We start from the raw sequence: 57671 nt of genomic DNA, 5'->3' as shown, positions 1-57671 counted from the left end.
TACCAGCGTTCTCGACCATTTCATTGTACACTGGTAGCTAAAACACAAGAAGGTTTGAAGAATCTATACAAGCTAGTCTCATATGCTCATATTGATTATTTCTACCGTGTTCCACGAATTCCTAGATCATTATTGCAAAAGCTACGAAACGGAATTTTAGTTGGGTCTGCATGTGATAAAGGTGAAGTATTTGAAACGATGATGCAAAAATCAGCGGATGAAGCAGAAAAAGCAGCAGAATTTTATGATTATATCGAGGTACAGCCGCCAGCCAACTATGCACATCTGATTGAAAAGGATCTTGTTCAGAATGAGGCTCAAATCCTGGATATCATTAGTAAATTAGTAGACTTAGGTAATCGTGTGAATAAAAATGTAGTAGCAACGGGAAATACACATTATATTGACGAACACGATAAACTTTATCGTCAAATATTAATTGCTTCTCAAGCTGGTAATCCATTAAACAGACAAACGTTACCAGATACACCTTTTCGTACAACAAATGAGATGATAGATAGTTTTAACTTTTTAGGGGAAGAAAAGGCACACGAAATTGTTGTAACAAATACCAATAATTTGGCAGACGAAATAGAAGAACTTTCTCCTGTTAAGGATGGACTTTATACACCAACAATTGAAGGTGCAGACCAAGAGATGCGTGACCTTTGCTATAATCGCGCAAAACATATTTATGGTGACCCTGTACCACAAATTGTTGTCGAACGACTGGAAAAAGAGCTATCAAGTATTATTGGACATGGATTTGCAGTAATTTACCTAATATCACACAAGCTAGTGAAAAAATCATTGGACGATGGATATCTTGTAGGTTCTCGAGGGTCTGTTGGTTCTTCTTTAGTAGCAACCATGACTGAAATAACCGAAGTAAACCCTTTACCACCTCATTATGTCTGTATGGAATGTCATCATCATGAATTCATAACTGATGGATCTGTAGGAAGCGGGTTTGATTTAGCTGATAAAAACTGTCCAAATTGCGCCAATCCTCTTACAAAAGATGGACAAGATATTCCCTTTGAAACATTTCTTGGGTTTAAAGGCGATAAAGTTCCCGATATAGATCTTAACTTTTCAGGCACATACCAGCCAAGAGCGCATAATTACACCAAAGAATTATTTGGAGAAGATAATGTCTATCGTGCTGGAACAATTGGAACTATTGCTGATAAAACAGCGTATGGCTATGTGAAAGGCTATGCTTCAGATAAACAGTTAGTTTACAAGAATGCTGAGGTTGATCGACTTGTTCAAGGCTGTACCGGGGTTAAACGAACAACTGGTCAGCATCCAGGTGGAATTATAGTTGTACCTGATGATAAAGAAATATATGATTTTACACCGATTCAATTTCCGGCTGATGACCGAAAAAGTGAATGGAAAACAACACACTTTGATTTTCATTCCATTCATGATAACTTGCTTAAACTTGATATACTAGGGCACGATGATCCTACAGTAATTCGAATGCTGCAGGATTTAAGTGGAATTGATCCAAAAACAATTCCAACTGATGATGCTGAAGTGATGAAAATATTTTCCGGACCGGAATCACTAGGAGTAAAACCGGAGCAAATTAATTGTAAAACGGGTACATTAGGCGTACCTGAGTTTGGTACAAAATTTGTTCGTCAGATGCTGGAGGATACTAAACCAAGTACATTTGCTGAACTAGTAATGATATCTGGTCTTTCACACGGTACAGATGTGTGGCTAGGCAATGCTCAGGAGTTAATTAATGATGGAATATGTGAATTGGCTGATGTCATAGGGTGTCGTGATGATATTATGGTATATCTAATGCACAAGGGTCTAGAAGCATCACTTGCCTTTAAAATTATGGAGTTTGTCCGAAAAGGCAAAGGGTTACAGGATGATTGGATCCAAGAAATGAAAAAAAACGGGGTTCCTGATTGGTATATAGAATCATGTAAAAAGATTAAATATATGTTTCCAAAAGCACACGCTGCAGCATATGTTCTAATGGCAGTTCGAATTGCTTATTTTAAAGTACATTATCCAATATACTTTTATGCTGCTTATTTCTCTGTCAGAGCAGGTGATTTTGAATTAGATACAATGGTTAAAGGGAGTGACGCGGTAAGACAGCGTATTGAAGGTATCGTGGCTAAAGGTAATGATGCGACACCGAAAGAAAAGAACCTGTCTACTGTTTTAGAAGTGGTACTTGAGATGATTGAGCGTGGTTTTTCTTTCCAAAAAGTAGATTTATATAAGTCTACTGCTTCTGAGTTTATAGTGGACTGTAACACGTTGGTCCCACCATTTAACGCTGTTGATGGACTGGGTACTAACGCAGCTATTAATATTGTTAAAGTACGAGAAGATGGGGAATTTCTTTCTAAAGAAGATCTTCGACAACGTAGTAAAATTTCTAAAACGGTTCTAGAGTATCTTGATAATCATGGTTGTTTAGAAGGAATGGCAGAAAAGAATCAACTGTCATTATTTTAACATCCACGGCTAATCAAGTTATTATCAGAACACTTAAATGGTACTTTAATATAGATTTTTTGCTATAATAAATGGAAATCAAGTGAAATTAATTAAGTCAACGTTTACGAATAGATTCAGATGTTTCATCTCATCAGTAGGGGAGTAAATTATTTGACATTAGATAAAAGAACTTAAATAGGGGAGTGGATACTATGGAGTTAGCATATGAAGAAGGACAACCAATCCGCCAATTTTTGATTGATAACAGACAGGTTTTTGAAGATCAACTTCTAACAGAAGCAAAAACTGTTCGGGATAAGATTGAAGAAATTCAATTGATTGGAAATATTAATTTATTAGAGAATGCCCATAAGTTAGTTTTATTCGTAGTTGATGAGAAACAAGATGAAGTAGTGAACTTTGCACGGCAAGAAGGTATTGTGTGGGCAAAACATTCCCTGACATTAGCGTTAAAAATTGAATGGATTCAAGCAATTCGCAGAACATTATGGGATTTTCTTTATCAATATGATAAGTTTAACGAAAAAGTCAGTAGCCGTGAAGAATTTTACTATATGGAGAGTAGGATAAACGATTTAATTGATAAGTTTCTCAATGGATTCTTTATTAACTATTCCTCGTTTAAGGATAAGCTAATTGAGGATCAGCGTAAATTAGTAGAGAACTTATCCGCTCCAATTATTCCGATAACTTCAAAGATTAGCATCTTGCCGATTATAGGAACGATGGATAGATATCGCGCAACTATAATTGAAGAAAAAGTATTGCTTGAAATCGGGCAGAGGCATGTACAAAAATTAATAATGGATTTTTCCGGAATAGCTGAGATGGAAACAGAAGTTATGCAATTATTTCTTAAATTACTAGATGGTATTTCCATGATGGGATGTGAAGCAGTGATTACTGGATTACGTCCTGATATAGTTAGAAACATGGTAGACCTTGAAGTAGAATTTGGTCAACATTTTGAAACAAAAGGCTCGTTGCAGCAAGCACTGGATGGTTATCTGCATTCGGACGATAAGATTTTAAATTAGTTGATTTTAAATGATTGTTGTTTTATGGAAGTAATGAATTCATAACGCAGTTGATATAAACTGCGAAGTACTTTTTAAAAAGTTTGAGTGCTATTAAGCCGCTCTGGAAATACACTTCGCGCACCTACGTCGCTGCGTAGTCTCATCTAGGCCTCAGCTCCCACAGGAGACTACGTGTATTTCCTCCGCTGTTGACTGGAGTAGGAATCGCTATAAAATAAATGTGTGACAGCTACACTAGTCCGGGTGCGGAGGGTGGTGACTCCTGCGGGAATAGCACGTGTCTGAAGTCCCCGCAGTGCAACTAAATGAAGGCCGACTAAAACCGTCCTTTGCGGACAACGTCGGCATACCCCCTTGCCGGGGAAAGGGGGCTGAGGCCGTGCCCTAAGGTGCGCATCCGCCCGTAGCGACCCCGGACGGCGGGACAGAGTTTATAGAGATTATTCTAGCAGTTAGTTCGCAGTTTATATCAACTGCGAAGATTAAAATGCAACAAAACTTACGAAGAGAAATTTTGATTATAATTAACAGCCTAACACTGCATATACTAATCATTTAATATAAAATTAGTAAGAATACGGTATATAATAAAGCAATGGTATAAACAATTATTTACTATTCTTGCAACATCAGTCCCAGTATGATATAGTTTATACTGGTAAGAAATGATACGAACGGTAAAAAGAGTGGGCGAACCCCACTCTTTCTTCATACTACTATCTTTTGCACTTTGACTACATCCCTTGCCACATCTTCCGGCAGGGGTTTTGTATTATTATGGATATTGAGCAAATGAAATGACGTATGATGGTTCATAATAAGGAATATACACAACTGAATAAAGGAGGATATATTTTGAGTTCCAATGTAATTAAAACAACTGAAGAATTGATGCAGCCCATATTACAGGAGAAAGAATTGGAATTAGTTGATGTTGAATATGTGAAAGAAGGGCAGAATTGGTTTCTTCGTGTCTATATTGATAGTGAAGATGGGATTGACATAGCAGACTGCGGAGCCGTTTCTGAACAATTAAGTGAAAAGCTGGACGAAGCTGACCCTGTAGAAGAAGCGTATTTTCTGGAAGTTTCCTCACCAGGTGTCGAGCGTCCACTGAAGTCTAAAGGTGACTTTGAAAAAAATGTAAATAATAATGTCTTTGTGAAATTATATGAACCAATTGATGGTCAAAAAGAATACGAAGGTATTTTAACGGAATTCACAGATAATATGGCTACGATTGAATATAAAGTGAAAACCCGTAAAAAGCTAGTTGAAATTCCATTTAATAAAATAGCTAAAGCAAGGTTAGCCGTTACGCTATAAGGGGGAAAATAAAAGTGAGCAGTCAGTTGTTTGAAGCGATTGATTTTCTAGAAAAAGATAAAGGTATTGATAAGGACATTCTAATGGAGGCATTGGAAGCTGCGCTAATATCAGCCTATAAGAAAAACTTTAAATCTGCTACAAATGTGCGGGTAGATATTGATGAACAATCTGGCACAATGCGCGTATTTTCACGCAAAACGGTAGTGGAAGAAATTGAGGATGCACAAGAGGAAATATCATTGGATCAGGCAAACGAAATTGATCCCAATTATGAGCTTGAAGATGTTATTGAGGTTGAGGTAACTCCAAAAGACTTCGGACGTATCGCTGCCCAAGCAGCAAAACAAGTGGTTACACAACGTGTAAGGGAAGCTGAACGCGGTGTAATATTTAGCGAGTACGCTGATCGTGAAGAGGATGTCATGACAGGAATTATTCAGCGTAAAGATCCACGGTTTGTTTATGTAAACCTTGGTAAAATTGAGGCTAAGCTTGCTGAGGCGGAACAAATGCCTACTGAAGAATACTATGTGCATGACCGTTTAAAAGTATTTGTAACAAAAGTCGAGAATACGAGTAAAGGTCCTCAAATTTATATTTCAAGGTCACATCCAGGACTATTAAAGCGTCTGTTTGAAATGGAAGTTCCAGAAATTTATGATGGAATTGTTGATATCAAATCTGTAGCAAGAGAAGCAGGGGATCGTTCTAAAATTTCGGTTCATGCAGATGATCCTGAAATCGATGCTGTTGGTTCATGTGTTGGCCAAAAAGGACAACGTGTACAAGTGATTGTCAATGAACTTAAAGGTGAAAAAATTGATGTTGTAGAATGGTCTGAAGACCCTATTGTCTATGTATCAAACGCTTTAAGTCCTTCGAAGGTAGTTGAAGTATTAGTAAATGAAGAAGATAAGGCAACAACAGTAATTGTACCTGACTATCAACTCTCACTAGCTATTGGTAAACGTGGTCAAAATGCTCGTTTAGCAGCAAAATTAACCGGCTGGAAAATTGATATTAAAAGTGAATCAGAAGCTCGTGAAGAAGGGCTTTTAACAGACGACGAAGATACTGATGCTTATTCTGACAATGATGAAGAAGGTTTGTTCGAATAGGGGGAGGTTCTGTAATGGCGCAAAAACGAAAAGTACCAGAACGAAAATGTATAGTGACAAATGAAATGAAACCAAAGAAAGATCTCATTCGTGTTGTCCGAAACAAAGAAGGAGAAGTCTTTGTTGACCCAACCGGCAAAAAAAATGGCCGTGGAGCATATGTGTCGAATGATATAGCTGTTATAGAAAAGGCTGAGAAGGCTGGGATTTTAAGCCGTCAGTTGAATACAAAAATTGAACCATCAATCTATGAAGACCTTAAACAAATAGTTGAAGGAAAGAATAATGAAAAATAATTACTTAAATTTAATTGGCTTAGCCTATAGGGCTAGAAAGTGTTCTTTAGGGGAAGAAACGATTGTGAAAGACATCAAACAAAACAGAGCAAAACTTGTTCTTTTGGCGAACGACATCGGTCCCCAAACACGAAAAAAATTAACGGACAAATGCAAAACATATGAAGTACCATTTTTAATAGTTGATGATAGAGAAACGTTGTCAAATGCTATTGGAAAATCACAAAGAGTAGCTGTAGCTATTTTAGATGCAGGATTTGCCACTAAAATTAAATCGTTACTCGGGTAATTAAATTCGGGGGTGGACGTATGAGTAAGATGCGTGTATATGAATATGCAAAACAGAATAAAACGACCAGTAAAGATGTAATTAACTATTTAAAAGAGTTAAATGTTGAGGTTTCCAACCACATGTCGACAATTTCGATTGAAACGATATTAAAGTTGGATGAAAAATTCGGATCAAAAGAAACGGAAAAAACGAAGCAAAAGGAAACACCGAAAAAACCAGCAAATAACAACAATGCAGCAAACCAAACAAAAAAAGAAAATAAACAAACCAGTAATGGGAAGTCTAATAACAACCCAAAATCACATCAAGGTCAACAAAAGAAAAACCAGAATAACCATAACAAAAAGCAGCATGGTAAAAACGCAAAAAGGAACAATCAAGCTCCTAAGCAGCAAAAACCTGTTGTAAAGGAAACGCCGAAACATATTACTTACAGCGAAACATTAACAGTAAGTGATTTGGCAGCTAAGCTTAATAAAGATGCATCTGAAATTATTAAGAAGTTAATGTTCCTTGGTGTAATGGCAACGAAAAACCAGGATCTTGATGATGATGCAGTCGAGCTAATTTGTGCAGAGTATGATGTGGAAGTAGAGAAGGAAATAATCCTAGAAGATACCGATTTTGATAAGTATCGGGAAGAAAATAATGAAGCTGACTTAGTTGAAAGACCTGCAGTTGTAACCATTATGGGACACGTTGACCATGGTAAGACAACATTATTGGATGCAATTCGCCACACAAAAGTAACAGAAGGTGAAGCAGGTGGTATTACCCAGCATATTGGGGCGTACCAAGTACGAAGTGAAGGTAAAAAAGTAACATTTCTTGATACACCAGGACATGCTGCTTTTACCAGTATGCGTTCCCGCGGTGCACAAGTAACCGATATAGCTATATTAGTTGTTGCAGCGGATGATGGTGTAATGCCACAAACGATTGAAGCGATTAACCATGCTAAAGCTGCGGAAGTTCCAATTATTGTAGCAGTTAACAAAATGGACAAAGAAGGCGCTAACCCAGATCGTGTTATGCAGGAGTTAACGGAGTATGAACTCATACCTGAAGACTGGGGCGGTAGTACAATATTTGTTAATTTGTCTGCAGTCAAACAGGAAGGAATCGATAGTTTGCTTGAAATGATTCAGCTTGTATCAGAAGTAGAAGAATTAAAAGCAGATCCAAATAACAATGCCTTTGGTACAGTAATAGATGCTCGACTTGACAAAGGAAGAGGATCTGTTGCTACATTGCTAGTGCAAAACGGGACATTACATGTAGGTGATTCTGTTGTTGTCGGAAACACATTTGGACGCGTTCGTGCAATGGTTAGTGACTTGGGGCAACGGATAAATGAAGCTGGTCCATCAACACCAGTTGAAATAACTGGATTAAGCGATGTACCACAAGCCGGCGATCAATTCCTAGTATTTAAGGATGAGAAGAAATCACGTCAAATTGGTGAAGCTCGTCAGCAAAAGCATATTCAGGAAAATCGGACAGAACAAACTAAAGTTAGCATAGATGATTTATTCGATCAGATTAAAGAAGGCGAAATGAAGGATATAAACCTTATAGTCAAGGCAGATGTTCAAGGGTCTGCAGAAGCTATGGCCGCTTCATTGAGAAAGATTGAAGTTGAAGGTGTTAAAATAAAAATCATTCATACTGGTGTAGGTGCTATTACTGAATCAGACATTATTTTAGCATCCGCTTCAAATGCAATTGTAATTGGATTCAATGTACGGCCAGATGCTAACGCGAAAAAGGCTGCAGAATCAGAAAAGGTAGATGTACGTTTACATCGCGTTATTTATAAGGTTATTGAAGAGATAGAATTAGCTATGAAAGGTATGCTTGACCCTGTGTACGAAGAAAAGGTAATAGGTCAAGCAGAAGTTCGTGAAATATTCAAGGTTTCTAAAATTGGAACTATCGCTGGTAGTTATGTAACAGATGGTAAGATTACACGTGACTCGGGAGTACGCATTATTCGTGACGGTGTGGTGCAGTTTGAAGGTGAAATAGATGCCTTAAAACGTTTTAAAGACGATGTCAAAGAAGTTGCGAAAAATTATGAGTGTGGTATTACAATTAAAAAGTTTAATGATATTAAAGAAGGCGACGTAATTGAAGCATTTGTCATGGAGGAGATTGAACGCAAATGATAATTTATGCTGAAGTAGAATGCATTCTCTATGAAGGTCATTCACTTAAGCAAAAACGATCTGTTATCAAAAGTTTAATGGCTAAATTACAAAATGAATTAAATGTAGCAGTAACAGAGTTAGATTATCATGATTTATGGCAACGTACAAAACTTGGAATCGTGACAGTTTCCAATGAAAAAAAACATGCTGAACAGGTTATACAGGAAGGTTTGCGGATTATTGACACATTTAATGAACTGGAACGGACACTTACTGATGTTGAGCATGTATAATCAAATTATCAGGTCGTCAATTTATAGAGGTGATCAAAATGAGTGACATTCGTTCAAATCGTGTCGCAGAGCAAATGAAAAAAGAGTTAGGTGAGCTTTTAAGTAAAAAAATAAAAGATCCACGTGTTGGATTTGTAACAGTCACAGATGTAGATGTAGCTGGTGATTTGCAACAGGCGAAGATTTTTATATCTGTTCTAGGAGATGAACAAAAGAAACATGATACACTTGTTGGCCTAGCCAAAGCTAAAGGGTTTATCCGTTCCGAAATTGGAAATCGCATCCGTTTACGGAAAACACCCGAAATCACATTTGAATTTGATGAAGCTTTCGAATATGGAAATCGTATTGAAACAATTCTACGTGATTTAAACAAAGACAAGTAATATACAGTGAAATTCAATCTGACCCACAAAATAATGAGTGGGTCAGATTTTTCCATGCACGATACATAAGTCTCAGGAGCTGGTTAGATGAATGGTATATTGCCTTTATGGAAACCAAAAGGAATGACGTCACATGATTGTGTAATAGCAATTAGGAAAAAATTCCATTTAAAGAAAGTAGGACATACAGGAACCCTTGACCCTGAGGTTGAAGGTGTTTTACCTATCTGTATTGGACAGGCAACCAAAATCGTCCCCTATTTGACTGATACTAAAAAGACATATATAGCACAAGTGATGTTAGGTGTTGCTACTGAAACTGAAGATAGTCACGGTGCAATTATCGAGAAATACAAAGTGGTAAATCCGCCATCTAAACAGTCAATTGAAAACGTGTTACAATTGTTTAGGGGAGAAATCACACAAATTCCTCCAATGTATTCAGCTGTTAAAGTAAATGGTAAAAAGCTATATGAATATGCAAGGGCAAATGAACAAGTAGAACGACCACAGCGGAAAGTAATAATTTACCAACTTAACCAAGTGGGAGAAACAGAACATCAAGATAGGTTTACGATTAAGGCAACCTGTTCAAAAGGTACATATATCCGAACATTATGTGTAGATATTGGTAAGAAATTAGGTTACCCAGCACATATGGCACACTTGGTTAGAACAGAAACAGGAATTATTAAAAAGGAAGACACTGTTACATTTTCCGCTATTGATGATGCGATAGAGTTGCAGAACCAAGAAAAGTTATTGATGCCAATTTCAAAAGGTTTAAATCATCTGGAACATATTAATGTTAATGAAAATACCAAAAAGCGAGTGCTGTATGGCCAAAAATTGCCAAAGCCTGATAATGTGTCAAAGACAGATCCTTTTGTAATGATGTTTGATAAACAAGTATTGGCAATTTATCAAATACATCCTGAAAAAACGGATTTAATTAAACCAATTAGAGTTTTTAAAGAGTGAAAAAGAGTAGGTGAAGAGCGTTGCGAACGATTGAATTAACATATCCTCACACATTGATATTAGAAGAGCTACCGGAGACAGTTGCTGCTATAGGTTTTTTTGATGGTATCCACAAAGGTCATCAGAAAGTTATACAAACAGCTGTATCTAAGGCGAAGGAACGTAAAATGGAAAGTGCAGTTATTACCTTTCATCCTCATCCATCTGTTGTATTAAAAAAAGATGCACCACATGTAAGATATATTACGCCTTTAAGAGAGAAGCAAGAGATTCTACAGCAACTGGGTGTTAATCGTCTGTATGTTATTACCTTTAATAAAGAATTAGCATCACTTGAACCACAGCAATTTATTGATCATTTTATTATTGGATTAAAAATTAAACATTTGGTGGCAGGATTTGATTTTTCTTATGGACATAAAGGTCAAGGTAATATGGAACGGATTAAAAACCAAACAAAAGGTTTATTTAATTATACAACAATCGGCAAAGTCGAACTGGATAATGAAAAGGTGAGTTCTTCCAGAATAAGAGAACTTCTCCAAAATGGTGAACTTGAAAAAGCCAACTACTTGCTAGGACGACCGCTAACTATTCAAGGAATTGTTGTTAAAGGTGATCAGCGCGGAAGAACAATTGGTTACCCAACCGCAAACTTAAGGGTTACTCCCGATACACTATTGCCTAAAGTCGGTGTATATGCAGTAAAAGTGCTTTATAAAAATGAAGTTTATGAAGGAATGGCGAATCTGGGATATAATCCAACTTTTACAGATGACAGAGTTGAACCATCTGTAGAGGTTAATATATTTGATTATAATAATGATTTATATGGTGAAGAACTGCATGTAGAATGGCATAAATTCATTCGAGAAGAGGAAAAATTTAATAGTGTTGAAGAGTTAGTCAACTATATAGATAACGATGAAAAATGTATTCGCAATTACTTTTGCAGTTAACGTTTCTTTGATTTACCACTTGCATTTTCAGCGAAAAAGATGTACGCTTAGAAACGTAAAACCATCGCTTGGCAGATCGTAACTCCGACGTTTGCTAGGGGACTGGGGATATTAATAATTTAATGGAGGTGAGCCAGATGGCTATCACAAAAGAACGTAAGAATGAAATTATTAGTGAACACAAAGTTCACGATAATGACACTGGTTCTCCAGAAGTACAAATTGCTGTACTTACTGAAGAAATCACAACACTGAATGAACATTTACGTGTTCATAAAAAAGATCATCATTCACGTCGTGGTCTTTTGAAAATGGTTGGTAAACGTCGTAACTTACTTAATTACCTACGTAATAACGATGTTACACGCTACCGTCAACTAATTAAAAAACTTGGCCTACGCCGATAAGTATTTTAAAAAGCAGGAGCAATCCTGCTTTTTTTATCAATTCAGAAAGTATAAATTATTATCTTGCTGAATAAATGCAACTTAGGCTTTCGCCATTAGAGCTTGGCGATAAGCCAAGTTTTCTATACTTAATTAATACATAAAATTTACATTTTAGCTTATTAACTATAAAATGAATGGTAGTATGTTTATATTGAAAGGAGTACTAATACAATGGCAGAAGAAAATCAAGAATTCTCCACTGAAATTGCCGGTAAGAAATTTATCGTTGAAACAGGAGAATTTGCAAAACAAGCGAACGGGGCATGTATGATTCGCTACGGTGATACCTCTGTGTTATCAGTAGCAACAGCATCCAAAGAACCAAAAGACTTACCATTTTTCCCTTTAACTGTTAATTATGAAGAACGTTTATATGCTGTCGGGAAAATACCTGGAGGGTTTATTAAGAGAGAAGGGCGTCCAAGCGATAAAGCTACATTAACTTCACGCTTAATTGACAGACCGATTCGACCACTTTTCCCAGATGGCTATAGAAATGAAGTACAAGTTATCAGTACGGTAATGAGTGTTGATCAGGATTGTTCTTCAGAAATGGCTGCAATGATAGGATCTTCTATCGCATTGGGGATTTCTGATATCCAACTTTCCGAACCAATAGCAGGAGTGAACGTTGGACTGGTTGATAATGAGTTTATTATTAATCCTGACATTGAGCAACAGAAAAATAGTGAAATCGAATTAACTGTAGCTGGGACAAAAGATGCTATTAACATGGTTGAAGCAGGAGCGCAGGAAGTACCAGAAGATGTTATGCTTGAAGCCATCATGTTTGGACATAATGAAATTACTCGCCTTGTTGAATTTCAAGAGAAAATAATTGCTGCTGTCGGTGTTGAGAAAGCTGATATGCCATTACTTGATACTGACGAAGACATTGCTGCAAAAGTGGAGTCTGAAGCTAAAGATAAATTGCAGGAAGCAATTAAGGTAGAAGAAAAACATGCCAGAGAAGAAGCAATCAGTAATGTTAAGAATGAAGTATTAGCCTTATACGAAGAAGCCGATGAAGAAGTTATTGGTGATGTAAAAGCGACCCTTGATAAAATGGTAAAAGAAGAAGTACGTCGTTTAATCACCAAAGAGAAAATACGTCCAGATGGCCGTAAAGTTGATGAAATACGCCCGTTATCATCGAGAATTAACGTGTTACCACGGACACATGGTTCTGGTCTTTTCACACGTGGACAAACTCAGGCGTTGAGCGTATGTACTTTAGGGGCATTAGGTGATGTACAAATTTTGGACGGTCTTGATTTAGAAGAGTCCAAGCGTTTTATGCATCATTATAATTTCCCGAAATACAGTGTTGGCGAAACAGGGCCAATTAGAGGACCTGGTCGTCGTGAGATTGGACATGGTGCTTTAGGGGAGCGTGCACTTGAAAAAGTTATTCCATCAGAAAAAGACTTTCCATATACGATTCGCTTAGTATCTGAAGTTTTAGAGTCGAATGGTTCTACATCTCAAGCAAGTATTTGTGCAAGCACACTAGCTATGATGGATGCTGGTGTACCGATTAAGACACCTGTTGCAGGTATTGCGATGGGACTTGTTAAATCCGGCGAAGACTATACAATTTTGTCAGACATTCAAGGTATGGAAGATGCACTTGGTGATATGGACTTTAAAGTAGCTGGAACTGAAAAAGGTGTTACAGCGCTTCAAATGGATATTAAAATTGACGGACTTTCAAAAGAAATTTTGAAGGAAGCATTAACCCAGGCTAAAAAAGGTCGTATGCATATTCTTGAATCTATGCTTGCGACAATTAAAGAGCCAAAATCTGAGCTGTCACAATATGCACCTAAGATCCTAACGATGAAAATAAATCCAGATAAAATCCGTTCTGTCATTGGACCAAGCGGGAAACAGATTAATCAAATCATTGAAGAAACTGGTGCAAAAATTGACATCGAACAGGATGGAAGTGTATTTATCTCATCAACTGATGCTTCCATGAACGAAAGAACAAAAGAGATTATTGAAGATCTTGTACGAGAAGTTGAAGCAGGACAAATGTATATGGGCACAGTTAAGCGTATTGAGAAATTTGGAGCATTTGTAGAGTTATTCAAAGGAAAAGATGGCTTGGTTCATATTTCTGAACTGGCAGAAGAACGAACTAATAAGGTTGAAGATGTTGTTTCAATCGGTGATCAAATTATGGTTAAAGTTAAAGAAGTCGATAATCAAGGTCGGGTAAACCTTTCAAGAAAAGCTGTATTAAAAGATGAAAAAGAAAAAAGTGAAAAATCGAGTATGTAAGCTGTTTTAAAATCAAGAAGCTGGAAATCCAGTTTCTTTTTTTATGCTCTCATATCCTGTCCTTCTCATTCATATGAATGAATAAGGGGGGATTTGAATGTATCGCTATCGTGCTATTATTCATTTTTGCGTTTTTATTATTGTTGTAGCGTTGGCATTTAATAACAGCTATAATCCATTTATTTTAAATGATGCTGAAACGTTTTCTTATACTGTATCAAAATCGGAGGAATCTCTGCTTCAAAAAATCAGAACAAAAAGTACTAAATATAGAAAACCTCCTGAAAATGCAATAATTGATAAAGTGTGGAAGAAAACACCCGGATTAAATGGTATCCGTGTAGATGTAAATAAATCATATGAACAAATGAAAAAGGGTGGTGTATTTGACGAAACGCTACTGGTTTATGAACAGATTCCACCTAACATTACTTATAAAGAACTTCCAGCTGCCCCTACTTACAGGGGCCACCCTGAAAAAGATATGGTTTCGTTCTTAATAAACGTGTCATGGGGTGATGAGTATATCCCTTCGATACTTAACGTTCTGAAGAAGCATAACGTCAAAGCAACTTTCTTTATTGAAGGTAAATGGGCGCAGGAAAATGCTGATTTCGTTAAAATGATTGATGAACAGGGTCATGTAATAGGTAATCATGCATATAATCACCCGGATATGTCTCGGTTGTCAAAAAAGCAAATAACTGAACAAATTAATCGAACAAATGAAATTCTTAAAGCTATTACTGATAATAAACCAAAATGGTTAGCTCCGCCAAGCGGGAGTTACAATGATCAAGTAGTTAAAATTGCACATGAAATGAACATGGAAACGATTCTGTGGAGTGTAGATACGATTGATTGGAAGAATCCATCTGTATCTGTTATGATGAACCGAGTAAACAACAACATTCATCCTGGTGCTACGGTATTAATGCACCCTACATCCTCAACAGCACAAGGATTAGATTCGTTAATTGTAAATATAAAAGAAAAAGGTTATAAAATAGGAACGATTACTTCATTAATGAATGAAGAAAGATAGCATTTGGATGGATTTTAGGAGGAAATACTTTGGTAGAGAAACATACTAGTAATAATGGACTTCGAATTGTGTTAGAAAATATACCTGCTGTACGCTCTGTAACAATTGGTATTTGGATATTAACTGGATCGAGAAATGAATCAGAGGGAACAAATGGAATTTCCCATTTTCTTGAACATATGTTTTTTAAGGGGACTATAAAAAGATCTCCACAGGATATTGCAGAAGCCTTTGATGCAATAGGTGGACAAGTTAATGCATTTACATCGAAAGAATACACGTGTTTTTATGCTAAAGTTATCGATACACATAAGGAATATGCTCTTGAAATTTTAGCTGATATGTTCTTTAATTCTACCTTTGATGAGGAAGAAATGGAACGTGAGAAAAAAGTTGTTTTGGAGGAAATAAAAATGTATGAAGATACACCAGATGACATCGTTCATGATATTCTGGCTCGTGCTTCATATGGGGATCATCCTTTAGGATATCCAATTTTAGGATCAGAAGAGCAGTTACTTTCCTTTAAACCGAATTCATTGAGGGAATATATAAAAGAGAGCTATACTCCGCAAAATGTAGTAGTTTCTGTTGCAGGTAATGTAGATGAATCATTTATTAAAACAGTCGAAGGTTATTTTGGCAATTATGAATCAGACTCAGAGCGTGTAAAATTAAAGAAACCTGCATTTTTAGCAAATAATATTGAACGAAATAAAGATACTGAACAGGCTCATTTATGTTTAGGATATAATGGTCTGGCTGTCGGAAATGAGGATATGTACAGTTTGATAATTATGAATAACGTACTAGGCGGCAGTATGAGTTCAAGGCTTTTTCAGGAAGTTAGAGAGAAGCAAGGATTAGCTTATGCTGTGTTTTCTTATCATGCGTCATTTCAGGATAGCGGAATGCTAACAATTTATGCTGGAACTGGTAAAGAACAATTACCACAACTGCAAGATACAATTAATCAAACAGTGGAAAAGCTGATAAATAATGGTCTGACGGATAAAGAACTAAAAAATAGTAAAGAACAGTTAAAAGGGAACCTCATGCTAAGCTTAGAGAGCACCAGCAGTCGTATGAGCCGTAATGGAAGAAATGAATTACTTTTAAACAGGCATCGATCATTGGATGAGATGATTCAGGAGATTGATGCAGTTAATCATGAAAAAATACAGAAAGTAATTAAGACGATATTTGAACAATCTCCATCAAGTGCATTAATTGCACCTAAAACAACTTCCTAATCATAGATTAGGTTAAATAGCATATATATACTATTAGCTAGACAATCATGGGGGCGATCATATGCGCTATAAGGATATTAGCGGTAAAGAAATTGTTAATGTCAACCATGGATCACGGTTGGGTATATTAGGTCAGACAGATCTTGAAATCAATGAAAAGACAGGTCAAATTGAATCATTTGTCATTCCGAATTACAAATGGTTTGGTTTAAAAAAAGAAGGCGAAGAAACAAAAATCAGATGGAGCTCAATTAAAAAAATTGGCGAAGATATGATTATGATTGAAATCGATTAGGGTAGTATTCACGTTATGGGCTAGTGTCATTTTTATGATACTAGCCTTTTTTTTGTTTTTGCTAATCACTAACCCATGATACGCACATAAGCTATAAAGAAATGAATTTAGTGAAAGTATGTCTGGAGGGGTTTTTCGACGATGAATCAAGTAATCGCTGTTATAGGTGGAGATGCACGTTACCTGGAATTGATACGACAGTTGCAAACACTGCCTGATACAACCATTTATTTAGTTGGATTCGATAAGTTGGAACAAGGATTCACAGGATTAAAACAAGTTGATTTTGTCGAATTAGAGCAAGCAAAACTAGATGCAGTTATTCTTCCAATAACTGGAACAAATAGTAAAGGGTATGTTGAGACAGTTTTTTCTGATCAGGAAATTAAATTAACAAAACAGTGGTTTGCACAGTTAAAAAAATCAACACTCGTATTTACTGGCATAACAAATGACTTTTTAACTTCTGTTACAGATGAACTTCATGTTTCGCTTATACCATTATTTAATCGGGATGATGTAGCTATATACAACTCAATTCCTACTGCTGAAGGAACAATAATGATGGCAATCGAACATACAGACTATACGATACACTCATCACGAGTAATTGTGGTTGGATTTGGCAGAGTAGGCAACACAGTAGCAAATAAATTCTCTGCCCTTGGGGCGGAAGTTTCTGTCTGTGCTAGAAGTATTATGGATTTAGCAAGAATTACTGAAATGGGACATACAGCTATTCCATTTGAAAAATTACATGAACATACAAATGAGTGCGACTTATTAATCAATACAGTCCCAGCACAAGTTGTAAAAAAAGAATCTATTCAACAGCTTCCGTCACATGCATTTATTATTGATCTTGCTTCAAAGCCTGGAGGTACAGATTTTGCTTATGCAGACCAACGAGGTATTAAGGCAATTTTAGCCAGAAGTCTACCGGGTATAGTAGCGCCGAAGACTGCAGGCAAAATATTGGCCGATGTAATTAAGCAATTTTTAACTAATGAGGAGGAACGTATATAATGTCATTAGAAGGAAAAAGAATCGGATTTGGATTTACTGGATCACATTGTACGTATGACAAAGTATTTCCTCAACTGGAACGTCTAGTTGAGGCTGGGGCAGATGTAATACCGATCGTTACGTATACAGTCAGAACCACAGATACCAAGTTTGGCAAAGCAGAAGATTATGTTGCAAAAATAGAATCCATTACTGGAAAAAGCGTCATTACAACAATGCCCGAAGCGGAACCATTAGGACCAAAATTGCCTTTAGATTGTATGGTGATTGCTCCATTAACTGGAAATTCATTAAGTAAAATGGCAAATGCATTAACAGATTCACCTGTATTAATGGCAGCAAAAGCAACAATGCGAAATCAAAATCCAGTTGTTCTTGGAATAGCCACTAATGATGCACTTGGACTAAATGGCGTGAATTTAATGAGATTAATGGCAAGCAAATTTATTTATTTTATTCCATATGGCCAAGATGATCCTATAAAAAAACCAAATTCGTTAGTCGCAGATATGGACTATTTGCATGATACTGTTGAACATGCAATTCAGCATAAACAACTTCAGCCTGTAATTATACCTCATGAGTATGATAATATGGTAAAATAAATAGAATCTTATTATTAGTGAGGTGTCTTTACAATGACAAAGAAAACAGCATACAATATTGCAGTAGTAGGTGCAACTGGAGCGGTAGGCAAAAAGATCACTCAAATACTTGAGCAAAAGAACTTTCCAATAAATGAGCTGAAGCTTTTATCATCAAAGCGGTCAGCAGGCACAAAGCTATTGTTTAAAAATCAGGAGATAACAGTGGAAGAAGCTACACCAGATAGTTTTGCTGGCGTAGATATTGCTTTATTTTCAGCTGGAGGTTCTGTCTCTAAACAGTTAGCACCTGAGGCAGTAAAACATGGAGCAGTAGTAGTTGATAATACAAGTGCATATAGAATGGACAATGAAGTTCCTTTAGTAGTACCAGAAGTAAACGAAGAAGATATTAAATCACATAAAGGAGTTATTGCAAATCCAAACTGTTCAACTATTCAAATGGTAGCTGCTTTAAAACCAATTCAGGATGCATTCGGAATATCTCGTGTTATTGTCTCGACATATCAGGCAGTTTCAGGGGCAGGTAACGAGGCATGTAATGAGTTGGAAAATCAGACAAAGCAATATTTAAATAATGAGGATATGACAGCTGAGTTATTACCTGTAAAAGGGGATGAAAAGCACTATCCAATTGCATTTAATGCACTCCCACAAATAGATGTATTTCAGGAAAACGGTTATACATTTGAAGAAATGAAAATGATAAATGAAACCAAAAAAATAATGCATGCTCCTAATTTACCTGTAGCAGCTACATGCGTTAGGTTACCTCTTTTCACTTCGCACGCCGAAAGTGTTTATGTTGATGTTGAAAAAGAAGGTTTAGCAGTAGAAGATATATGGAATGTGTTAAGGGATGCAGAAGGGGTAATTCTGGAAGATGACCCAAATACACAAACATATCCAACGCCATTGAGTGCTTCAAACAAAGAAGAAGTATTTGTAGGTCGCGTGCGAAAAGATTTGGATAATAATAAAGGAATTCATTTATGGGTTGTATCGGATAATCTTGTAAAGGGTGCTGCATGGAACACGATTCAAATTGCAGATCGTTTGATCAAAAATAACTGGCTATAATTTTAGAGGTGAAATAATGCAGGTATTAGTACAAAAATTTGGTGGTACTTCGGTACAGACTGAAGAAAATAGAAATCATGTCATTAAACATATTAAAAATGCTCTGATTAAGGATTATAAAATAGTTGTTGTTGTATCTGCATTGGGGCGTAAGCCTGATCCGTACGCTACAGATACATTACTGGATTTAATAGGTTTTCCTTCGAATCATAACTCAGACCGTGAGCTGGATTTGTTAATGTCCTGCGGTGAGACAATTGCTTCGGTTGTCTTGTCAAATGAACTTCAAAAAAGTCATATAAGTGCCTCAGCTTTAACTGGAGCACAGGCTGGATTTATTACAAACGATGATTTTAACCAGGCAAAGATAAAAGAAGTAAGAACGGAGCGTATCCTAAAAGAATTTGAACAGCATGATGTAGTAGTTGTCGCTGGATTTCAAGGACAAACATCTACAGGCGAAATAACAACGATTGGTCGCGGTGGCAGTGATACTACAGCTGCTGCTCTAGGTGCTGCACTGCAAGCGGACAGTATTGATATTTTTACCGATGTAAATGGAGTTATGACTGCAGATCCGCGTGTTGTTTCTACGGCTAGGCCGCTAGATATTGTTACGTACACAGAAATATGCAATTTAGCATATCAGGGAGCAAAAGTTATTCATCCTCGTGCTGTTGAGATTGCGATGCAGGCCAAAATTCCAATGCGTGTGAGGTCAACATACTTACAGGAAGAAGGAACATTGGTTACTGCATCTAGATTACAGGAATTAGCCAGAGATATTCCAGACCGGTTAATAACTGGAATTGCTCATATTTCGTCTATAAGCCAAATTAAAGTACAAACTAAAGAAGAGGCGCATCGGTTACAGTCTGAAGTGTTTAAAGCAATGGCCGAGGCTGGGATTTCAGTTGATTTTATAAATATTTCACCGACAGGAGTAATTTATACAGTTCCAGATGCACATACAAAAAAAGCAGTGCATATATTGGAGACACTGGGTTTTCAGCCAGAAATAATTGAGAATTGTGCAAAGGTATCCGCTGTTGGTGCTGGAATGACAGGAGTTCCGGGCGTTGCTTCAAGAATAGTTCAATCACTGACCAATGCCGGTGTACAGATTTTACAATCAGCAGATAGTCACACAACTATTTGGGTTCTCATTCATGAAAATGATTTAAATGCTGCTGTTAATGCATTACATGATGTTTTTGAATTAAGCGGTGATAATGCGGTATAAGGTATAGAAAGAGGGTAGGTGTACTAACATGAAGTTTGGCAAAGTTTTAACAGCAATGGTGACACCACTTGATAACAGTGGGAGAATTGATTTCGATCAGACCACCAAATTGATCGAATATTTACTGGAAAATGGCAGTGAAGGTTTGGTTATTGCTGGTACCACTGGTGAGTCGCCAACATTAACTGTAGAAGAAAAGGTTGCTCTCTTTAAGTACGTCGTAGAGAAAGTAAAAAAAAGAGTTCCAGTTATTGCTGGTGCAGGAAGCAATAATACAGCTTCAGCTGTCGCGCTAACAAAAGATGCGGAAGCGGTTGGAGTAGATGCTATAATGCTTGTTACGCCGTATTATAATAAACCTAATCAACAAGGGCTTTATGAGCATTTTGCTACAATTGCAAAAGAAACAAATTTACCGGTTATGATGTATAATATACCTGGTAGATCTGTAATAAAAATGAATGCTGATACAATTATCCGCTTGAGTGAAATCGAAAATATTGTTTCAGTAAAGGAAGCCAGCGGCGATCTTAATTTGACATCAAATGTTATTGAAGGGACACCTGATAATTTTAGTGTATATTGTGGAGAAGATGCATTAACATTACCAATGCTCGCAATTGGAGCAGATGGCGTTGTCTCAGTTGCTTCTCATGTCATCGGAAATGAAATGAGAAAAATGGTTAATGCATATCAATCTGGAGATGTAAAGAATGCTGCATCATTACATCGGAAATTATTACCTATTATGAATGGTTTATTTGCTGCGCCATCACCAACACCAGTCAAAGCAGCATTGAAAATGAAAGGTATGGACGTTGGTGGTGTTCGATTACCATTGGTGCCACTTACTGAAAAAGAAGAAAGTACGTTAAAAAAGTTAATTCAATAATAAAAATTATCGGCAGTGTATGCCGATAATTTTTTATTCCTTGTATGGTAAACTTCCACTTCGTTCATACTAACGTTATACGTACTGAACATAGAAAAGGGAGTGTCTATAAATGGATAAGAATCCATCAAAGAAGGATGATCAGAATCAAGAAGATCAATCAAATCCATCTTCACTAGTACAAAAAATTCAACAGTTGGGTCAATCAAATGTCCCGCAAGCGCCAGACTCCAATATTCATGTATTGTCTATCATCGGCCAAGTTGAAGGACATGTCCAATTACCTCCTCAAAATAAAACAACAAAATACGAACACTTGCTGCCACAACTTATTGCAATTGAACAGAACCCTAAAATTGAAGGGCTAATTGTCTTATTAAATACAGTCGGTGGTGATGTGGAAGCAGGTCTTGCACTATCTGAAATGATTGCATCCATTTCCAAGCCGACTGTTTCTATTGTGCTAGGTGGAGGTCATTCAATAGGTGTACCAATTGCGGTAGCTACAGATTATTCATATGTTGTACCCACAGCCACAATGACCATTCATCCAATTCGATTAACAGGACTTGTGATTGGTGTACCTCAAACTTTTGAGTATATGGATAAAATGCAGGATCGAGTAATTAGCTTTGTTACTCAACATTCGAATATAAAAGAAGAAAAATTCAAGGAATTAATGTTTGCCAAAGGGAATCTTACACGGGATATTGGAACAAATGTTATAGGGGATAATGCAGTCGAATATGGTCTGATAGATGCAGTAGGGGGAGTAAATGAAGCGATGAAAAAAGTAAATGAAATGATTAAGAATAATAAACAAACAGAAGATCAGGTGATGCAGTAATGTTATATACACCTTTATCTGAAACAGATATTTTTCCATATTCCGAAAAGGATTTCTCCAATCGTCACTGTGTTTCCTATAAAGGAAAAGATTTATATGTAGAACAGACAGAAGATGGAAGTTATCAATTATTACAATTATTGTCCTCTGACCCTCAGGACTTTATGAATAGTGACTACAACCCTGGAACTATTTTACGGTAATGTATAAGCTATCAGAAAAAATCTGTGCTATAATGTAATTAATTGCATTGTAAAGTCAGCCCTTGCCTATTAAAATGGCAGGGGTTTGCTATTCAATTGTTATTATTGACTGCCCAGAAGTAATAGAGGTGATAATTTTGGCAAAGAAAAAAAGGAGAAAAAAGAAAAGTCAATTAAAGAAACAAGTGAAATTTGAATTATTAGGATTACTATTTATTTTTCTAGCTATTTTTGGAAGTGGTGCTAGTGCTATTAGTGATGGAGCAATTCCAGGAGGTCTTGAATATATTTTTCGATTCTTTTTAGGAATCTGGTATTTTATTGCTTCTATTTTCTTACTGATTACAGGAATTATGTTGATGGTTAAAAGACGCTATCCAAATTTCACTAATAAAAAAATGATCGGCTTTTATATTATTTTTATTGGTGTATTACTGATAACGCACATTCAGACATATGAAAGACTATTATTGTTGTCAGAGGATACATCAATTATTAAAACAACATGGAACAATTTTTTCGCATACATAGATGGTAGTATTTCCTCTACACAAACAGGTGGGGGGATGACTGGAGCAATTCTTTTTGCGTTTTGTTATTTCTTATTTTCATCTGTTGGTGCAAAGATTGTTGCTATTTTTTCAATCATAGTTGGTTTTATTTTTATTACAGAGTTTTCCTTAGGTGACTTCTTTTCAAAATGGACGAAACGAATATCTAATACTATGAAGTCTATTAAAGGTAAATGGAAAGAATCACGTGTAAATAAGGATATCAATAACGGAGAAGAAATTTATGAAATGAATCCTGAACCTGAAACAGGTACTAATCAGGTTGAACCAGTGATTGAGGATTTCACAGATATTGCTTATTCGTTTGATCCAAATGAATCGACTAAACCTGCTATTGAAGAAGAAGTAGAAGAATCTAACGAAGAAGGTAAAGAGCCAGAGAATGAAAATCCATTGCCGATGACAGAAGCTGAAAACTATGAATATATATTGCCTTCACCAAGTTTATTAGCCGAACCTTCTCAAAGCTCACAACAACATGAAAAGTCACATATTCAGGCTACCGTTAAAAAATTGGAACGGACTTTTAATAGTTTTGGCGTGAAAGCTAGGGTTACTAAGGTACATGTAGGTCCTGCAGTTACCAAATATGAAGTATATCCTGAGGCAGGAGTGAAAGTTAGTAAGATTGTTAACTTACATGATGATCTTGCTCTGGCGTTAGCGGCAAAAGACATACGAATAGAAGCGCCAATACCTGGGAAATCAGCTGTAGGAATTGAAGTTCCTAACCAGGAAATAGCGATGGTCTCATTAAGAGAAGTGCTGGATAGCACACTAAATAAGCAAGCTTCAAAACTATTATTTGCACTAGGCAGAGATATATCCGGTGAATCTGTAGTGGCTGAGTTAAATAAAATGCCACACTTGCTTATCGCGGGTGCAACAGGAAGCGGGAAGAGTGTTTGTGTAAATGGAATTATCACGACAATATTAATGCGTGCAAAACCCCATGAAGTAAAAATGATGATGATTGATCCAAAGAAAGTAGAACTTAACGTCTATAATGGTATTCCACATTTACTAGCACCTGTTGTTACCGATCCGAAAAAGGCTTCCCGAGCTCTGAAAAAAGTGGTTGCTGAAATGGAGAGAAGGTATGAACTATTCTCTGACACAGGGACGCGTAATATAGAAGGCTATAATGAATATATCCGTAAATACAATCAGACATCAGAAGAAAAACAACCCAATCTACCATATATTGTCGTGTTAGTGGACGAGCTGGCAGACCTGATGATGGTCGCATCAAACGACGTAGAAGATGCAATTACTAGATTGGCACAAATGGCAAGAGCAGCAGGTATTCACCTGATATTGGCTACACAACGGCCCTCTGTTGATGTAATTACCGGTGTAATTAAAGCCAATATTCCATCAAGAATTGCATTCAGTGTGTCATCCCAAACTGATTCACGTACAATCCTGGACTCAGGTGGTGCAGAGAAACTTTTAGGCCGCGGAGATATGCTGTTCATGCCGGTAGGATCCTCAAGACCAACTAGAGTTCAAGGTGCATTCTTATCTGATGAAGAGGTTGAGCGGATCGTTGATCATAGTATTGAGCAACAAAAAGCGAAATATCAGGAAGAGATGATACCAGAGGAAGCTAATGAAGTTACATCGGATGTTGATGATGACTTATATGATGATGCTGTTAGACTTATAACGGAGATGCAGAGTGCCAGTGTATCAATGCTGCAACGCAGATTCCGAATTGGCTATACACGGGCCGCTCGTTTAATAGATGCTATGGAAGACCGAGGCATAGTTGGACCGTATGAAGGCAGTAAACCCCGAACTGTGCTTGTTTCACAAAGCGAGGAAAAGTCTTCATAAAAAATTATGACGGACAGTTATTCCTATAATAATAGGAAATAGCTGTCCGTTCAACTTGCTAGTTATAACTTCGACTTTCGAACTATATTTAAATAAGTTTTTTTATGTAAATTTGCCTATATCTATTTATTTATTAAGCTAAAAGTGTTATATTTATGTCGAATATAAGAGTCATACGTCAGATGTCAGATCTCTTTTTGTTAATTACGGAAGATTGGAGGGGTGTCATGTCGATTAAGATAGATTCACGTCAATTATACTTGCGAGTAATTGATGAAATAAAGCGGGACATTGAAAATGGTACCTATAAAACGAAGCAGAAACTCCCATCAGAATTTCAACTATCAAAGTTATTAGGGGTCTCGCGTGCCACTCTAAGGGAAGCATTACGTGTGTTGGAAGAGGAAAATCTAGTGACACGGCGACATGGTGTAGGGACATTTGTAAATCCAAAACCAATCTTTTCTTCAGGAATAGAGCAGTTAAATAGCGTTACATATATGATTGCACAATCCGGGAAGACTCCTGGTTCCCAGTTTCTATCAACAGAACTACTTGAGCCATCTGAAGATGAGCGGTTAAAGTTTTCACCAAAAGAAATTTGTTCACTCGTAAAAATCGAGCGTGTTCGCACAGCGGATAACGAACCTGTCGTTTTTTGCATTGATAAAGTTCCAGAAGGTTTAGTGCCAATAGATTTAATTAACAAAAAAGATTCATTGTTTAAACTTATGGAGGATTTTTCAGGAAAAAGAATTTCGTATGCGGTAACATACATTGAACCTGTAAGCTATCATGATCGTATTTACGAGATTTTAAAGTGTGATCCTGAACAATCATTGCTTTTATTAAAACAAATGCATTATACCGATGAAGATGAACCGGTCTTATATTCGGTTAATTATTTTCGGTCTGATTTTTTTAGTTTTCATGTTTTAAGAAAGCGTTTGTAAGGGGTTTCAATATAACTTTAGTTAGGGAGGTGATTGAAGGATAATCACTTTATATCTTTTTACTTAACTTTTATTATTTATCCAAAAATAGGGGGTTCTTAATTTGAAAAATCGTAAATTTATTTTATTGGCTGCAATGTTGCTAATGATTGGTATGATTCTTGCTGCGTGTGGTGGCGGATCTGGAGAAGAAAACACGGATGGCGACAACGGATCAGGCAGTGAGGACAATACAGCAAACGAAGAAACTAGTGACTTTTCCTCAGCAATGGTTACTGATGTAGGCGGTGTTGATGATAAATCATTTAACCAGTCAGCATGGGAAGGTTTAAATGCATGGGGAGACGAACATGGTCTTTCAAAAGGTGAAGGATTTGACTATGCACAATCAAATGATAAGTCAGATTATCTACCAAATTTAACACGTCTTGTAAAACAGGACTATAACCTGATATTTGGAATTGGCTACAAATTACATGACGCAATTGCAAAAGTTGCAGGGCAATACCCTGAGACAAATTTCGCTATCGTAGATGATGTTGTTGAAGAGTCAAATGTTGCTAGTTTAACATTCAAAGAGCAACAAGGATCATTCCTAGTTGGTGTAGCAGCAGCTATGAAAACAAAAACTAACAAGGTTGGCTTTGTTGGCGGAGTAGACGGAGCATTAATTAACAAATTTGAATCAGGATTTATTGCAGGGGTTAAATCAGTAGACCCTGAAATTGATGTAGATGTTCAGTATGCAGAATCTTTCGCAGCACCAGACAAAGGTAAATTGATCGCTTCAAATATGTATGGTAACGATGTGGATGTAATTTATCACTCTTCAGGTGCAACTGGTAATGGTGTTTTTGCTCAAGCAAAAGATATTAAACAAAATGATCCTGAACGTGAAATTTGGGTTATCGGTGTAGACCGTGACCAATATGAAGAAGGACAAATTGGTGATCATAATGTAACACTTACATCTATGGTCAAACGTGTTGATATTGCAGTACAAGATGTTTCGAACAGAGCTATGACTGATGATTTTCCAGGCGGAGAAGTATTGGCTTATGGTCTTGAAGATGGCGGTGTAAGCGCTGCAAAAACGAATGAAGAAGCATTAACAGATGAAATTGTAACTGCAATTGAAGATTGGAAAGAGAAAATTATAAATGGCGATGTGGAAGTTCCTCAGACTCGTGAAGAAACTGATGCTTTCGTTGAAGCTCTTTAATAGTTAATTGGTGTTAAAAGGCTGGTTTACCAGCCTTTTTTCACCCTACTTAATTTAGAAAAGAAAATCCTCAAATGAAGAGTCATTCTTCCAGCCCTTTTCATTTGGCGATTTTTAAAAAATTAAATTGAGAGCTTTAAAAAGGAGTGAAGTGATTTGGATTATGCAATAGAAATGCTAAATATACGTAAAGAATTTCCAGGAATTGTTGCAAACGATGATATAACCATACAAGTTAAGAAGCAGGAAATACATGCGTTATTAGGTGAAAATGGTGCTGGAAAATCTACATTAATGAATGTTCTCTTTGGGTTATATCAGCCTGAAAAAGGCGAAATTAGGGTTGAAGGTAAAAAGGTAAACATCACTGACCCGAACATAGCCAATGATCTAGGTATAGGTATGGTCCATCAGCATTTTATGTTAGTTGATACATATACCGTTACACAAAATATTATTTTAGGCAGTGAACCAACAAAATTCGGTAAAGTAAATTTGAAGCATGCAGAGCAGGAGATTCAGGCATTATCTGATCGATATGGACTAAATGTAGATCCAACAGCAAAAATTCGCGATATATCTGTTGGAATGCAACAACGAGTAGAAATTTTGAAAACGTTATATCGTGGGGCTAACGTGCTGATTTTAGATGAACCGACAGCTGTCTTAACACCACAGGAAATTAAGGAACTTATTGATATTATGAATTCATTAGTTGCTGAAGGGAAATCGATTATTTTAATCACTCATAAGTTGAAAGAAATTATGCAAGTATGTGATCGTTGCACTGTTATTCGCAAGGGTAAAGGCATTGACACTCTTAATGTGAAAGATACAAATGTAAACGAACTGGCATCATTGATGGTGGGGAGAGAGATTAGTTTCAAAACAGAAAAAAAAGAAGCAATACCTCAAGAAAACGTCTTAAGTATTACTAATCTCAATGTACAGGATATTAGACGAGTTAATATTGTTAAAGGGTTAAACCTCGATGTTCGAGCTGGAGAGATTGTTGGAATAGCTGGTATTGATGGTAATGGACAAACTGAATTAGTAGAGGCAATTACTGGGTTACGTAAGGCGCAATCCGGGTCTATTAAAGTTAGCAACAAGGATATTACCAACTTTAAACCTCGTAAGGTTACAGAAAGTGGTATCGGACATATTCCGCAAGATCGGCACAAATATGGATTAGTACTAGACTTTGCAATTGGAGATAACATGGTACTTCAAACATATTATCAGAAGCCTTTCTCGAAAAATAAAATATTGAACTTTAAAGAAATCTATAAAAAAGCTAATGAATTGATTGAAGAATATGACGTAAGAACTCCAAGCGAATATACCAAAGCAAGTGCGCTATCTGGAGGAAATCAACAAAAAGCGATTATTGCTCGAGAGGTCGATCGCTCACCAGACTTACTAATTGCAGCACAACCTACAAGAGGTCTTGATGTAGGAGCTATTGAGTTTATTCATAATAAACTAATTGAGGAACGTGATAAAGGAAAAGCTGTCTTGCTGATTTCTTTTGAACTGGATGAAATATTTGATGTTAGTGATCGAATTGCAGTAATGTTTGATGGTCAGATTGTAGCGAATGTCAAACCTGACGAAACAGACGAACATGAGCTTGGTCTCTTGATGGCTGGCAGTAACAAAGATGAGGCAGGTGAAACTCAATGACATCTAATCGTTTATTTAATATTTTAATTCCAATAATTTCTGTTCTGCTCGGTTTAATAGCTGGAGCATTTATTATGTTGTTTTCAGGATATAATCCGATAAAAGGCTATATGGCATTATGGTCAGGGGCTTTTGGCGATTTGTATTTTATGGGTGAAACAGTCAGACAAATCACACCTTACATTCTAACCGGTCTTGCAGTTGCATTTGCGTTCCGTACCGGTTTGTTTAATATTGGTGCTGAAGGTCAGGTTATTGTTGGGTGGCTTGCCGCTGTTTGGGTAGGCTTAGCTTTTGATGCACCAATGATTGTCCATTTACCATTGGCAGTACTTGCTGCCGCAGCAGCAGGGGCGCTATGGGGATTTGTTCCTGGTATTCTGAAAGCAAAACTGGGCGTACATGAAGTTATTGTAACGATCATGATGAACTATATCGCTTTGTACGTGACAAATGAATTAATTAGAAGTGTATTAACAGATAACCTGGATAATACGGAATCTGTCTCTGCTTCAGCATCATTGGCATCAGAGTGGCTACAAGGCCTTACCTTCTTTTCGAGAATGCATTACGGTATATTAATTGCATTATTAGCTGCTATTATTATGTGGTTTATTATACAAAGGACTTCAATAGGATACGAACTGAAATCTGTTGGATATAACGAACATGCATCAAAGTATGCTGGAATGAATGTAAGTAAGAACATTGTCTTATCGATGGTAATTGCCGGGTCTTTCGCTGGGCTAGCGGGAGCAATGGAAGGATTAGGTACATATGGATCTATCTCTGTTATGTCAGGGTTTACCAATCTGGGTTTTGACGGGATTGCCGTTGCATTATTAGGTGCGAATACCGCAATTGGAGTTGTACTTGCGGCGATATTATTTGGTACATTAAAAGTTGGTGCAGTGAATATGCCGACTGTTGCAGGTGTTCCTACTGAACTTGTTGATATTATCATTGCATTAATTATCTTCTTTGTAGCATCAAGTTATATTATTAGATGGGCAATACTTCGCTTCAAAAAGGAGGAGAAATAAATGGGGCTTGTAGATCTATTACAATCAATTATTCCGCCCGCACTTTTCTTTTCAGCGCCCTTAATATTTACGGCATTAGGTGGAGTATTCAGTGAACGTTCAGGTGTTGTTAATATTGGATTAGAAGGTTTAATGATAATGGGTGCATTTGTTGGAATTGTTTTCAACTTAGCATTCGCTGATGTTTTAGGTGCATGGACACCATGGATTTCGATTCTGGTTGCTATGGTAGTTTCGGCTATATTTGCAATGATTCATGCAGTGGCATCTGTTTCATTCCGTGCTGATCAGGTTGTAAGTGGTGTCGCCATTAACTTTTTAGCATTAGGGTTAGGTGTCTTTTTAACGAAACAGTGGTACGGAAAAGGTCAAACTGATATGGTTAGCGAACCTTTCTACACAACCAACATTTTAGGGTTAAGTGATATTCCGTTTATCGGCCCTATATTCTTCCAGGGCATATATGTAACATCATATGTTGCTATTATCCTTGCATTCATCGCTTGGTATGTATTGTATAAAACACCATTTGGATTACAGTTGCGTGCTGTGGGTGAACATCCAATGGCAGCAGACACAAACGGTATAAACGTTTATAAAATGCGTTATATTGCTGTTATTCTATCAGGTGCATTTGGTGGTTTAGGTGGTTCAGTGTTTGCTTTAACTATCGCATTAAACTTCTCGCATGCAACAATTGTTGGCCAAGGGTTTATGTCTCTTGCAGCAGTTATATTTGGAAAGTGGCATCCACTAGGTGCGATGGGAGCTGCGTTATTCTTTGGTTTTGCACAAAGTTTAAGTGTTATAAGTTCAGGCGTTCCATTCTTGGAAGATGTACCACAAGTATTATTATTAATTGCACCATATGTATTAACAATATTGGCTTTAGCAGGATTTATTGGTCGAGCTGAAGCACCTAAAGCAAACGGTGTCCCGTATATTAAGGGTGGCAGATAATATTAGATAACTTGGCATTCGTTAAATGGATTCTTATGAAAGAGTAGTCAATCTTCATTTTTCATGAAATTAGATGAGCTTGACTTTTCGCGATTATGACGAAAAGTCGAAGTGAATCGATGCTTGGAAAGCGAAAAGGACCCACGAAGAGCCTGGTGGTTTAGTAAATTGACTAGTAGGACTTGAATTTTATAGTTTCCTAAACAATTATAAAAACCTGGTTTGTTATTATATTAATAGCAAACCAGGTTTTTATGCTATAAAATAACAATTATAAGAGCACACTAAAAATAATTGAGTTCAAAACAAAATACATAGCCCGGGAGGGTCATAAATGGATAAGACGGTTGAAGACGTGACGCATGAAAATGGGGTAAACCTTCATGTTGTCCCAAGTAAAAAGTTCAAAACGGTGACGATTACAGCAAAGCTAAAAGCTCCATTATCAAGGGATACCATAACAAAGCGTGCGTTACTTCCATATGTTTTACAGCAGGGAACAAAATCTTTTCCAAGCAGGAGTGACATACAATTAAAACTTGACAGCTTATATGGTGCTGTTCTTTCGATGGGGGGAGGAAAGAAAGGGAATAACCATATCCTCAGTATCCGTATGGAGGTGGCCAATCAGAAGTTTATTAGTAATGAATCCGCTATTCTAGAAGAGGCAATGGCATTATTAAATGAAGTTATCTTTCATCCGTACAGTGAGAATGGAGCTTTTAAACAATCTATCATAGATAGGGAAAAAGATACATTAAGACAAAAAATGAGTGCTATAATTGATGATAAAATGAGTTATGCCAATATGAAGCTAATTGATGAAATGTGTGATAACGAACTTTATAAACTGCATGTTCACGGGTTTAAAGAAGACCTGGATTTGATTACTGCTGAAAATCTTTTTGCATACCACCAAACTGTATTGCGGGAAGATCAACTGGACATCTATGTATTAGGTGATTTTGATACTGCAACAGTAAAGGAAAAGGTACAATCAACATTCCACCGTGATGAACATCAAGTTGAACCTTATAAAAAGGAAGAAGCAAGCAAAGAATTAAATCTGCAGCCGAATGTTGTCATTGAAAAACAGGATATCCAGCAAGCAAAGCTGCATTTTGGATATCGAACACACAGTACTTATCAGGACGACGATTATTTTGCACTGCAAGTATTCAATGGTCTTTTTGGTGGATTTCCCAGTTCCAAATTATTTATCAATGTCAGGGAAAAAAACAGCCTTGCTTATTATGCAGCATCAAGATTTGAAAGTCATAAAGGGTTATTATTTGTGTTTAGCGGTATAGCTCCCAATGATTACGAAAAAGCTAGAGAAATTATTGAACTGCAGATGGATGCAATGAAAAATGGTGATTTTTCTGCAGAAGAGATGGATAATACCAAGGAACTAATTATTAATCAGCTGCTTGAAACCATGGACGACACACAAGGTATGATTGAGTTATTGTACCAGCAGGTTGTTGCAGGGACAGAAAGACCACCGCAAACGTTAATTGATGGTATTAAACAGGTAACAACAGAAAATGTAATCGAAGTAGCAAATAAAATTGAACTGGATACGATATACTTATTGACCGGTAAAGGAGGCGAATCAGATGAATAAGTTAGCATATGAAAATATTGATGAAGCAATATACACAAACCAGTTACAAAATGGATTAACTGTCTTTTTACTTCCAAAGACGGAGATGTCAAAAACGTATGGTGTCTTTTCCACTAACTATGGATCGATTGATCAAACATTTGTGCCGATAAATGGCAGTGAAGAAATTACAGTTCCCGAAGGTGTCGCCCACTTCCTGGAACATAAGATGTTTGAAAAAGAAGATCGGGATGTATTCGAAGATTTCAGTAAACAAGGTGCATCACCAAATGCCTATACATCATTTACAAAGACGGCATACTTATTTGCCGCTACAAATTATATTGAAAAAAATGTTGAAACATTGCTCAACTTTGTTCAGGATCCTTACTTTTCAGAGGAATCAGTAGAAAAAGAAAAAGGAATCATCGCTCAGGAAATCGAAATGTATAATGACCAGCCTGATTGGCAGTCTTTCACCGGCACACTCAGGAGTATGTTCCATAATCATCCTGTTAAGGTTGATATTGCAGGTACAGTTGATTCGATTAACTCAATTACAAAGGATGATTTATATACGTGTTATAATACGTTTTATCATCCTGAGAATATGACACTGTTTATTGCGGGTAACTTTGATGCAGAGAGTATGATGGATTTAATTCAAAGTAACCAGGACTCCAAAGACTTTGCTAAATTGGATGCCATTAAACGGGAATTCCCTGAAGAACCAAAAGACGTTGCAATGAAAGAAAATAAGATTGTGATGCCGGTTTCCATTGCAAAGTGTACTATAGGTATTAAAGAATCATCAGGAGAACTAAGTAAACAGGATTTCTTGGAGAGAGATTTGCTCCAAAGCATGATTATAGACTTTTACTTTTCTAAAAGTGGTGCTTTTTATCAAAAGTTATATGAAGAAAACCTTATCGACAGCAGTTTCTCATTTGAAACTAATTTAGAAAAAAACTTTGGCTATTCTTTTATTGGTGGTAATACAGATAATCCTAACCAATTTGTTGAAAGGGTTAAGGAGCTTTTGAAATCAACAAATGACGCTACATTTACAAAAGAAGAAGTTGATCGGATGAAAAAGAAAAAAGTTGGTCAGTTATTACGAGCGATGAATTCACTTGAATTTATTGCAAACAAATATATCCATTACCACACGATAGGAATAGATTTATTTGAGTTGATACCGTCTATCCAATCATTGACCGCAGATCAGTTTAATTCATTTGTGCAGGATTGGATACAGGACGATCGTATTGCTGTTTGTAAAATTGTTAACGAATAGGAGATTATATGGGGAAAAACGTATTATTGATTGGAGCTAGTGGTGATATAGGCGGAGCTATTGCAGAATCTCTTGCAAGCGAGGGCTATAAACTTATACTGCATTACCATAAAAATAAGCAAGCAATTGACAGATACAGATTAAATCTTAATAATGAATCGATTTTAACCGAAGTTCAGGCAGATCTAAGCGTGCAATCTGAAGTTAAGCAATTATTATTAGAGCTTGTTTTCCCGGTTGATGCAATTATTTTTGCGAGCGGCAAGGCTCACTATGGATTATTTCAGGATTCAGATGAGAAAGTAATGGATGAAATGCTTGCTTTACACGTGAAAACACCTTGGTTGATTACCAAGCATTTACTCCCTGCGATGATTCAAAATAAGCAAGGAAAGATAATATTTATTACTTCTATTTGGGGTGAAATTGGTGCAAGTAATGAGGTAATGTATTCATCTTTGAAAGGTGCCCAAAATAGCTTTGTGAAAGCTCTAGCCAAAGAGGTTGCACCCTCAGGAATTTCTGTGAATGCTGTTAGTCCTGGATTTATCGACACGAAAATGAATAACCATTTGCTGCCGGTTGAAAAGGAGACAATAACAAGTGATATACCAATTAACCGCGCTGGAACAGCAGATGATGTTGCCAATGCAATCCTTTTTTTGATAAACGATAAATCTAGTTATATTCAAGGAGAAATTATTAATGTTACCGGTGGCTGGTAATCCTAAATAGTTATGTATAAACTTGCTAAAAAATCAAATACTAAACATGTAAAAAATTGAAGGAGGCAGATTTGTATGTCCGTTCTGGATAATTTTGAATCATGGAAAGGTTTTTTAGCCAATAAACTGGAGCAAGCAGAGTCGCAGGGTATGAGTCAGCAGGCCGTATCGAATATGGCATACGAAGTTGGTGATTACTTAGCTAAAGGTACAGAGGCCAAGAATAATGAAGAAGCTGTGCTAAGAGAGCTTTGGAACGCAGCGGATACAGATGAAAGACATGCGTTAGCTAATACAATGGTTAAACTCGTACAGAATCAGGGAAATACAAATTAAAATTATCTATATAAATAGGGAAGCTGTTAATGAATAAATGCAGCTTCTTTATTTTTTCTATATAGATATGCATAATCTTCTTTTCACGGGACCTAAAATCCTTTATTATAGTTATATAGATAGATTGCAATAATATGTTTGTTTCGTTACCATTAATACAGCATGAATATAAAGGGGCTTATTATGGAAAAGACAGAATGGTATCTTGAATATGAGATTCAATATAATCGCCCTGGATTACTGGGTGATATTTCTTCCTTGTTAGGAATGCTCTCTATTAATATTATATCTATAAATGGCGTAGAGAATTCAAGAAGGGGTATGTTATTACTTTCAAGAGAAGACGAACAAATCACTCGATTGAAATCAATTTTACAAACGATGGATATGATAGAAGTAAAAAAATTACGTAAACCCAAACTTCGTGATAAACTAGCTGTAAGACATGGGCGATATATACATAGCGATGCTGATGATCGAAAGACTTTTCGCTTCGTCCGTGCTGATTTAGGTGTATTAGTTGACTTTATGGCGGAGTTATATAAAAAGGAAGGTCATAAATTAATTGGTATTCGTGGCATGCCGCGTGTAGGCAAAACGGAATCAATTGTAGCTGCAAGCGTTTGTGCAAATAAGCGTTGGTTATTTGTATCAAGTACTTTATTAAAGCAAACCATCCGAAGTCAATTAATACAAGATGAGTATAATAGTGATAATTTGTACATTATTGATGGTATTGTCTCGACTAGGCGTGCCAATGAAAAGCATTGGCAGCTAATTCGTGAGATAATGCAGCTTCCTGCCATTAAAGTTGTGGAGCATCCTGATATGTTTGTACAAACTACTGAATATAAATTAGATGACTTTGATTATATTATTGAATTACGCAGCAATGAAGACGAAGCAATTACATACGAAACAGTTGAGAAGGATCAATTCAGTCAGGATAACGGCTTTTCGATGTTTGATTTCTAGCAGTTAAGAAAGTATAAATGCTTTATTACTGCATAAGTGCAACTAAAAATGGATGGTGTTATTTATGGAGATAGGATTAAGACTAAAAGAAGCTAGAGAAGAAAAAAAGATATCATTGGAAAGTTTACAGGAAACAACCAAAATTCAAAAAAGATATTTAGAAGCAATCGAACAAGGTAATTTCCATATATTGCCAGGAAAATTTTATGCTAGGGCATTTATTAAGGAATATGCAAATGCAGTTGGTTTGGATTCAACCGAGCTACTGGAAGAATATAAGGATGAGATACCACAGACTGAAGCAGAGAGTTCTACCCAATATACCCAAATTCATCGATCACGCAAGGACAATAATCCAACAAAAAACACAGCCATTTTCTCGTTTATTCCAACTATTATTGTTGTTCTTTTAGTGATAGGTATCGTTTTTGCAGCATGGTATTTCTACCAGCAAACATTGTCTAATGACAGTTCAGAACCGGTAGATACACAAAATGATAATGAGGTTACTTATAACCCTGATGAAAACAAACAAGATGAAGAACAAGCAGAAGATGATAACTCCGATGCAGGTTCTGATGAAACAGATGAAGAAAATAATGACTCACAAGCTGAAGAAGCAGATCAGCCTCAACCAGAATTAACAGTAAGTGAAAAAGGTACTGGATCTAGCCCTGAGTCAACGCTTACTATGGAAAATGCAAGTGAACAGGTAATGGCTAAAATAGAGACATCAGGTGAATCCTGGCTTGAAGTGGAGAACGGTGATGGAGAATCTTTGTTTTCAGGGATGTTTACTGCTGATGATTCTCCACTTGAACTAGATTTGTCTGGAGCAGAGCGCGTCTGGTTTAAAGTTGGATCCGCACCTAATTTGGATATTACTATAGATGGTGTAGAGGTTAATTATCCAGTTGATGAGAATGATTATGTACTTCAAAAACTTTGGATAAATATTAACAAAGCGAGCGCGCAGTCAAATTAGTGATAGTCATTCCATTTTAACCCCTTCCTTATATGGAAGGGGTTTATACCGTAGGAGGAAATAGTTGTGAATATACCAAATAAAATTACGCTCTCACGTATATTTTTAATTCCAATTTTCATTATTTTATTAAGTGTTCCATTCAACTGGGGTGTATGGGACATTGGCGAGTCCTCTCTTCCTATATCGCACCTAGCTGCCGCAATTTTATTTATCGTTGCTTCAACAACTGACTGGGTGGATGGCTATTACGCCAGGAAGTATAATTTAGTCACAAATTTAGGGAAATTCTTGGATCCACTAGCAGATAAACTGCTTGTAGCTACTGCACTCATTTTACTTGTGGAACTAGGATTGGCGCCTGCATGGGTAACGATTATAATTATTAGTAGAGAATTTGCAATTACTGGCCTTCGTTTGGTAGCTGCAGGTGAGGGAGTAGTCTTAGCAGCTGGTAGCATGGGGAAATTAAAAACAGTGACTCAAATGGTTGCGATTGCGGCATTACTGCTTCATAATTTTCCATTTTCGTATATGGGATTACCTTTTGCTACTATAATGCTGTATGTAGCCTTGTTCTTTACAATCTTATCAGGTTATGATTATTTTGTTAAAAATTGGCATGTTATGAGGGATTCAAAATGACGAAACAGTTTCGAACGGAAATTATCGCAGTTGGCACGGAGTTATTACTAGGGCAAATTGCGAACACAAATGCACAATGGATGTCGGAGAAACTGGCAGCGATAGGAATGAATGTGTTTCATCATTCAGTAGTGGGAGATAATCTGCAAAGAGTGAAGGAACAGTTTCAGCATTCAAAAAACCGGGCAGATGTTATAATTGTTACTGGTGGATTAGGTCCGACAGAGGATGACTTAACAAGAGAAGCTTTTCAGAAAATCGTTAAAAGGGATATAATTGAACACCGACCATCAATGGAAAAAATAGAGGCGTTTTATAGGAAACAAAAATCTAAAATGACCCCGAACAACCGAAAACAAGCGCGCGTTTTTACTGGTGCTGACGTAATTGAAAATAACGTGGGGATGGCACCAGGAATGATTGTATCCGAGAACGATACAACGTGGATTTTTTTGCCTGGTGTACCAAGAGAAATGAAACAGATGATGTCGGATAAGGTAATGCCGTATCTTCAGCAACTAACAGGGGAAAGTTCAGTTATTAAATCCACAATGCTACGGTTTATTGGCATTGGTGAGTCACAGCTCGAGGATGAACTTAGTGATATTATTCAAAATCAAAGTAATCCCACGATTGCTCCTTTGGCACAAAGTGAAGGTATAGCTATTAGGCTAACTGCTAAGGCGAACACGCAAGAAGAGGCTACTAATTTAATCAGCAAGACAAAGCAGCAAATTCAAGCCAAAGTAGGAGACCACATGTATGGAGCCGATGAGCAAACAATAGAGGAGAACGTGTTTGCCTTATTAAAAGCTCAAAATAAGTACATAGGTGCTGCTGAAAGCTTAACAGGAGGTATGTTTACTGAAAAGCTTATAGCTGTTGAAGGTGCTTCTAAAGTAAGCCGTGGCGGACTAGTTTGTTATGATACAAACGTTAAAGAAAATGTATTGCATATTTCGCCTGAAACTATTAGGCAGTATGGAACAGTCAGCGATGAATGTGCTGCAGAAATGTCCAGAAATATTTGTACGCTTTTAGATTCAGATATAGGTATTAGCTTTACGGGAGCAGCTGGACCGGATAGTGTGGAAGGTCATCCTCCTGGAACTGTTTTCATCGCTGTTTATGACAGTTCTAAGGTGAGTATTGCAAGGAAATTTACTTTTCAAGGCAGCCGGCAAACCATACGAAAAAAAGCCACTTTAAAGGGATTTGAACTTTTATATAATTTGTTAAAATAGTATTTTGGCATCATGAATTTACTGTGAAATTGTATTTTCAGAGTCTATAATCTAGTAAACCCCATTTTTCCCGTTTAAACAACATCGAAAAATGAGAACATTTATTCGTTCTTTTCTTGGCAAATGATGAAAAACAAGGTATGATGTAGATAGTTAATTAAAGGAGGTAAGCTCGTTGGGAGATAAAAAACAAGCTTTAGATTTGGCGTTAAAACAAATCGAAAAACAATTTGGTAAAGGTTCTGTGATGAAATTAGGTGAACAGGCTGAACAAAAGATTGCAACAATTCCAAGCGGTTCGTTGGCATTAGACGTAGCTTTAGGTATTGGAGGGTATCCAAGAGGACGAGTGGTAGAAATATATGGACCAGAATCTTCTGGTAAAACAACTGTCGCTCTTCATGCAATTGCTGAAGCACAACGAAAAGGTGGACATGCGGCATTTATAGATGCGGAGCATGCACTTGATCCTACATATGCGCGAGCATTAGGGGTAAATATAGATGAATTATTATTATCACAGCCAGATACCGGTGAACAAGCTCTGGAAATTGCTGAGGCACTTGTGCGCAGTGGCGCTGTAGATATAGTTGTTGTTGACTCGGTTGCTGCCTTAGTTCCCAAAGCGGAAATTGAAGGCGAAATGGGTGACGCACATGTGGGCTTGCAGGCACGCCTTATGTCACAAGCACTAAGAAAACTATCAGGTGCAATTAATAAATCAAAGACAACTGCTATATTCATTAACCAAATCAGAGAAAAAGTTGGGGTTATGTTTGGTAATCCGGAAACAACTCCTGGCGGTCGCGCACTGAAATTCTATGCATCTGTTAGATTGGAAGTTCGCCGTGCCGAGACATTGAAACAGGGAAATGATATGGTTGGTAATAAAACACGAATTAAAGTGGTTAAGAATAAAGTGGCGCCACCTTTCAAGAAGGCAGAGGTCGACATTATGTATGGGGAAGGTATTTCCAAAGAGGGCGAAATAATAGATGTTGGATCTGACCTTGATATAGTTCAAAAAAGTGGTGCATGGTATTCCTATAATGGAGATCGGCTTGGACAAGGCCGGGAAAATGCAAAAGAATATCTGAAGGCTAATGAGAATGTCATGACAGAATTACATGGAATGATTCGTCAACATTATAATTTAGATGAACAGCCAGAAGAAACAGAAGAAAAGGGACAGGAAAGTTTAGATGTATAAGAATATTTAACTGAAGAATCCTTTGCTGGTAATTACTGGCAAGGGATTTAATAATTTGAACGGATTGCTAATTGTTACGATTCCTTGACATTGGCTATACGGACAATTACAATTAAATTGTATAATTTTATATTTTTTATTATACAATTTTATTTATTTATTATTGAACATTGTACATGCCGACAATAATGAATTGTTGTACAACTTATAGCAATAGGAGGTGAACCCCATGGACAGTCCCTTAATCATCTCCATTTTGCTTGCCGTAATCGTCGGTATTGTTGTTGGTTATCTGATTCGTAAATCTATTGCAGAAGCTAAGATTTCCAGTGCGGAAAATTTAGCTAAACAAATAGTAGATGAAGCACACCGAAATGCAGATGCCTCTAAAAAAGAGGCACTTCTTGAAGCGAAGGATGAAAATCATAAACTTCGCCAGCAGACAGAAGATGACTTACGTGAACGTCGAACAGAAGTGCAAAAGCAAGAAAATCGTCTGATGCAAAAAGAAGAAAATCTGGACAGAAAAAGTGAAACGCTGGATAAGCGAGAGCTCTTGTTAGAGAAGAAAGAACAATCACTAACAGAAAAACAACAACAAATTGAAGAAATGGAAAGCAAAGTGGAAGCTGTAATTCAAGAGCAGCAAACGGAGCTTGAACGCATTTCAGGGTATACAACTGATCAGGCAAGACAGATAATTTTAGAGCGAGTTGAACAAGAGGTTAGTCATGAATCAGCATTAATGATTAAAGAAGCTGAAAATCGTGCGAAAGAGGAAGCAGACAAGAAAGCGAAAAGTATTCTTTCGTTAGCCTTACAGCGTTGCGCGGCAGACCATGTAGCTGAAACAACTGTATCTGTTGTAAATCTTCCTAATGACGAAATGAAAGGTCGAATTATCGGCCGTGAAGGTCGTAATATTCGAACTTTAGAAACGCTTACCGGTATTGACTTAATTATTGATGATACACCGGAAGCAGTAATTTTGTCAGGTTTTGATCCAATACGTCGAGAGACAGCTCGTATGGCTCTAGAAAAACTCGTACAAGACGGTAGAATACACCCTGCAAGAATAGAAGAAATGGTGGATAAAGCCAGACGTGAAGTAGATGAATATATACGAGAAATTGGAGAGGAAACAACGTTTGAAGTTGGAGTACATGGATTACATCCAGATTTAGTTAAAATACTTGGTCGCCTAAAATATCGTACAAGCTATGGTCAAAATGTGTTAAAGCATTCTACAGAGGTAGCGTACCTTTCCGGACTGCTTGCTGCTGAGTTAGGTGAAGATGAAACACTTGCAAGAAGAGCTGGCTTACTTCATGACATTGGTAAAGCCATTGATCATGAAGTAGAGGGAAGTCATGTTGAAATTGGGAAAGAACTAGGAATCAAATACAAGGAACATGAGGTTGTCATTAATTCTATTGCTTCTCACCATGGTGATGAGGAAGCTACTTCCATTATTTCCGTTTTGGTTGCTGCAGCAGATGCACTATCCGCTGCACGCCCTGGAGCAAGAAGTGAAACATTGGAGAATTACATTAAGCGTCTTGAAAAACTGGAAGAGATATCCGAGTCGTTTACAGGTGTAGAAAAGTCATTCGCTATTCAGGCGGGAAGAGAAATTAGAATTATGGTTAAACCTGATGAAATTGATGACATTGATTCAGTCAAAATCGCAAGGGATATTCGTAAACGAATTGAAGGCGAATTGGATTACCCAGGTCATATTAAAGTAACTGTTATCCGAGAAACAAGAGCAGTTGAATATGCTAAATAGTGACCAATTAGAGGAACTAGATTAATAAAAGCGGCCAGCTGGTCGCTTTTATTTTTGCTTTAAAGTATAATTTGAGTGTGAAACATATTATTACTTGTTAGGATGAGAAAAATTATGAAAATATTGTTTATTGGTGATGTAGCAGGATCTCCTGGAAGAGATATGGTTCAGCATTATTTACCAAAATTAAAAGAAAAACACCGTCCACATATAACTATTATTAACGGGGAAAACGCAGCATCTGGAAAAGGTATCACTGAGAAAATTTATAAGCAATTTCTTGAGTGGGGTGCTCAGGTTGTTACAATGGGGAACCATACTTGGGATAAAAGAGAAATATTTGAATTTATAGATGACGCCAAGAATATGATTCGGCCGGCAAACTTTCCGGAGGGTACACCCGGAAAAGGGCTTAAATTTGTGAACTTAAATGGAAGTGAAATTGCTGTAATTAATATGCAGGGACGCACTTTTTTACCTGCACTTGATGATCCGTTTCGTAAAATGGATGAACTAATTGAAGAAGCGAAAAAACGTACAAGCATTATTTTTGTAGATTTTCATGCAGAAGCTACAAGTGAAAAACAGGCAATGGGTTGGTACTTGGATGGTCGAGTCAGTGCTGTTGTTGGTACACATACACATACTCAAACTGCTGATGATCGAATTTTACCACAAGGAACAGCATATATTACGGATGTTGGGATGACTGGACCTTATGATTCAATTTTAGGTATGGAAAAGGAAGCAGTTATGAAAAAGTTTCTCACAAGTTTACCAGTACGTTTTGAAATTGACACGAAGGGAAGAACTCAATTAAACGGGTTTTTAGTTACAATAGATGATAAAACTGGAAAAGCAACTAAGGTTGAGCGTATTTTAATAAACGATGACCATCCATTCTTTGGTTGATTATTTGAATGTTTAGAATTATTGATGCATAATAAGGTAATAAGCTATCATCTCCAAGAATATAGTAGCAATAGAACTACAATAGTAATTGAAGGAGGTACTAGTAATGGAAGTATTGAAAGTTTCAGCAAAATCAAATCCAAATTCAGTAGCAGGTGCACTTGCGAATGTCTTACGGGAACGTGGAACAGCGGAAATGCAGGCGATTGGCGCTGGTGCATTAAACCAGTCCGTCAAAGCAGTAGCGATTGCCAGAGGATTTGTAGCGCCAAGTGGAGTTGATTTAATTTGTATTCCGGCTTTTACTGATATTATGATTGATGAGGAAGAACGGACAGCGATTAAACTAATTGTGGAACCTAGATAACTTACTAAATATAATATTAAGTGTTGCGCAAATGCTGCGTAACACTATTTTTATGACAAATTTAGTAAACTTTCTATTTCCAGGTAGTTTTTCATTGCGCTAAACTGCTCATGTATTGTTTAATTTGCCTATAGCCTTTATAATTTAATAATGTACATCTATGTCATTAATAGCGTTTTATATATAAGAAAGGAGTTTCGTTAATGAATGAGCAGCAACGAAAGGATCAGTCACAAATAAAGCAAACTGAAAATCCAACGGACATAAAATCCGGATCGGATAATATGAATCGGTTAAAGAACACTTCCAGCGATGACATTATTTCAAAGTATTTTGAAACGACATATGAGCCACCAAATTTAAATAAAGCTCGTAAACGTGGTCGTGATGATGTGAAAGTTCATTATGACTTTGAAATCCCTGAAGGTATGGAGAAAATTGGTGAGGGCAAAAAATTCATGATTCGTACATATGGATGTCAGATGAATGAGCATGATACAGAGGTCATGGCAGGTATTCTAACCGAGATGGGCTATGAGTCAACTTCTGATACCAAAGAAGCAGATATTATTTTGTTGAACACATGTGCAATTCGTGAAAATGCGGAAAACAAAGTGTTTGGTGAAATTGGTCACTTAAAACCGCTTAAATTAGAGAACCCGGATTTAATTCTTGGTGTATGTGGTTGTATGTCACAGGAAGAATCTGTTGTAAATCGGATTTTGAAAAAACATCCGCAAATTGATTTGATTTTTGGAACACATAATATTCACCGTATTCCACATCTAGTAAAAGAAGCTATGTTTGGAAAAGAAAAGATTGTAGAAGTTTGGTCTAAAGAGGGCGACATTATTGAAAACCTTCCAAAAGTACGAAAAGGTAATATAAAAGCATGGGTAAATATTATGTACGGATGTGATAAGTTTTGTACCTATTGTATAGTACCTATGACGCGCGGGAAAGAGCGTAGCCGTAAACCGGAGGATATTATCCAGGAAGTAAGGCATCTCGCAGCGCAGGGCTATAAAGAAGTCACTCTGCTTGGCCAAAATGTTAATGCATACGGAAAAGATTTAGAAGAATTGTCATATGGTTTAGGTGATTTGATGAATGATATTCATAAAATTGATATTCCACGTGTGCGCTTTACAACATCACACCCAAGAGATTTTGATGATCGCTTAATTGAAGTATTAGCACAGGGTGGGAATTTGCTTGATCATATCCATCTTCCTGTCCAGTCCGGAAGCAGTGAGGTTCTAAAGAAAATGAATCGTAAATATACACGTGAAGAATATTTAGAGCTTGTTCGCAAAATACGTGAAGCTATGCCTAATGCAACCCTCACTACAGATATTATTGTCGGCTTTCCAAACGAAACAGAAGAACAATTCGAAGAAACAATGACATTAGTAGAAGAAGTTGGATTTGAAGCAGCATATACATTTATTTATTCACCTCGTGATGGTACTCCAGCTGCCAGAAAGACAGATGACGTACCAGAAGAAGTGAAAAAACAGCGGTTATACCGTTTAAATGATCTTGTTAACAAACAGTCAGCAGAATCAATGAAAACCTATGATAATAAGATTGTTAAAGTTCTTGTCGATGGTGAGAGTAAGAAAAATCCAGATATTCTTGCTGGCTATACAGAAAGAAATAAACTGGTAAACTTTCAAGGTCCTAAATCAGCAATTGGCAAAATTGTTGAAGTCGAAATTACCGAATCCAAAACATGGTCATTAAATGGTATAATGGTAGAAAATACAGTTGAGGTGAATTAATATGGCTGAATATACACGCAAACAAGTGCTTGATGAAGCAAAAGGTTTGGCACAGATGCTAGCTAGCACAGAAGAGATTGATCGCTTTAAACAAGTCGAGGCAAAAATTAATAATAATAAAAAAGTACAACAATTAATAACTAAAATTAAAACTTTACAGAAGCAGGCAGTTAATTTCCAGGCTTATGAAAAAACAGAAGCATTGAAAAAGGTAGAAGCTGAAATTGACCGTTTGCAAGCTGAAATTGATGATATTCCAGTGGTACAAGAATTTAAAGAAACTCAAATTGTAGTTAATGATATTTTGCAATTGGTTTCTGGAACAATTGCCCGTGAGGTAACAAATGATGTTATATCGTCTACTGGCGGTGACCTTTTATCGGGTGAAACTGGTTCAAAGACAAATAACGGCTCAGCATGCAGCCATTAAATTGATGCCAGGCAGGAAATTTTTCTTGCCTGGCTTTCCTTATGGCAATAGCCTTTGAATGATTTTTAAGAAAAGATATTCTAATCTTTACGTCCTTTTATACAATAGCTATGCACTATAGGTATTTGTCTTGCATAAAATGACTATGAAAAAAGAGGAGGTAAACGAAATTATGACTTTTCTTGATCAAGAATTTAGAGAAATCATTACGAAAGCTGTCTGTGGTAAGGGTAGAAAGTTCACGCAGGCTACTCACAATATCTCGCCGTCACATAGACCATCAAGCATTCTTGGTTGCTGGGTGATCAATCATCTGTATAATGCCAAGAAAAAATCAGAAGATACTGTAGAAATAAATGGTAGCTACGATATTAATATTTGGTATTCGTACAATGACAATACAAAAACTGAGGTGGTAACAGAACGTGTAACGTATTGTGACTATATTCCACTATCTGTTAAGGATGATAATTGTCTGAGTGACGATTATGATGTTATTGCCAAAGTGATTCAACAGCCTAATTGTTTGGAGTGCCAAATTGCTAACCAAGGTCATAAAATAGTTGTAGAAATAGAGCGCGAATTTGTTGTCCAAATTATTGGAGAAACAAAGGTTAAGGTAAGAGTAAATCCTAAAGGTTTCAACGATAATTTTGATGATGACGATTGGGGATTTGATATAACAGATGACGAGTTAAGTGATGTAAGTCCAGATTTTGTGAAGGATAAGGCGAAGGACTAGAAAACTTACGAGGGTTAATACTCTCGTAAGTTTTTTTGGTAGTTAAGAACATACTTTACTGCATAAGTGCAGCTAATGGATTCGCTCTTAAGACTTCACTCTATAGTAAAGGAAAATACGCTTTCACAAGTATCCCCTTTAACGAATACCCAGTTTTCTGATTTTTTATAGGAACGCACTGTCACTCTGGTTGTTTTCTAAAAGATTGTTGCTTTTTTAAAGTAATGAATCTTAATAAGTAGTTCAAATCAACAAAATGCATATTGTGATGGGTGAAAACAAGATTTAAACCATTTAAACCAGCAGCTGAAATATGCGAGACTCCTGTGGGACAGCAAGGAGCCCACTGAAAAACATATTTTGGAAAATTTATTTCCCAATTCATTTAGTGAATAACAGGTGAAATAATATGTTACTCCCCACTACAAGATGATTATTGCACGAAATTTAGGAATCGATTTTCACTAGTTTAAAAAGACGGTGGTTTTTCAGTGGCCTCGACAGCGAGTCTAAGAGACCCCACAGTGAGCGTTCTTTGCGTGCGAGGCAGACTAAGTACCCCACGTCCTGTGGCAACGTCTGCACTAGCACGTCCTATGCGTCGGAGGCTCATGCTGAGCCCACGGCTAGGCAAGACACTGTGAAAGCATACGGAGCAGTGAAAGCGAGTATATTTCAGCTGCGAGGTTAGAGATCCACATTAAATACTACGAATCGGTTTGTGTAGCAGTTCATATCAACAACCTTTTAGGGAACAGCTTTTATTATGATATGGGGAAGTCGCTTTATGTCTACAAATTATGCTATAATTGTACATTATATTCGGTATATTTTTTGGAGGATTAACTTATGGCTAAAAGCACACCAATGATGGAACAATACTTAAAAATAAAAGCAGAACACAAAGATGCATTTTTATTTTTTCGATTAGGTGATTTTTATGAAATGTTCTTTGATGATGCAATAAATGCTGCTAGGGAATTGGAAATAACCCTTACCAAACGAGGTGCAGGACAAGATGACCCTATTCCAATGTGCGGTGTACCCTATCATTCTGCTGCTAATTACATTAAAAATTTAATTGAAAAAGGATATAAAGTAGCTATTTGTGAGCAAGTTGAGGATCCAAAGGTAGCTAAGGGTGTTGTAAGAAGAGAAGTTGTTCAGCTTATTACTCCTGGAACCGTAATGGAAAGCAATATGCTTAATGAACGTGATAACAACTATATTGCCAGTCTTTCTCATTTCTCTGATGGTTCTTATGTAATAGTTTATAATGATTTGTCAATTGGTGAAAACAATATTGCACTTATTTCAAGTGGTTGGGAAGCAGTCATTCATGAGTTGTATAATCAGCCAATAAAAGAAATAGTAATTCCTTCGAGTTTGCCTGATGAATTACAGGACCAATTAAGCAAAAAAATAAACGTAACATTGTCCTACCAGGATGAAATAAATTTTAATGCAGAATATCGCAGTTTATGCGATAACCTAACTGATGAGCGACTTGTTAAGGCATTTAGTCGTCTGCTTAATTACATCCAATACACACAAAAGCGTTCACTTGATCATTTACAGCCTGCTAAGATTATTGAATTGGAACATCATTTAGCGTTGGATATGTACTCTAAACGAAACCTGGAATTAACTGAGACAATTATGAAAAAAAGCAAGCATGGCAGTCTCCTGTGGGTACTTGATAAAACAGTAACAGCAATGGGATCCAGAATGCTTAAAAAGTGGCTAGAACGCCCATTATTAAATAAATATGAAATTGAAAAACGTCATGATATTGTTGATGGCTTTTATCAAGGATTTATGGAGCGCGATTCTCTACGTGATGTATTAAAATCAGTTTATGATCTTGAACGTCTTGCCGGTCGAGTTGCATTCGGCAATATAAATGCACGTGATCTTATCCAATTAAAACATTCATTAGAAAAGTTACCGGAAGTTAGTACAATACTAAAGCAATTTAACCAAAAAAATATAATTGAATTAAGTAATAAACTTGTATTTCCAGAAGAGATCCTATCCATATTAGATACCAGTTTAATAGAAGATCCGCCAATATCGATCAAAGAAGGATCGATTATTAAAGATGGGTATAATGAAAAGCTTGATACTTATAGAGAAGCTTCACGTAATGGAAAACAATGGATTGCTGAACTGGAACAGAAGGAAAAGAAAGAAACAAATATCAAGTCCCTTAAAATTGGTTATAACCGTGTGTTTGGTTATTATATTGAAGTAACCAAAGCCAATTTACATCTCTTGCCTGAGGGAAAATATGAACGCAAGCAGACATTATCGAATGCTGAGCGTTACATTACACCGGAATTAAAGGAAAAAGAAGAACTTATTTTAGAGGCAGAAGAAAAAAGCGTTGATTTAGAATATAATTTATTCCTTAAAATTCGAGAACAAATAAAAGAACATATACCTAAAATACAGCATTTAGCTGATATAGTCAGTAAGATTGACGTACTTCAGGCGTTCGCAACGGTTAGTGAAGCGAATAATTATAAGCGCCCGCGATTTGTTGATGAGACGTTATCTATTAAGAATGGGCGTCACCCTGTAATTGAACAAGTGATGAAGGATGACTCTTTCGTTCCAAATAATGTATTACTGGATCAAAACACTGACGTTCTTCTAATAACCGGCCCTAATATGTCAGGTAAGAGTACCTATATGCGTCAACTGGCATTAACAGTTATTATGGGGCAAATTGGCTGTTTTGTTCCATGTGAAGATGCAGATTTAATTCTATTCGATCAGATCTTTACACGGATTGGTGCAGCAGATGATCTAGTTGCAGGGCAGAGTACTTTTATGGTTGAAATGCTGGAAGCAAATCATGCCATTACTAATGCGACAGAAAACAGCTTAATTCTGCTTGATGAAATTGGTCGAGGGACAAGCACATATGATGGAATGGCACTAGCACAATCGATTGTTGAATATATCCACAATAATATTCATGCCAAAACATTATTTTCAACACATTATCATGAATTAACTGCACTTGAAAATACCTTAGATAAATTGAAAAACATTCATGTTCGCGCAGAAGAGTATGAAGGAAATGTAGTTTTTCTTCACCAGATAAAAGAAGGAGCAGCTGATCAAAGCTATGGTATACACGTTGCGAAATTAGCAAATCTTCCTGAACCACTCATTGATCGAGCAGGTTCCATTTTAAATCAATTGGAGAATAATGATGAACTGCATGAGGTAGCCAATCTAGCTGCTAATGATCAATTATCCTTTTTTATTGAGGAAAAAATACCTAAAGGAAAGAAACAGTACAGCAAAGAAGACAAATCAATAATTGAGGACTTAAATAATCTTAATTTATTTGAAATGACACCGATGGAAGCGATGAACGAACTGTACCGTTTGCAAAAACATGTAAAAAAGTAAGATAGAAGGGATTGTTCTCATGAATATTATTCAAATGCCGGATGCTTTAGCAAATAAAATTGCTGCTGGAGAAGTAGTGGAACGCCCTGCATCTGTCGTAAAAGAATTAATTGAAAATAGTATTGATGCTAATAGTACTTCGATAAAAGTCGAAGTAGAGGAAGCTGGATTACAAAAAATTAAAATAACCGATAATGGCGATGGTATGTCTGAGGATGACTGCGAGAAAGCCTTTCTGCGTCATGCGACAAGTAAAATTAAAAGCGAAACAGACTTATTTCATGTCAAAACGCTGGGATTTCGCGGAGAAGCATTAGCAAGTATAGCAGCAGTAAGTAAATTAACAGTAAAGACATCACGAGGTGAAAATGCTGCTACGTTAATTTCGATGGAAGGCGGATCCATTATAAACAGGGCGAAAAGTGATGCACGTAAAGGCTCAGAAATCGTAGTAGAAGATTTATTTTTTAATACTCCTGCTCGATTAAAATACATGAAAACTATTCATACGGAGCTTGGGCACATTACAGATCTATTAAACAGGCTAGCATTATCTCACCCGGGAATTCGTTTTGAAGCCACCCACAACGGGAAGTCTCTCTTCAAGACAACTGGGTCTGGAGATCTGCTCCAGGTAGTTGGAAATGTATATGGGATGAGTGTTGCTAAAAAGATGTTGCCGATTCAGCGTGATACCCTTGATTTTTCAATCGAAGGATTTATTGCAAAACCTGAAGTCACCAGAGCATCGCGTAATTATATATCCACTATTATTAATGGACGGTATATAAAGAGTATCCCATTGTCACAAGCGATTATTAGAGGATATCACACACTCTTACCAATTGGCCGTCTGCCAGTAGTCGTCCTATCGATAACAATGGACCCAATTTTAGTTGATGTGAACGTACACCCAACTAAACTAGAGGTTCGTTTTAGTAAAGATAAGGAATTATTTGCCGCCATTGAAGAGACAATTAGAACAAAATTCCGACAAGCATCCTTAATTCCTGAAATGGAACAAAAGCAAGAAAATCAAGAGAAATCAGTTCAAAACACATTACAATTTAATGAACCACAGAGGGAAGCACAGCAATGGGAACAAACGCCTCAAGTAAACGAACATGTATCAACTATAGAGCAAGCAAACTCAACTAATAATATAGGTTTTCAACAAGAGTTCGACAATAATAAAGATATCCTTTCTGACGTAAAACCTGCAGTAGTCAAAGAAGAACAGCAACGTGTACCTACTATGTATCCAATTGGTCAACTCCATGGTACTTACATTCTAGCCCAAAATGAAAAAGGGTTATATATGATCGACCAGCACGCGGCACAAGAACGTATAAAGTATGAGTTTTTTAAACAGAAGCTTGGTAAAACAATTAACGAGTCTCAGGAATTATTAATGCCTTTGACATTTGAATTTTCTAAACAAGAATCTATCTTTATTGATCATTACAAAGGAGAACTTGAGAAAGTAGGACTATTTTTCGAGTCATTTGGAAATCAAACTTATATTATTCGCTCATATCCAACATGGTTTCCTAAGGGTTTTGAAGAAGAGATAATTCGGGAAATGATTGATCAGGTTATGGAGGATGAACGGATCAATGTTGAGAAAATAAGAGAAGATGCAGCAATATTAATGTCATGCAAACGTTCAATTAAAGCAAATCATTATTTAAGCCAGGAAGACATGTTTCGATTATTGGAAGATTTACGTAATTCAACTGATCCATTTACATGTCCGCATGGCCGACCAATCATTGTGCACTATTCTTCCTATGAATTGGAGAAAATGTTCAAACGCGTTATGTAAGGATTGAATAAATGAAGCACACCTCGTGAAAACTATAAGTAAAACAGCGAGGTGCGCTATGGATAATCAGAAGCTAATAAACTTTTTAAATCAATTATTGTCCAATTACTTTGTCATGTACGTAAAGCTCCACCGTTATCACTGGTTCATTCAAGGAAAACACTTTTACCAGTTGCACGATGTTTTTGAAGATATGTATAAAACAATAGAAAGTGATTTGGATGAAATAGCTGAGAGAGTTTTAATGATTGATGGCAAACCATTGGCAACAATGATTAAATACATAAAAGAATCAACACTTGAGGAAGCAACAGCTGATGATAAAGAAGATGAGATAGTAAGACAGTTAATTAGCGACTATAAACAGATCATCAGTGAAATAAAGAATGAAGGTATTCCTGAAGCTTCCGAACGCAAAGATGAGCCAACAGTTGATTTGCTTGTAACGTTACAAGGGAAATTAGAAAAACATATCTGGATGTTACAGGCATATCTTGCGTATGAATAAAGATATATAGGGGAATGATGATGAAAAAACCAGTGATTGCGATTGTTGGACCAACTGCTGTTGGGAAAACAAGACTTAGTATAGAAGTTGCAGAATCGTTCAATGGAGAGATTATTAGCGGCGACTCTATGCAAGTATACCAAGGCTTGGATATCGGAACAGCAAAAATTAGCGAGGAAGAAAAACAAGGCATTCCTCATTATATGATTGATACTAAAAGTCCGAGCGATTCATTCTCTGTTGCTGATTATCAGGTACTTGTCCAACAATATATTAACGAAATTGCTTCACATCAAAAGTTGCCGATAATAGCTGGTGGAAGTGGACTGTACATTCAAGCGGCATTGTATAATTATAACTTTTCGGATCAAAAACGTAATGGTGCAGTCACTAGACGGCTTGAAGAAGAGCTTGAGAACCTAGGAGTGTTGACTTTATATAATAGATTAAAAAAAATAGACCCTGATCAAGCTACAAAAATCCACCCAAACAATCATCGAAGAGTAATTCGTGCGTTGGAAATCTATCAAACAACCGGAATGACTATGTCAGAGTATCAGAAGGAACAAAAAAGGGATTCCCCATATAATCCCATTTTTATAGGTTTGGAGATGGACCGGAAGCTTTTATATGAACGAATTAATGCTCGAGTTGATAATATGCTTGAACAAGGCTTGTTAGATGAGGTTGAAATGCTTTATAAACAAGGCTTTGAAAATTGTCAATCTATGAGGGGGATTGGTTATAAAGAGTTTATTCCTTACTTTAAAGGGGAACAATCATTGATACAAGCTACGGAAACATTGAAGCGAAACTCAAGAAGGTTTGCTAAACGGCAATATACGTGGTTTAAAAATAAGCTGGATGTACAATGGTACACAATAACTCCAGAAACAATTGATGAAACATTTAGAAAAATTTTAGATGAATTAGCAGGAATGTTAAGAAGAATATAGAAGTAATTATATACAGATATAGAATAGAGGAGGATGTGCGATGGCGCAATCAGTAAACATTCAGGATCAATATTTAAATCAGCTTCGAAAGGACCATATTTCAACTACCGTTTTTTTGACAAATGGATTTCAATTAAGAGGGATATTAAAAGCCTTTGATAATTTCACTGTCTTGTTAGAAACAGACGGAAAACAACAATTAATTTTTAAACATGCTATTTCTACTTTTGCCCCAGTGAAAAATGTAGAACTTGAAAAAGAATAATAAATGTAACGGACGCTCTTAATTTAATGGGCGTCCGTTTTTAGGCAGGTAAGAAAGTATAAATCCTTTATTACTGCATAAATGCAACTAAGGCTTGGTGAATAGCCAAGTTTTTTAATATTGCTTTGGCATCTGGGCGTTTGTCACATCTTTTTTAAATACCGCGTATACTAACGTGACTAAGGGGTGATGATGTGGAAACGCAAAAACTTCGAAATAAAAATGGGCAGATTAATATAGTTCTGCATGATAAAAATAATGTACCGTTTGAAAATACCGGCCGATTACCAAATGCAGAGAGTAGTCCATTTTCACATATTGATTCAGAATTTTCATCATTCATAGGAATGGAGAAATTAAAGAAGACTATAAAAGAAATATACGCAACTATTGTAATAAATGATAAACGTAAAGAAATGGGCCTTACTTGTTCCAGGCAGGTGCTTCATATGCTTTTTAAAGGTAACCCTGGAACTGGTAAAACAACGGTAGCTAGGAAACTTGCTAAGATGTATTTTGAGATGGGCCTACTTTCAAAGGGGCATTTTATAGAGGCGGAACGGGCTGACCTGGTTGGTGAATATATTGGCCAAACTGCTCAGAAAACACGTGCGATTATTCAAAAGGCAATGGGTGGTATTTTATTCGTTGACGAAGCTTATTCCTTGGCACGTGGTGGGGAAAAGGACTTTGGTAAAGAAGCAATTGATACATTGGTAAAGCATATGGAGGATAATCATAATGACTTTGTATTAATTTTAGCAGGATATCCATATGAAATGGATCGTTTCCTGACACTTAATCCTGGTCTAAAGTCAAGATTTCCATTTATATTAGATTTCCAGGATTATGAGGTGAATCAGTTAACAAAAATTGCAAAGCAGATGGTTAATGATCGTGAATATGAACTTACAAATGAAGCTGAATGGAAACTCCGAACCCATTTATATAAGAAAAAGCAGGAAACCCATCGAAATTTCTCTAATGCCAGATATGTTCGTAATGTAATTGAACAATCAATTAGGCTACATGCTGTTCGTTTATTAAACAATGAAAATTTTACCGTAAATGATTTAATTCAGTTAACTGGTAGCGACCTTTCACTCGATGAAGAATGACATGCGAATTGTGATATAGAAGGTTCTTTGCTATGATAAAAACAAGAGAATGCTAAAAATTAACTGTCCGGATAGAGGAAGAGGTATTTATAATGTCAGAAAAAATATTAATAATTGCTGTTAAAATGCAGGAGCAAAATGATGATCATTTTGAATCTTCCTTGGAGGAACTAAGCTCGTTATGTAAAACTGCTGGTGGTAAAGTAGCGAAAGTAATGACGCAAAATCGTCAAAAGATTCACCCAGCATATTACATTGGTGAAGGTAAAATGGAAGAAATAAATGAAGCAGTTGATGAACTGGAAATTAATCTTGTCGTATCGAATGATGAGTTATCTGCTGGGCAATTGCGTAACTTAAGTGATCGATTTGGTGTAAGGGTGATTGATCGCAGTCAGCTGATACTGGATATATTTGCCCAGCGTGCCCATACCAAGGAAGGTAAGTTGCAAGTTGAACTAGCACAGCTGGAGTATATGCTGCCAAGATTGCATGGCCAAGGGGAAGCAATGTCTCGTTTGGGTGCGGGTATTGGGACACGTGGACCAGGTGAAACGAAATTAGAAACAGACCAGCGCCATATCAGACGACGTATTTTCGATATCAAGAGACGGTTGAAATTAGTTGTGCAGCAACGTGAACAATACCGTAAACGCAGAAAAACAAATGATGCATTTCAAATTGCCATAGTTGGTTATACCAACGCTGGAAAATCGACATTATTTAACCGGTTAACAAAAAGTAGCTCACATGAAGAGAATCAGTTATTTGCCACACTCGACCCATTGACAAGAAGAATTCAGTTACCATCAGGTTTTCAAACACTTGTAACAGATACTGTTGGTTTTATCCAGGATCTGCCAACATCATTGGTAGCTTCTTTTAAATCAACTTTAGAAGAAGTAACAGAAGCAGATTTTATTTTACATGTAGTAGATGCTGCGAACCCAGACCTTGACCAGCATCAGCGCACGGTAAGCAATTTACTACGTGATTTAAATGCACATACTATACCGATGCTTACTGTTTATAATAAATACGATAAAATTGATACTGACTTTATTGCAATGAATCACCCAAACATCCTTGTTAGTGCGTTTGATCAAGAAGATATTCAAAAGCTTCAAATAAAAATAGAAGAAATACTAAAAGATGAGTGGGATTGGTATAAACTTGATTTAACACCCGACCAGGGAAAGATGCTGAATCGGTTGGAACACGAGACAATAATAAGTGACCGTTTCTATGAAGAAGAGCAGAATGAGTATGTAGTAGAAGGATACATGCGACAAGAACACCCATTAAAAAGTTTGTTAAAGGAGTAATAATGCACTAATGGCCAAAGAATTGATGAAACAAGCAGAAGCGGATTGCACTACACAACATAGAAATGTCGCAACTATAGTAGAGACCAATCAAAAACGGGTACTTGATTCTTTTCAAGAGAACCGTGTTAGTGATAGTCATTTTAACCCAACTACTGGATACGGGTATGATGATTTAGGGAGGGAAACATTAGAAGCGGTGTATGCGGATGTGTTTGGTGGAGAAGATGCACTTGTCAGACCTCAAATTGTTTCGGGTACCCATGCCATATCCACGACATTATTTGGTTTATTGAGACCTGATGAAGAACTATTATATATAACAGGTAAGCCATATGACACGTTAGAATCAGTAATTGGAGTTCATGAATCTAATACAGGATCATTAGCTGATTTTAACATCAGATACAGTGAATTAGACTTATTGGAAGATGGTAAGGTTAATTATAATGGAATTAAACAGAAGATTTCCCATCAAACAAAAGTAATTGGTATACAACGTTCAAAAGGATATGATGACAGACCGTCATTCACAATTGATGAAATAGAAGAAATGGTAACTTTTATAAAGGATATAAATAAAGACTTAATTGTGTTTGTAGATAATTGTTATGGGGAATTTGTTGAAGAAAAAGAACCATTACATATAGGTGCAGATATTATTGCTGGTTCGCTAATTAAAAACCCGGGAGGTGGAATAGTACGAGCTGGAGGATACATAGCTGGAAAGAAAGATCTAGTACTTCAGTGTGCTCACCGTTTAACTGCCCCAGGTCTTGGAAAGGAAACTGGGGCAACACTTAATATGCTGCAGGAAATGTTTCAAGGATTATTCATGGCACCTCACATTGTTGGAGAAGCTTTGAAAGGTGCAATTCTAACTGCAAGATTTATAGAGTTAGTCGGTTTTAAGACAAGCCCTCATTACAAAGCTGATCGAACAGATTTAATACAATCTGTTACATTCGGAAATCAGGAAAATATGATAGCCTTTTGCCAGGCAATTCAACACAGTTCACCGATCAATTCATTTGTTACACCACATCCAAGTGAAATGCCTGGGTATAAGGATAAAGTGATTATGGCTGCAGGTACATTTGTGCAGGGGGCAAGCCTGGAATTGACAGCAGACGGGCCGTTAAGATCCCCATATACAGCATTTGTTCAGGGCGGCTTAACATATTCACATGTAAAATTAGCCTTAGTAGCTGCGGTTGAAAATTTAGTGGATAAAGGTTTTATATCTATTGAACAGGAAATATAGAAAGGATGCCGTGTGTTAGGTAACTTAACATAAATTTGACAATAAACATTACATATGCTATTGTTATTTTAGATGAATAAAAGGAGGTATTATAATGGACGATCAAGATAGACGTTCAATGCCTTTATTTTCAATAAGCATTGTTAAAAAATTAACTGAATTGACTGCAAGACAAATTCGATATTATGAAGAACATAATTTAATTCACCCAGAAAGATCAACAGGTAACCAACGTTTATTTTCTTTTAACGATGTTGACCGTTTATTAGAAATAAAAAATCTGATGGACAGAGGAATTAATTTAGCTGGTATTAAGCACATCATCACAGAAGAAAATACACAGAAAAAAGAAAAAGCTAATCCTCAAATATCAGATCGTCAGTTACGTACAATGCTGAAGAATGAGTTAATTGATGCAGGGAGAATGGGAAAATCGAGCATGCGTCAAGGAGAGCTTTCTCGATTTTTTCACTAAATAAATAAAAATTTTCTAGGAGGCAGTTAGATGAGCTCAGATTTTACAAAAGAACAAATTATGAAGAAAATAGAAGAGGAAAATGTCCGGTTCGTCCGCTTGCAATTTACAGACATGCTTGGAACAATCAAAAATGTTGAGATTCCACTTAGCCAGTTGGATAAAGCTTTAGATAATAAAATGATGTTTGATGGTTCTTCTATTGAAGGATTTGTTCGTATTGAAGAATCAGATATGTACTTGTACCCTGATTTAGATACATTTGTGGTATTTCCATGGACTTCTGATAAAGGTAAGGTAGCTCGTTTTATTTGCGACATTTATAATCCAGATGGAACACCTTTTGAAGGGTGCCCAAGGTATAACCTAAAACGAAACCTTAAAAAAATGGAAGAATTAGGCTTTGATGCATTTAATATTGGAACAGAGCCAGAGTTCTTTTTATTCAAGCTTGATGAAAAAGGTGACCCATCAATGGAGTTGAATGACCGTGGTGGTTATTTCGATTTGGCACCAACGGATCTTGGTGAGAATTGCCGCAGAGATATAGTTCTTGAATTGGAAGAAATGGGATTTGAAATCGAGGCATCTCATCATGAAGTTGCACCTGGACAACATGA

54 protein-coding genes (2 of these 54 cut by a window edge) are annotated in these 57671 nt (G+C 36.6%); all 54 read left to right on the top strand.

Annotated elements, in window-relative coordinates:
• On the top strand, positions 1–2496 hold the 3' portion of the coding sequence (locus BMY13_RS12390; RefSeq protein ID WP_092504993.1) for a PolC-type DNA polymerase III. 1797 nt of this gene lie to the left of the window's left edge; 2496 of the gene's 4293 nt are visible here — the last part of the coding sequence; the start codon falls outside the window, past its left edge; its stop codon occupies positions 2494–2496.
• Between the two features lie 194 nt (positions 2497–2690).
• Entirely contained in the window at positions 2691–3536 is an 846-nt protein-coding gene (locus tag BMY13_RS12385; RefSeq protein WP_092504991.1) for an STAS domain-containing protein, read from the top strand.
• 858 nt (positions 3537–4394) lie between these two features.
• Positions 4395–4865 (top strand): ribosome maturation factor RimP, encoded by a 471-nt coding sequence (rimP, locus tag BMY13_RS12380; RefSeq protein ID WP_092504989.1) that lies wholly within the window; start codon positions 4395–4397, stop codon positions 4863–4865.
• Positions 4866–4879: 14 nt separating this feature from the next.
• The gene (gene nusA, locus BMY13_RS12375; protein WP_092492913.1) at positions 4880–5986 is read left to right on the top strand and encodes a transcription termination factor NusA; all 1107 of its coding nucleotides are present in this window, start codon (positions 4880–4882) and stop codon (positions 5984–5986) included.
• A 14-nt stretch (positions 5987–6000) separates the two neighbouring features.
• On the top strand, positions 6001–6282 hold the full coding sequence (rnpM, locus tag BMY13_RS12370; RefSeq protein WP_092492912.1) for an RNase P modulator RnpM: 282 nt from the start codon (positions 6001–6003) through the stop codon (positions 6280–6282).
• Entirely contained in the window at positions 6272–6571 is a 300-nt protein-coding gene (locus BMY13_RS12365; protein WP_092492911.1) for a YlxQ family RNA-binding protein, read from the top strand. Before rnpM ends, BMY13_RS12365 begins: the two co-directional genes overlap by 11 nt.
• Positions 6572–6591: 20 nt before the next feature.
• Positions 6592–8742 carry a translation initiation factor IF-2 gene (infB, locus tag BMY13_RS12360; protein ID WP_092504987.1) on the top strand — a complete coding sequence of 717 codons (2151 nt, stop codon included), beginning with the start codon at positions 6592–6594 and terminating at the stop codon, positions 8740–8742.
• Positions 8739–9017 carry a DUF503 domain-containing protein gene (locus tag BMY13_RS12355; protein WP_092492909.1) on the top strand — a complete coding sequence of 93 codons (279 nt, stop codon included), beginning with the start codon at positions 8739–8741 and terminating at the stop codon, positions 9015–9017. Before infB ends, BMY13_RS12355 begins: the two co-directional genes overlap by 4 nt.
• A 38-nt stretch (positions 9018–9055) precedes the next feature.
• Positions 9056–9403: a 30S ribosome-binding factor RbfA gene (gene rbfA / locus BMY13_RS12350; protein ID WP_092504985.1), complete on the top strand. Its 348-nt coding sequence runs from the start codon at positions 9056–9058 to the stop codon at positions 9401–9403.
• An 87-nt stretch (positions 9404–9490) separates the two neighbouring features.
• Positions 9491–10384: a tRNA pseudouridine(55) synthase TruB gene (gene truB, locus BMY13_RS12345; RefSeq protein WP_092504983.1), complete on the top strand. Its 894-nt coding sequence runs from the start codon at positions 9491–9493 to the stop codon at positions 10382–10384.
• Positions 10385–10404: 20 nt separating this feature from the next.
• Positions 10405–11343: a riboflavin biosynthesis protein RibF gene (ribF, locus tag BMY13_RS12340; protein ID WP_092504981.1), complete on the top strand. Its 939-nt coding sequence runs from the start codon at positions 10405–10407 to the stop codon at positions 11341–11343.
• A gap of 137 nt (positions 11344–11480) precedes the next feature.
• Entirely contained in the window at positions 11481–11750 is a 270-nt protein-coding gene (rpsO, locus tag BMY13_RS12335) for a 30S ribosomal protein S15 (protein ID WP_092492905.1), read from the top strand.
• A 213-nt stretch (positions 11751–11963) separates the two neighbouring features.
• Complete coding sequence (locus BMY13_RS12330) at positions 11964–14078, top strand: polyribonucleotide nucleotidyltransferase (protein ID WP_092504978.1); 2115 nt, start codon at positions 11964–11966, stop codon at positions 14076–14078.
• A gap of 97 nt (positions 14079–14175) precedes the next feature.
• Entirely contained in the window at positions 14176–15123 is a 948-nt protein-coding gene (locus BMY13_RS12325; protein ID WP_092504976.1) for a polysaccharide deacetylase family protein, read from the top strand.
• 29 nt (positions 15124–15152) lie between these two features.
• On the top strand, positions 15153–16376 hold the full coding sequence (locus BMY13_RS12320; RefSeq protein WP_092504974.1) for a M16 family metallopeptidase: 1224 nt from the start codon (positions 15153–15155) through the stop codon (positions 16374–16376).
• A gap of 61 nt (positions 16377–16437) precedes the next feature.
• Positions 16438–16671 (top strand): YlmC/YmxH family sporulation protein, encoded by a 234-nt coding sequence (locus BMY13_RS12315; protein ID WP_092492901.1) that lies wholly within the window; start codon positions 16438–16440, stop codon positions 16669–16671.
• Positions 16672–16812: 141 nt separating this feature from the next.
• Positions 16813–17697, top strand: a complete 885-nt coding sequence (gene dpaA, locus BMY13_RS12310) for a dipicolinic acid synthetase subunit A (protein ID WP_092504972.1) — start codon at positions 16813–16815, stop codon at positions 17695–17697.
• Positions 17697–18302 carry a dipicolinate synthase subunit B gene (gene dpaB / locus BMY13_RS12305; RefSeq protein WP_092504969.1) on the top strand — a complete coding sequence of 202 codons (606 nt, stop codon included), beginning with the start codon at positions 17697–17699 and terminating at the stop codon, positions 18300–18302. The genes dpaA and dpaB overlap by 1 nt, the downstream gene beginning before the upstream one ends.
• Positions 18303–18335: 33 nt before the next feature.
• Entirely contained in the window at positions 18336–19382 is a 1047-nt protein-coding gene (gene asd / locus BMY13_RS12300) for an aspartate-semialdehyde dehydrogenase (RefSeq protein ID WP_092504967.1), read from the top strand.
• 16 nt (positions 19383–19398) lie between these two features.
• Complete coding sequence (dapG, locus tag BMY13_RS12295; protein WP_092504964.1) at positions 19399–20625, top strand: aspartate kinase; 1227 nt, start codon at positions 19399–19401, stop codon at positions 20623–20625.
• Positions 20626–20653: 28 nt separating this feature from the next.
• Positions 20654–21517: a 4-hydroxy-tetrahydrodipicolinate synthase gene (dapA, locus tag BMY13_RS12290; RefSeq protein ID WP_092504962.1), complete on the top strand. Its 864-nt coding sequence runs from the start codon at positions 20654–20656 to the stop codon at positions 21515–21517.
• Positions 21518–21629: 112 nt separating this feature from the next.
• Complete coding sequence (locus BMY13_RS12285) at positions 21630–22364, top strand: ClpP family protease (RefSeq protein ID WP_092492895.1); 735 nt, start codon at positions 21630–21632, stop codon at positions 22362–22364.
• On the top strand, positions 22364–22567 hold the full coding sequence (locus BMY13_RS12280) for a YlzJ-like family protein (protein ID WP_092492894.1): 204 nt from the start codon (positions 22364–22366) through the stop codon (positions 22565–22567). Before BMY13_RS12285 ends, BMY13_RS12280 begins: the two co-directional genes overlap by 1 nt.
• Positions 22568–22704: 137 nt before the next feature.
• A complete protein-coding gene (locus tag BMY13_RS12275; protein WP_092492893.1) occupies positions 22705–24978 on the top strand; it encodes an FtsK/SpoIIIE family DNA translocase in 2274 nt (757 codons plus the stop codon).
• Positions 24979–25205: 227 nt separating this feature from the next.
• Positions 25206–25931, top strand: coding sequence for a GntR family transcriptional regulator (locus tag BMY13_RS12270; protein ID WP_092504960.1), 726 nt, complete (start codon positions 25206–25208; stop codon positions 25929–25931).
• A 103-nt stretch (positions 25932–26034) separates the two neighbouring features.
• Positions 26035–27153: a BMP family lipoprotein gene (locus BMY13_RS12265; RefSeq protein WP_092504958.1), complete on the top strand. Its 1119-nt coding sequence runs from the start codon at positions 26035–26037 to the stop codon at positions 27151–27153.
• A 156-nt stretch (positions 27154–27309) separates the two neighbouring features.
• On the top strand, positions 27310–28839 hold the full coding sequence (locus BMY13_RS12260) for an ABC transporter ATP-binding protein (RefSeq protein ID WP_092492890.1): 1530 nt from the start codon (positions 27310–27312) through the stop codon (positions 28837–28839).
• Positions 28836–29882, top strand: coding sequence for an ABC transporter permease (locus BMY13_RS12255; protein ID WP_092504956.1), 1047 nt, complete (start codon positions 28836–28838; stop codon positions 29880–29882). The genes BMY13_RS12260 and BMY13_RS12255 overlap by 4 nt, the downstream gene beginning before the upstream one ends.
• Positions 29883–30842, top strand: a complete 960-nt coding sequence (locus tag BMY13_RS12250; RefSeq protein WP_092492888.1) for an ABC transporter permease — start codon at positions 29883–29885, stop codon at positions 30840–30842. It begins immediately after the preceding gene.
• A 334-nt stretch (positions 30843–31176) separates the two neighbouring features.
• Complete coding sequence (yfmF, locus tag BMY13_RS12245) at positions 31177–32469, top strand: EF-P 5-aminopentanol modification-associated protein YfmF (RefSeq protein WP_092504954.1); 1293 nt, start codon at positions 31177–31179, stop codon at positions 32467–32469.
• Positions 32462–33745 (top strand): EF-P 5-aminopentanol modification-associated protein YfmH, encoded by a 1284-nt coding sequence (yfmH, locus tag BMY13_RS12240; RefSeq protein WP_092504952.1) that lies wholly within the window; start codon positions 32462–32464, stop codon positions 33743–33745. Before yfmF ends, yfmH begins: the two co-directional genes overlap by 8 nt.
• An 8-nt stretch (positions 33746–33753) precedes the next feature.
• Positions 33754–34470 carry an elongation factor P 5-aminopentanone reductase gene (gene ymfI, locus BMY13_RS12235; RefSeq protein ID WP_092504950.1) on the top strand — a complete coding sequence of 239 codons (717 nt, stop codon included), beginning with the start codon at positions 33754–33756 and terminating at the stop codon, positions 34468–34470.
• A gap of 75 nt (positions 34471–34545) precedes the next feature.
• A complete protein-coding gene (locus BMY13_RS12230; RefSeq protein WP_092492884.1) occupies positions 34546–34806 on the top strand; it encodes a DUF3243 domain-containing protein in 261 nt (86 codons plus the stop codon).
• A gap of 183 nt (positions 34807–34989) precedes the next feature.
• Positions 34990–35781 carry a YmfK family protein gene (locus tag BMY13_RS12225; RefSeq protein ID WP_092492883.1) on the top strand — a complete coding sequence of 264 codons (792 nt, stop codon included), beginning with the start codon at positions 34990–34992 and terminating at the stop codon, positions 35779–35781.
• Between the two features lie 64 nt (positions 35782–35845).
• The gene (locus tag BMY13_RS12220) at positions 35846–36766 is read left to right on the top strand and encodes a helix-turn-helix domain-containing protein (RefSeq protein ID WP_092504948.1); all 921 of its coding nucleotides are present in this window, start codon (positions 35846–35848) and stop codon (positions 36764–36766) included.
• A gap of 66 nt (positions 36767–36832) precedes the next feature.
• Positions 36833–37411 (top strand): CDP-diacylglycerol--glycerol-3-phosphate 3-phosphatidyltransferase, encoded by a 579-nt coding sequence (pgsA, locus tag BMY13_RS12215; protein WP_092504946.1) that lies wholly within the window; start codon positions 36833–36835, stop codon positions 37409–37411.
• Positions 37408–38655, top strand: a complete 1248-nt coding sequence (locus tag BMY13_RS12210; protein WP_092504943.1) for a competence/damage-inducible protein A — start codon at positions 37408–37410, stop codon at positions 38653–38655. Before pgsA ends, BMY13_RS12210 begins: the two co-directional genes overlap by 4 nt.
• A 175-nt stretch (positions 38656–38830) precedes the next feature.
• Positions 38831–39865 carry a recombinase RecA gene (recA, locus tag BMY13_RS12205; RefSeq protein ID WP_092504941.1) on the top strand — a complete coding sequence of 345 codons (1035 nt, stop codon included), beginning with the start codon at positions 38831–38833 and terminating at the stop codon, positions 39863–39865.
• Between the two features lie 229 nt (positions 39866–40094).
• Positions 40095–41654, top strand: a complete 1560-nt coding sequence (rny, locus tag BMY13_RS12200; RefSeq protein WP_092492878.1) for a ribonuclease Y — start codon at positions 40095–40097, stop codon at positions 41652–41654.
• A 114-nt stretch (positions 41655–41768) separates the two neighbouring features.
• Positions 41769–42566 (top strand): TIGR00282 family metallophosphoesterase, encoded by a 798-nt coding sequence (locus tag BMY13_RS12195; RefSeq protein ID WP_092504939.1) that lies wholly within the window; start codon positions 41769–41771, stop codon positions 42564–42566.
• Positions 42567–42672: 106 nt separating this feature from the next.
• Positions 42673–42933, top strand: a complete 261-nt coding sequence (locus BMY13_RS12190) for a stage V sporulation protein S (RefSeq protein WP_092492876.1) — start codon at positions 42673–42675, stop codon at positions 42931–42933.
• Between the two features lie 203 nt (positions 42934–43136).
• Positions 43137–44717 (top strand): tRNA (N6-isopentenyl adenosine(37)-C2)-methylthiotransferase MiaB, encoded by a 1581-nt coding sequence (gene miaB, locus BMY13_RS12185; protein ID WP_092492875.1) that lies wholly within the window; start codon positions 43137–43139, stop codon positions 44715–44717.
• A gap of 1 nt (position 44718) precedes the next feature.
• Positions 44719–45147, top strand: coding sequence for a YlbF/YmcA family competence regulator (locus BMY13_RS12180; protein ID WP_092492874.1), 429 nt, complete (start codon positions 44719–44721; stop codon positions 45145–45147).
• Between the two features lie 172 nt (positions 45148–45319).
• Positions 45320–45889: an outer spore coat protein CotE gene (gene cotE, locus BMY13_RS12175; protein ID WP_092492873.1), complete on the top strand. Its 570-nt coding sequence runs from the start codon at positions 45320–45322 to the stop codon at positions 45887–45889.
• Between the two features lie 849 nt (positions 45890–46738).
• A complete protein-coding gene (gene mutS, locus BMY13_RS12170; protein ID WP_092504937.1) occupies positions 46739–49315 on the top strand; it encodes a DNA mismatch repair protein MutS in 2577 nt (858 codons plus the stop codon).
• A gap of 19 nt (positions 49316–49334) precedes the next feature.
• The gene (gene mutL, locus BMY13_RS12165) at positions 49335–51140 is read left to right on the top strand and encodes a DNA mismatch repair endonuclease MutL (RefSeq protein WP_092504935.1); all 1806 of its coding nucleotides are present in this window, start codon (positions 49335–49337) and stop codon (positions 51138–51140) included.
• A 58-nt stretch (positions 51141–51198) separates the two neighbouring features.
• On the top strand, positions 51199–51648 hold the full coding sequence (locus tag BMY13_RS12160; protein ID WP_092504933.1) for a Dps family protein: 450 nt from the start codon (positions 51199–51201) through the stop codon (positions 51646–51648).
• 20 nt (positions 51649–51668) lie between these two features.
• Complete coding sequence (gene miaA / locus BMY13_RS12155; protein ID WP_092504931.1) at positions 51669–52604, top strand: tRNA (adenosine(37)-N6)-dimethylallyltransferase MiaA; 936 nt, start codon at positions 51669–51671, stop codon at positions 52602–52604.
• A gap of 40 nt (positions 52605–52644) precedes the next feature.
• On the top strand, positions 52645–52869 hold the full coding sequence (hfq, locus tag BMY13_RS12150; protein ID WP_092492868.1) for an RNA chaperone Hfq: 225 nt from the start codon (positions 52645–52647) through the stop codon (positions 52867–52869).
• Between the two features lie 194 nt (positions 52870–53063).
• A complete protein-coding gene (spoVK, locus tag BMY13_RS12145) occupies positions 53064–53987 on the top strand; it encodes a stage V sporulation protein K (RefSeq protein ID WP_092504929.1) in 924 nt (307 codons plus the stop codon).
• A gap of 92 nt (positions 53988–54079) precedes the next feature.
• The gene (hflX, locus tag BMY13_RS12140) at positions 54080–55312 is read left to right on the top strand and encodes a GTPase HflX (protein WP_092492866.1); all 1233 of its coding nucleotides are present in this window, start codon (positions 54080–54082) and stop codon (positions 55310–55312) included.
• A 10-nt stretch (positions 55313–55322) separates the two neighbouring features.
• Positions 55323–56576 (top strand): methionine gamma-lyase family protein, encoded by a 1254-nt coding sequence (locus tag BMY13_RS12135; protein WP_092504927.1) that lies wholly within the window; start codon positions 55323–55325, stop codon positions 56574–56576.
• A 94-nt stretch (positions 56577–56670) separates the two neighbouring features.
• Positions 56671–57051 carry a MerR family transcriptional regulator gene (locus BMY13_RS12130; protein WP_092492864.1) on the top strand — a complete coding sequence of 127 codons (381 nt, stop codon included), beginning with the start codon at positions 56671–56673 and terminating at the stop codon, positions 57049–57051.
• 30 nt (positions 57052–57081) lie between these two features.
• Positions 57082–57671: the 5' end (the start) of a type I glutamate--ammonia ligase gene (glnA, locus tag BMY13_RS12125; RefSeq protein ID WP_092492863.1), read on the top strand. 748 nt of this gene lie beyond the right edge of the window; only the first 590 of its 1338 coding nucleotides appear in the window; its start codon is at positions 57082–57084; its stop codon lies beyond the right edge, outside the window.

It is taken from the genome of Virgibacillus subterraneus (genome assembly GCF_900110695.1).
In the GTDB taxonomy this organism is placed as follows: domain Bacteria; phylum Bacillota; class Bacilli; order Bacillales; family Amphibacillaceae; genus Lentibacillus; species Lentibacillus subterraneus.
Note: the sequence above shows the minus strand (reverse complement) of the source record. Positions and strands in the feature narration are given on the sequence as shown.

What these genes read in the sequence shown, in the direction of transcription:
- mutS (WP_092504937.1), top strand. Translation starts at nt 46,739, where the DNA reads ATGGCTAAAAGCACACCAATGATGGAACAATACTTAAAAATAAAAGCA.
- hfq (WP_092492868.1), top strand. Translation starts at nt 52,645, where the DNA reads ATGGCGCAATCAGTAAACATTCAGGATCAATATTTAAATCAGCTTCGA.
- mutL (WP_092504935.1), top strand. Translation starts at nt 49,335, where the DNA reads ATGAATATTATTCAAATGCCGGATGCTTTAGCAAATAAAATTGCTGCT.
- BMY13_RS12220 (WP_092504948.1), top strand. Translation starts at nt 35,846, where the DNA reads ATGGAGATAGGATTAAGACTAAAAGAAGCTAGAGAAGAAAAAAAGATA.
- infB (WP_092504987.1), top strand. Translation starts at nt 6,592, where the DNA reads ATGAGTAAGATGCGTGTATATGAATATGCAAAACAGAATAAAACGACC.
- asd (WP_092504967.1), top strand. Translation starts at nt 18,336, where the DNA reads ATGACAAAGAAAACAGCATACAATATTGCAGTAGTAGGTGCAACTGGA.
- miaA (WP_092504931.1), top strand. Translation starts at nt 51,669, where the DNA reads ATGAAAAAACCAGTGATTGCGATTGTTGGACCAACTGCTGTTGGGAAA.
- BMY13_RS12325 (WP_092504976.1), top strand. Translation starts at nt 14,176, where the DNA reads ATGTATCGCTATCGTGCTATTATTCATTTTTGCGTTTTTATTATTGTT.
- rny (WP_092492878.1), top strand. Translation starts at nt 40,095, where the DNA reads ATGGACAGTCCCTTAATCATCTCCATTTTGCTTGCCGTAATCGTCGGT.
- BMY13_RS12280 (WP_092492894.1), top strand. Translation starts at nt 22,364, where the DNA reads ATGTTATATACACCTTTATCTGAAACAGATATTTTTCCATATTCCGAA.
- BMY13_RS12385 (WP_092504991.1), top strand. Translation starts at nt 2,691, where the DNA reads ATGGAGTTAGCATATGAAGAAGGACAACCAATCCGCCAATTTTTGATT.
- BMY13_RS12255 (WP_092504956.1), top strand. Translation starts at nt 28,836, where the DNA reads ATGACATCTAATCGTTTATTTAATATTTTAATTCCAATAATTTCTGTT.
- rpsO (WP_092492905.1), top strand. Translation starts at nt 11,481, where the DNA reads ATGGCTATCACAAAAGAACGTAAGAATGAAATTATTAGTGAACACAAA.
- BMY13_RS12330 (WP_092504978.1), top strand. Translation starts at nt 11,964, where the DNA reads ATGGCAGAAGAAAATCAAGAATTCTCCACTGAAATTGCCGGTAAGAAA.
- BMY13_RS12190 (WP_092492876.1), top strand. Translation starts at nt 42,673, where the DNA reads ATGGAAGTATTGAAAGTTTCAGCAAAATCAAATCCAAATTCAGTAGCA.
- BMY13_RS12230 (WP_092492884.1), top strand. Translation starts at nt 34,546, where the DNA reads ATGTCCGTTCTGGATAATTTTGAATCATGGAAAGGTTTTTTAGCCAAT.
- BMY13_RS12285 (WP_092492895.1), top strand. Translation starts at nt 21,630, where the DNA reads ATGGATAAGAATCCATCAAAGAAGGATGATCAGAATCAAGAAGATCAA.
- BMY13_RS12210 (WP_092504943.1), top strand. Translation starts at nt 37,408, where the DNA reads ATGACGAAACAGTTTCGAACGGAAATTATCGCAGTTGGCACGGAGTTA.
- ymfI (WP_092504950.1), top strand. Translation starts at nt 33,754, where the DNA reads ATGGGGAAAAACGTATTATTGATTGGAGCTAGTGGTGATATAGGCGGA.
- hflX (WP_092492866.1), top strand. Translation starts at nt 54,080, where the DNA reads ATGTCAGAAAAAATATTAATAATTGCTGTTAAAATGCAGGAGCAAAAT.
- BMY13_RS12365 (WP_092492911.1), top strand. Translation starts at nt 6,272, where the DNA reads ATGAAAAATAATTACTTAAATTTAATTGGCTTAGCCTATAGGGCTAGA.
- miaB (WP_092492875.1), top strand. Translation starts at nt 43,137, where the DNA reads ATGAATGAGCAGCAACGAAAGGATCAGTCACAAATAAAGCAAACTGAA.
- truB (WP_092504983.1), top strand. Translation starts at nt 9,491, where the DNA reads ATGAATGGTATATTGCCTTTATGGAAACCAAAAGGAATGACGTCACAT.
- BMY13_RS12130 (WP_092492864.1), top strand. Translation starts at nt 56,671, where the DNA reads ATGGACGATCAAGATAGACGTTCAATGCCTTTATTTTCAATAAGCATT.
- rbfA (WP_092504985.1), top strand. Translation starts at nt 9,056, where the DNA reads ATGAGTGACATTCGTTCAAATCGTGTCGCAGAGCAAATGAAAAAAGAG.
- dapG (WP_092504964.1), top strand. Translation starts at nt 19,399, where the DNA reads ATGCAGGTATTAGTACAAAAATTTGGTGGTACTTCGGTACAGACTGAA.
- BMY13_RS12355 (WP_092492909.1), top strand. Translation starts at nt 8,739, where the DNA reads ATGATAATTTATGCTGAAGTAGAATGCATTCTCTATGAAGGTCATTCA.
- BMY13_RS12195 (WP_092504939.1), top strand. Translation starts at nt 41,769, where the DNA reads ATGAAAATATTGTTTATTGGTGATGTAGCAGGATCTCCTGGAAGAGAT.
- BMY13_RS12315 (WP_092492901.1), top strand. Translation starts at nt 16,438, where the DNA reads ATGCGCTATAAGGATATTAGCGGTAAAGAAATTGTTAATGTCAACCAT.
- yfmH (WP_092504952.1), top strand. Translation starts at nt 32,462, where the DNA reads ATGAATAAGTTAGCATATGAAAATATTGATGAAGCAATATACACAAAC.
- dapA (WP_092504962.1), top strand. Translation starts at nt 20,654, where the DNA reads ATGAAGTTTGGCAAAGTTTTAACAGCAATGGTGACACCACTTGATAAC.
- yfmF (WP_092504954.1), top strand. Translation starts at nt 31,177, where the DNA reads ATGGATAAGACGGTTGAAGACGTGACGCATGAAAATGGGGTAAACCTT.
- BMY13_RS12270 (WP_092504960.1), top strand. Translation starts at nt 25,206, where the DNA reads ATGTCGATTAAGATAGATTCACGTCAATTATACTTGCGAGTAATTGAT.
- dpaA (WP_092504972.1), top strand. Translation starts at nt 16,813, where the DNA reads ATGAATCAAGTAATCGCTGTTATAGGTGGAGATGCACGTTACCTGGAA.
- BMY13_RS12250 (WP_092492888.1), top strand. Translation starts at nt 29,883, where the DNA reads ATGGGGCTTGTAGATCTATTACAATCAATTATTCCGCCCGCACTTTTC.
- BMY13_RS12225 (WP_092492883.1), top strand. Translation starts at nt 34,990, where the DNA reads ATGGAAAAGACAGAATGGTATCTTGAATATGAGATTCAATATAATCGC.
- BMY13_RS12180 (WP_092492874.1), top strand. Translation starts at nt 44,719, where the DNA reads ATGGCTGAATATACACGCAAACAAGTGCTTGATGAAGCAAAAGGTTTG.
- BMY13_RS12160 (WP_092504933.1), top strand. Translation starts at nt 51,199, where the DNA reads ATGGATAATCAGAAGCTAATAAACTTTTTAAATCAATTATTGTCCAAT.
- cotE (WP_092492873.1), top strand. Translation starts at nt 45,320, where the DNA reads ATGACTTTTCTTGATCAAGAATTTAGAGAAATCATTACGAAAGCTGTC.
- rnpM (WP_092492912.1), top strand. Translation starts at nt 6,001, where the DNA reads ATGGCGCAAAAACGAAAAGTACCAGAACGAAAATGTATAGTGACAAAT.
- dpaB (WP_092504969.1), top strand. Translation starts at nt 17,697, where the DNA reads ATGTCATTAGAAGGAAAAAGAATCGGATTTGGATTTACTGGATCACAT.
- BMY13_RS12135 (WP_092504927.1), top strand. Translation starts at nt 55,323, where the DNA reads ATGGCCAAAGAATTGATGAAACAAGCAGAAGCGGATTGCACTACACAA.